This window comes from Bradyrhizobium cytisi, assembly GCF_008123515.1.
GTDB classification, from domain to species: Bacteria; Pseudomonadota; Alphaproteobacteria; order Rhizobiales; family Xanthobacteraceae; genus Bradyrhizobium; species Bradyrhizobium cytisi.
On record NZ_VSSR01000014.1, the window covers coordinates 1 to 57,671 of the forward strand.

At 59.7% G+C, this 57,671-nt stretch carries 47 protein-coding genes and 9 pseudogenes; 18 read left to right on the plus strand and 38 right to left on the minus strand.

The features are described from left to right. Positions 1-118 precede the first annotated feature (118 nt). Complete coding sequence (locus FXB38_RS08505; protein WP_148750439.1) at positions 119-397, minus strand: DNA -binding domain-containing protein; 279 nt, start codon at positions 395-397, stop codon at positions 119-121. Positions 398-608: 211 nt separating this feature from the next. Here FXB38_RS08505 and FXB38_RS08510 point away from each other — a divergent pair, with 211 nt between their 5' ends. After that, positions 609-836: a helix-turn-helix domain-containing protein gene (locus FXB38_RS08510; protein WP_148750511.1), complete on the plus strand. Its 228-nt coding sequence runs from the start codon at positions 609-611 to the stop codon at positions 834-836. Positions 837-940: 104 nt separating this feature from the next. Here FXB38_RS08510 and FXB38_RS08515 read toward each other — a convergent pair whose 3' ends face one another. Beyond that, the gene (locus FXB38_RS08515; RefSeq protein WP_007605948.1) at positions 941-1,261 is read right to left on the minus strand and encodes a DUF736 domain-containing protein; all 321 of its coding nucleotides are present in this window, start codon (positions 1,259-1,261) and stop codon (positions 941-943) included. 395 nt (positions 1,262-1,656) lie between these two features. Between FXB38_RS08515 and FXB38_RS08525 the strand changes: the two are divergent. Continuing rightward, positions 1,657-1,803 (plus strand): annotated as a pseudogene (locus FXB38_RS08525) (DUF736 domain-containing protein); the annotation flags it as partial. A gap of 13 nt (positions 1,804-1,816) precedes the next feature. Here the strand turns inward: FXB38_RS08525 and FXB38_RS08530 are convergent. From FXB38_RS08530 to FXB38_RS08555, 6 genes and pseudogenes are all read right to left on the minus strand, one after another. After that, complete coding sequence (locus tag FXB38_RS08530; RefSeq protein WP_148750441.1) at positions 1,817-2,299, minus strand: hypothetical protein; 483 nt, start codon at positions 2,297-2,299, stop codon at positions 1,817-1,819. A gap of 135 nt (positions 2,300-2,434) precedes the next feature. Next, complete coding sequence (locus tag FXB38_RS08535) at positions 2,435-3,358, minus strand: DUF2493 domain-containing protein (protein ID WP_148750512.1); 924 nt, start codon at positions 3,356-3,358, stop codon at positions 2,435-2,437. Positions 3,359-3,689: 331 nt separating this feature from the next. Next, positions 3,690-4,751, minus strand: coding sequence for a DUF7146 domain-containing protein (locus FXB38_RS08540; RefSeq protein WP_148750442.1), 1,062 nt, complete (start codon positions 4,749-4,751; stop codon positions 3,690-3,692). 372 nt (positions 4,752-5,123) lie between these two features. Continuing rightward, positions 5,124-6,461 (minus strand): annotated as a pseudogene (locus FXB38_RS08545) (methylase); the annotation flags it as partial. Between the two features lie 182 nt (positions 6,462-6,643). Next, complete coding sequence (locus FXB38_RS08550) at positions 6,644-8,758, minus strand: ParB/RepB/Spo0J family partition protein (RefSeq protein WP_148750443.1); 2,115 nt, start codon at positions 8,756-8,758, stop codon at positions 6,644-6,646. 107 nt (positions 8,759-8,865) lie between these two features. Next, complete coding sequence (locus tag FXB38_RS08555) at positions 8,866-9,816, minus strand: ArdC family protein (protein ID WP_148750444.1); 951 nt, start codon at positions 9,814-9,816, stop codon at positions 8,866-8,868. 462 nt (positions 9,817-10,278) lie between these two features. Between FXB38_RS08555 and FXB38_RS08560 the strand changes: the two genes are divergently transcribed. Next, positions 10,279-11,316 (plus strand): IS110 family RNA-guided transposase, encoded by a 1,038-nt coding sequence (locus tag FXB38_RS08560; protein WP_148750445.1) that lies wholly within the window; start codon positions 10,279-10,281, stop codon positions 11,314-11,316. Between the two features lie 508 nt (positions 11,317-11,824). On the opposite strand, the gene FXB38_RS08565 is transcribed toward FXB38_RS08560, so the two are convergent. The 3 genes from FXB38_RS08565 to FXB38_RS08585 form a co-directional block, all read right to left on the minus strand. Beyond that, a complete protein-coding gene (locus FXB38_RS08565) occupies positions 11,825-12,034 on the minus strand; it encodes a hypothetical protein (RefSeq protein ID WP_148750446.1) in 210 nt (69 codons plus the stop codon). Further along, positions 12,031-12,255 (minus strand): hypothetical protein, encoded by a 225-nt coding sequence (locus FXB38_RS08570; RefSeq protein WP_148750447.1) that lies wholly within the window; start codon positions 12,253-12,255, stop codon positions 12,031-12,033. The genes FXB38_RS08565 and FXB38_RS08570 overlap by 4 nt, the downstream gene beginning before the upstream one ends. A gap of 735 nt (positions 12,256-12,990) precedes the next feature. Then, positions 12,991-14,424, minus strand: a complete 1,434-nt coding sequence (locus FXB38_RS08585; protein WP_148750449.1) for an IS1182 family transposase — start codon at positions 14,422-14,424, stop codon at positions 12,991-12,993. 158 nt (positions 14,425-14,582) lie between these two features. On the opposite strand from FXB38_RS08585, the pseudogene FXB38_RS08590 reads away from it, so the two are divergent. Together FXB38_RS08590 and FXB38_RS08595 are read left to right on the plus strand one after the other, a co-directional pair. Beyond that, positions 14,583-15,624 (plus strand): annotated as a pseudogene (locus tag FXB38_RS08590) (IS110 family RNA-guided transposase). A gap of 364 nt (positions 15,625-15,988) precedes the next feature. Continuing rightward, positions 15,989-17,392, plus strand: coding sequence for a transposase (locus tag FXB38_RS08595; protein ID WP_148750450.1), 1,404 nt, complete (start codon positions 15,989-15,991; stop codon positions 17,390-17,392). Positions 17,393-17,904: 512 nt separating this feature from the next. Here FXB38_RS08595 and FXB38_RS08600 read toward each other — a convergent pair. The 4 genes from FXB38_RS08600 to FXB38_RS08615 all read right to left on the minus strand — a co-directional run bounded on the left by FXB38_RS08600 (position 17,905) and on the right by FXB38_RS08615 (position 20,273). Beyond that, the gene (locus FXB38_RS08600; protein WP_148750451.1) at positions 17,905-18,948 is read right to left on the minus strand and encodes an IS110 family RNA-guided transposase; all 1,044 of its coding nucleotides are present in this window, start codon (positions 18,946-18,948) and stop codon (positions 17,905-17,907) included. 149 nt (positions 18,949-19,097) lie between these two features. Further along, a complete protein-coding gene (locus FXB38_RS08605) occupies positions 19,098-19,280 on the minus strand; it encodes a hypothetical protein (protein ID WP_148750452.1) in 183 nt (60 codons plus the stop codon). A gap of 134 nt (positions 19,281-19,414) precedes the next feature. Continuing rightward, positions 19,415-19,936, minus strand: coding sequence for a thermonuclease family protein (locus FXB38_RS08610; RefSeq protein WP_148750453.1), 522 nt, complete (start codon positions 19,934-19,936; stop codon positions 19,415-19,417). A 16-nt stretch (positions 19,937-19,952) separates the two neighbouring features. Further along, positions 19,953-20,273 carry a hypothetical protein gene (locus tag FXB38_RS08615; RefSeq protein ID WP_148750454.1) on the minus strand — a complete coding sequence of 107 codons (321 nt, stop codon included), beginning with the start codon at positions 20,271-20,273 and terminating at the stop codon, positions 19,953-19,955. A gap of 168 nt (positions 20,274-20,441) precedes the next feature. Here FXB38_RS08615 and FXB38_RS08620 point away from each other — a divergent pair, with 168 nt between their 5' ends. Continuing rightward, complete coding sequence (locus FXB38_RS08620; protein WP_148750455.1) at positions 20,442-20,708, plus strand: hypothetical protein; 267 nt, start codon at positions 20,442-20,444, stop codon at positions 20,706-20,708. Positions 20,709-20,743: 35 nt separating this feature from the next. On the opposite strand, the gene FXB38_RS08625 is transcribed toward FXB38_RS08620, so the two are convergent. Then, positions 20,744-20,926: a DUF3606 domain-containing protein gene (locus FXB38_RS08625; protein ID WP_148750456.1), complete on the minus strand. Its 183-nt coding sequence runs from the start codon at positions 20,924-20,926 to the stop codon at positions 20,744-20,746. Positions 20,927-21,035: 109 nt separating this feature from the next. Between FXB38_RS08625 and ligD the strand changes: the two are divergent. After that, positions 21,036-21,955 (plus strand): annotated as a pseudogene (ligD, locus tag FXB38_RS08630) (non-homologous end-joining DNA ligase). 216 nt (positions 21,956-22,171) lie between these two features. Here ligD and FXB38_RS08635 read toward each other — a convergent pair. Beyond that, the gene (locus tag FXB38_RS08635; RefSeq protein WP_148750457.1) at positions 22,172-22,786 is read right to left on the minus strand and encodes a cell envelope biogenesis protein TolA; all 615 of its coding nucleotides are present in this window, start codon (positions 22,784-22,786) and stop codon (positions 22,172-22,174) included. 181 nt (positions 22,787-22,967) lie between these two features. Between FXB38_RS08635 and FXB38_RS43660 the strand changes: the two are divergent. Then, positions 22,968-23,437: pseudogene (locus tag FXB38_RS43660) on the plus strand (ATP-dependent DNA ligase); the annotation flags it as partial. Then, positions 23,432-23,875, plus strand: coding sequence for an ATP dependent DNA ligase (locus tag FXB38_RS43665; protein WP_246229762.1), 444 nt, complete (start codon positions 23,432-23,434; stop codon positions 23,873-23,875). The pseudogene FXB38_RS43660 and the gene FXB38_RS43665, both read left to right, overlap by 6 nt. Before the next feature lie 85 nt (positions 23,876-23,960). Here the strand turns inward: FXB38_RS43665 and FXB38_RS08645 are convergent. Continuing rightward, positions 23,961-24,424 (minus strand): annotated as a pseudogene (locus FXB38_RS08645) (metallophosphoesterase family protein). Beyond that, on the minus strand, positions 24,421-24,936 hold the full coding sequence (locus FXB38_RS43670) for a hypothetical protein (RefSeq protein WP_246229743.1): 516 nt from the start codon (positions 24,934-24,936) through the stop codon (positions 24,421-24,423). Before FXB38_RS43670 ends, FXB38_RS08645 begins: the two are co-directional and overlap by 4 nt. Before the next feature lie 116 nt (positions 24,937-25,052). Between FXB38_RS43670 and FXB38_RS08655 the strand changes: the two genes are divergently transcribed. Then, positions 25,053-25,484: a hypothetical protein gene (locus tag FXB38_RS08655; protein WP_148750458.1), complete on the plus strand. Its 432-nt coding sequence runs from the start codon at positions 25,053-25,055 to the stop codon at positions 25,482-25,484. A 266-nt stretch (positions 25,485-25,750) separates the two neighbouring features. On the opposite strand, the gene FXB38_RS08660 is transcribed toward FXB38_RS08655, so the two are convergent. The 5 genes from FXB38_RS08660 to FXB38_RS08680 form a co-directional block, all read right to left on the minus strand. Next, a complete protein-coding gene (locus FXB38_RS08660; protein ID WP_148750459.1) occupies positions 25,751-27,019 on the minus strand; it encodes a DUF2130 domain-containing protein in 1,269 nt (422 codons plus the stop codon). Then, the gene (locus FXB38_RS08665; RefSeq protein WP_148750460.1) at positions 27,016-27,225 is read right to left on the minus strand and encodes a KTSC domain-containing protein; all 210 of its coding nucleotides are present in this window, start codon (positions 27,223-27,225) and stop codon (positions 27,016-27,018) included. Before FXB38_RS08665 ends, FXB38_RS08660 begins: the two co-directional genes overlap by 4 nt. Before the next feature lie 2 nt (positions 27,226-27,227). Further along, positions 27,228-29,024: an ATP-binding protein gene (locus FXB38_RS08670; protein ID WP_148750461.1), complete on the minus strand. Its 1,797-nt coding sequence runs from the start codon at positions 29,022-29,024 to the stop codon at positions 27,228-27,230. Next, positions 29,021-30,208: an SIR2 family NAD-dependent protein deacylase gene (locus tag FXB38_RS08675; RefSeq protein ID WP_187434749.1), complete on the minus strand. Its 1,188-nt coding sequence runs from the start codon at positions 30,206-30,208 to the stop codon at positions 29,021-29,023. The genes FXB38_RS08670 and FXB38_RS08675 overlap by 4 nt, the downstream gene beginning before the upstream one ends. 439 nt (positions 30,209-30,647) lie before the next feature. Next, positions 30,648-32,183: a Fic family protein gene (locus tag FXB38_RS08680; RefSeq protein WP_148750462.1), complete on the minus strand. Its 1,536-nt coding sequence runs from the start codon at positions 32,181-32,183 to the stop codon at positions 30,648-30,650. A 355-nt stretch (positions 32,184-32,538) separates the two neighbouring features. Here FXB38_RS08680 and FXB38_RS08685 point away from each other — a divergent pair, with 355 nt between their 5' ends. The 5 genes from FXB38_RS08685 to FXB38_RS45030 all read left to right on the plus strand — a co-directional run bounded on the left by FXB38_RS08685 (position 32,539) and on the right by FXB38_RS45030 (position 36,625). Next, complete coding sequence (locus FXB38_RS08685) at positions 32,539-32,883, plus strand: type II toxin-antitoxin system RelE/ParE family toxin (protein ID WP_148750463.1); 345 nt, start codon at positions 32,539-32,541, stop codon at positions 32,881-32,883. Further along, entirely contained in the window at positions 32,876-34,018 is a 1,143-nt protein-coding gene (locus tag FXB38_RS08690; RefSeq protein ID WP_148750464.1) for a HigA family addiction module antitoxin, read from the plus strand. Before FXB38_RS08685 ends, FXB38_RS08690 begins: the two co-directional genes overlap by 8 nt. Then, a complete protein-coding gene (locus FXB38_RS08695) occupies positions 34,015-34,602 on the plus strand; it encodes a DUF3656 domain-containing protein (RefSeq protein ID WP_148750465.1) in 588 nt (195 codons plus the stop codon). Before FXB38_RS08690 ends, FXB38_RS08695 begins: the two co-directional genes overlap by 4 nt. Beyond that, positions 34,563-35,249: a hypothetical protein gene (locus FXB38_RS08700; RefSeq protein WP_148750466.1), complete on the plus strand. Its 687-nt coding sequence runs from the start codon at positions 34,563-34,565 to the stop codon at positions 35,247-35,249. Before FXB38_RS08695 ends, FXB38_RS08700 begins: the two co-directional genes overlap by 40 nt. A gap of 920 nt (positions 35,250-36,169) precedes the next feature. Beyond that, a complete protein-coding gene (locus tag FXB38_RS45030) occupies positions 36,170-36,625 on the plus strand; it encodes a hypothetical protein (RefSeq protein ID WP_148750467.1) in 456 nt (151 codons plus the stop codon). A 794-nt stretch (positions 36,626-37,419) separates the two neighbouring features. Here the strand turns inward: FXB38_RS45030 and FXB38_RS08710 are convergent. Then, positions 37,420-38,763, minus strand: a complete 1,344-nt coding sequence (locus tag FXB38_RS08710; protein WP_187434750.1) for a M16 family metallopeptidase — start codon at positions 38,761-38,763, stop codon at positions 37,420-37,422. Continuing rightward, entirely contained in the window at positions 38,760-40,034 is a 1,275-nt protein-coding gene (locus tag FXB38_RS08715; protein WP_246229746.1) for a M16 family metallopeptidase, read from the minus strand. Before FXB38_RS08715 ends, FXB38_RS08710 begins: the two co-directional genes overlap by 4 nt. Positions 40,035-42,160: 2,126 nt before the next feature. Between FXB38_RS08715 and FXB38_RS08720 the strand changes: the two genes are divergently transcribed. Beyond that, positions 42,161-43,003, plus strand: coding sequence for a radical SAM/SPASM domain-containing protein (locus FXB38_RS08720; RefSeq protein WP_246229748.1), 843 nt, complete (start codon positions 42,161-42,163; stop codon positions 43,001-43,003). Positions 43,004-43,123: 120 nt separating this feature from the next. Then, positions 43,124-43,437: pseudogene (gene sugE / locus FXB38_RS08725) on the plus strand (quaternary ammonium compound efflux SMR transporter SugE). A gap of 30 nt (positions 43,438-43,467) precedes the next feature. Here sugE and FXB38_RS45035 read toward each other — a convergent pair. The 8 genes and pseudogenes from FXB38_RS45035 to nifH form a co-directional block, all read right to left on the minus strand. Next, positions 43,468-43,590, minus strand: a pseudogene (locus FXB38_RS45035) (inorganic phosphate transporter); the annotation flags it as partial. A 1,102-nt stretch (positions 43,591-44,692) separates the two neighbouring features. Beyond that, complete coding sequence (locus tag FXB38_RS08735) at positions 44,693-44,989, minus strand: ferredoxin family protein (protein WP_148750470.1); 297 nt, start codon at positions 44,987-44,989, stop codon at positions 44,693-44,695. Between the two features lie 41 nt (positions 44,990-45,030). Then, positions 45,031-46,338: an FAD-binding protein gene (locus FXB38_RS08740; RefSeq protein ID WP_148750471.1), complete on the minus strand. Its 1,308-nt coding sequence runs from the start codon at positions 46,336-46,338 to the stop codon at positions 45,031-45,033. Between the two features lie 11 nt (positions 46,339-46,349). Further along, the gene (locus FXB38_RS08745) at positions 46,350-47,465 is read right to left on the minus strand and encodes an electron transfer flavoprotein subunit alpha/FixB family protein (protein WP_430640163.1); all 1,116 of its coding nucleotides are present in this window, start codon (positions 47,463-47,465) and stop codon (positions 46,350-46,352) included. Between the two features lie 1,121 nt (positions 47,466-48,586). After that, positions 48,587-48,919 (minus strand): nitrogenase stabilizing/protective protein NifW, encoded by a 333-nt coding sequence (gene nifW / locus FXB38_RS08750; RefSeq protein ID WP_148750472.1) that lies wholly within the window; start codon positions 48,917-48,919, stop codon positions 48,587-48,589. 88 nt (positions 48,920-49,007) lie between these two features. After that, positions 49,008-50,187 (minus strand): annotated as a pseudogene (gene nifV, locus FXB38_RS08755) (homocitrate synthase). Positions 50,188-50,776: 589 nt separating this feature from the next. Next, complete coding sequence (locus FXB38_RS08760) at positions 50,777-51,505, minus strand: nitrogen fixation protein NifQ (RefSeq protein WP_148750473.1); 729 nt, start codon at positions 51,503-51,505, stop codon at positions 50,777-50,779. 67 nt (positions 51,506-51,572) lie between these two features. After that, positions 51,573-52,463, minus strand: coding sequence for a nitrogenase iron protein (nifH, locus tag FXB38_RS08765; RefSeq protein ID WP_148750474.1), 891 nt, complete (start codon positions 52,461-52,463; stop codon positions 51,573-51,575). A 536-nt stretch (positions 52,464-52,999) separates the two neighbouring features. Between nifH and FXB38_RS08770 the strand changes: the two genes are divergently transcribed. Continuing rightward, positions 53,000-53,554, plus strand: coding sequence for a peroxiredoxin (locus FXB38_RS08770; RefSeq protein ID WP_148750475.1), 555 nt, complete (start codon positions 53,000-53,002; stop codon positions 53,552-53,554). Between the two features lie 1,839 nt (positions 53,555-55,393). On the opposite strand, the gene FXB38_RS08775 is transcribed toward FXB38_RS08770, so the two are convergent. The 4 genes from FXB38_RS08775 to FXB38_RS08790 are packed head-to-tail and all read right to left on the minus strand — an operon-like array spanning position 55,394 to position 56,602. Continuing rightward, a complete protein-coding gene (locus FXB38_RS08775) occupies positions 55,394-55,663 on the minus strand; it encodes a DUF6129 family protein (RefSeq protein WP_187434752.1) in 270 nt (89 codons plus the stop codon). A gap of 11 nt (positions 55,664-55,674) precedes the next feature. Then, a complete protein-coding gene (locus FXB38_RS08780) occupies positions 55,675-56,034 on the minus strand; it encodes a DUF3024 domain-containing protein (protein ID WP_148750476.1) in 360 nt (119 codons plus the stop codon). Continuing rightward, positions 56,031-56,285, minus strand: coding sequence for a nitrogen fixation protein NifZ (locus FXB38_RS08785; RefSeq protein WP_148750477.1), 255 nt, complete (start codon positions 56,283-56,285; stop codon positions 56,031-56,033). Before FXB38_RS08785 ends, FXB38_RS08780 begins: the two co-directional genes overlap by 4 nt. Then, positions 56,285-56,602 carry a nitrogen fixation protein NifZ gene (locus FXB38_RS08790; protein WP_148750478.1) on the minus strand — a complete coding sequence of 106 codons (318 nt, stop codon included), beginning with the start codon at positions 56,600-56,602 and terminating at the stop codon, positions 56,285-56,287. Before FXB38_RS08790 ends, FXB38_RS08785 begins: the two co-directional genes overlap by 1 nt. Positions 56,603-57,671: the final 1,069 nt, after the last annotated feature.

Sequence of the window (57,671 nt, forward strand, 5' to 3'; positions counted from 1 at the left end):
CTATGAAGCTTGGGATTGTTGCGGAAGTCACCAATTATGCATCGCGTGATGCCTGCAGGCGATCACGCGTCAGCAGAGAAATCTGTTCTCGGGTGCGAAGTCTTCATGACCGATTTTACTATTTAGGCGCGCCGCCGCGAAGCAAGTCACGGTAGCCGTGGTCTGCCATCCATTTTGCGCGGGTCAGATGACTATCAAACGCATTGCGGGCGCGCGCCGGTTCACGATCCGCATCGATATGCAACACGATCCGGGTCACCTCTTTCCAATCTGCGCCATCGGCTTCGGCATCAAGAAGTCGCCAATACGTCACGAGATGCTGTTCATCATAGCCCGTCAGCACCGGATCATCCGGAGCTGCATCGGCGACATCAGGATCGAGTGGCGGGGTGTGCATGGCTGCTACCAACACCTCCGTTGCTCGAAATATGTCCCTGCCCTTGGGATCTCCACACAACTACCATAGTGTCATCTGCTCCAGCAAAATTCCTCATAGTGACCAGTCCAGTTATTGAACTCGCGGCACGCGCCTGCCGCCTGACCGATCGCTTTCTTCCGCGTATTATAACACGTAGCGCCGAAATACGCGATTGCTTCCTATCCTGCGGATGGATATTCGCAAGGTCTTTGGAGCAAATGCGCGTCGATTTCGTTTGGGCCTAGGCCTAAGTCAGGAGGCCGTTGCAGAACGTATGGGCGTGGATCGCGCCTTCATCAGTAGCATGGAGCGAGGGCTGCAAAACGTCACCCTTCTTACAATGTGGCAAGTTTCTCAGGCGCTTGAAGTTCGACCTGCAGAATTGCTTGACGAGAAACTGTCGAAGATTCGTTCTTGATTCTTGTTCCCACGCAGCGTGGCAGGGAGCGGTTTGGCAAATAGAGTTCAAAAAGAGAAGAGCCCCGCCCGAGCAGTTCGGGCGGGGCTTGGCGGTAGTGAGCCTCACTCTCCGTTCTTGCGAGGCCGCGACCAGAGCAAGGTGTAGCCTTCGCCGCCTTCCTCATCGAACAGGTTCGCGTAGATCGGCGCGTTGAACGAGGGGTCGTCGAGCTTGAGCGAGAGGTAGTCGCGTCCCTCTTCGGAGCGCTTCGACCAGGCTGCCCCGATCTCCGCCCGGCCCACATAGATGCGGTGGCTGGGAGCGTTGTCGTTGGAGCGGTTGGTCTCGGCGACGATGCGGACGCCCTTGGCTTGCAAGCTCAGGGTGATGATCTCGCCCTGGAAATCGTTGCCGACTTTTTTGAAGGAACCGATGTTAGCCATGTCACTTCTCCTGTTGTGTTTCGAGCCCGCGACCACCGCGGCCTCGATGGCGATGGACAGGCCGAGGACGATCGGCGACGCACCCGCTCGCGGGCCGGAGCGCAGCGGAGGACGCCGTTGGAGCGACTTTCTTGCCTCGCGAGGAATGGGCGAAGCCCAGGGGAAGAAAGTCGCTCCAACGGCGTTGCGGCTCAGACGATCGAGGCGCAGCCGGTCTTCGGCCAGATCAAGCCATCAAAGAGGCCACGTGCGTCCGCGTGCTGAACCGCAATCTCGGAAGAAGACTTGGCGAATCTCGGTTGTGCTGAACAAGAGGTCGGTACGGTTCGGCGCAGAAAGAGAAACAATTTGCCGCAAAGGGCGGTATCGTCCCGGCAGGAATGATCGAGCGCGGCGCGCCGCTCCACCGCAGCTATGTGGGCCAGACAGGCACTGGTAGGGCTTGCTTAAAGCGCTCCGATGAGGGACGCGGCTACCTCTCACTCAAGCTCGACGACCCCTCGTTGAACGTGACGCCCTGCGCGGTCTTGCTCGACGGATGATGGCGACGAAGCCTCACCGCTCGTGCGTGGCGGCTGTGAGAACTGGTCGAGGCATATTCTCCACCAGCCCGCCCGACTCCAACGGGCGGAGCTCCGCGAAAACGGTCAAGCGCGTCCATGCCGTGCCGCCGATGCAAACCGCACCCAGGCAAGCGAAGGCCTCGCGCCAAGCCAGCGAAGGCACCCCGATCTGTGACAGGGCAAACACCACATGATAGCCAGCGACGGCCGCAGGGACGGCGAATGCGGTTGCGATCGTTACGCGCAAGGTCAAGGACCTACTAACGGCGACGACGACCTGACCAGCGGCAAGCGTCAGCGTGCCAGAAGCAATTCCGATAAGCAGTGCGCCGAAGACGCCCGTGCCATCACGAAATGCCAACATCCCGAAACTGAGTGCGACGAAAAACGGCAAAACATGGACCGCTAGCGCAAAGATCAGCCTGCAGAACAAGCCTATGCCAACGGCGTTGAGGACAAGCCCAAGGACAAGCATGGCGGTGGCTCCATGTGAAACATGTACCGGTCGCGCCTACCACCACCACCACGGCGCGGATTCGCACGTAAAATCGAAACGAGGCGGAGTTGCGGCGTGCAGCTCCATCTTGTCTTGAGGCGAGCTAGACGGCGCTCACGCGCCGCCGAACCTCCAAACCGGGATGCCGAGCCGCTTCGCCTTGTCGGCGAGGTTGTCCTGTATCCCTGTGCCTGGGAAGTGCATGACGCCGATCGGCAGGAGTTCGAGCATGGCGTCGTTGCGCTTGAACGGCGCCGCCTTAGCGTGTTTCGTCCAATCGGGCCTGAATGCGATCTGTGGCACCTTGCGATTGGTCGCCCATTTCGAGGCGATCAGTTCAGCGCCTTTCGGGGAGCCGCCATGAAGGAGGACCATGTCGGGGTGCTTGGCATAAACCTTGTCGAGGCGATCCCAGATGAGGAGGTGGTCATTGAAGTCGAGCCCACCGGTGAGTGCGATTTTCGGTCCTGGTGGCAACATGACCTCAGTCTCGGAACGACGCTTGGCGGCGATGAAGTCGCGGGAGTCGATCATTGCCGCGGTGAGCGTTCGGTGATTGACTAATGATCCCGACCGAGGACGCCAAGCTGAACCGGCGTGGACCTCAAATCGTTCGATGGCCTGATCCCGGAATAGCTCCAGGCAATTGCGACGCTCGATCAGCGAGATGCCTTCGGCCGTCAGGCGCTCGAGTTCGACCGATCGCACTTCCGAGCCGTTCTGCTCGCGCTGGCTCTTATGCTGCGTTTGCTCGTTGTCGTCGAGCTGCCGTTCGATGCGGTCGACGGCACGATGGAACAGATTGACGGTCGACCAGAGCAGATCGTCAAGGTCCGGTTCAAGCCGCGTCTCGCGCAGGGTCGCAACCAGGGCGTCAAAGATATCGACCACGGCGCCGGTGATCATCTCGCCTTCGGGGAGCGGTCTTGGATCGGGCTGGTCGTCGAAGGGACGATAACCGAAGAGCTGTAATTCGGTGAGGACGTGGTCGGTCGGAGATGTAGCGTGCGGCGGTTCGATGTCGTCATGGTCGGTCATGGGAAGAGGTCCTTTGCCGGATCGGCTGCGACCATCGCGGCCTTCGTGGCGATCCTCTGACGGCAGGCGGAACGGGCCAGAACCCGACAGGGCCGAAGCGATAGCGGAGGATGGCGAAGGCCGGCTATTTTGCTTCGCGATGCAAAGCGCGCTGGCCACATGGACAATGTGTCTTTCCATCGCCGGCGCGCGGCGGAAAATAGCCGGACGCAGCCATTGCCGGCCCGGGCCGCTTGCCGTCCGATCGCCCTCTAGAAGGCCGAGGTCGCGTCCTCTTCCGGTATTGGCCTCGCTTATGACCGGCCTATCAACGTCGATCGAAGACAGGGGGCTATTCCACGGCCACCGTCGACGAATGCAGGAAGCGAACGATATCCTCTGGCACAAGCTGAAACCGCAGGGCTGCTCGGAGGGCATCGAGACCGAAGACATGCAGATCTTCGTTGAAGTCGCCCAACCGAGGTGACAGCGCGATCGCTTCAATGCCGGCGTCTGCTGCGCGCTGGCTGAGAGTCGCCTGCACCGCATGGCCGGCGGCATCGGCGTCGCGGGCGATATAGAGCCGGCGAAGGCTCGACGGCAGGAACATGGCCGAAAGGTGATTGGCCGAAAGCGCAGCCGCCATTGGCATCGTCGGCAGCACGTAGCGCAACGAAAGCATCGTCTCGATACCCTCGCCAGCAGCGAGCACGTCATCCACGGCGCCGAAGCGAACGGCATTGCCAAGAAGGTCACCCATGGCCCGTCGCGGTGTATCGATCGGGGCTTTGCCGAGCCGAATGCGATCAAAGCCGTCCGGGTCGAGCCAGGTGCGGTGTGCGCCGGTGATCCTGCCTTCGAGATCCGTGACGCAGGCGATCATCGCCGGCCAGGTCTCGGTCGCCAGGTGTTCATCGGGCCGATAGTAGCAGCGCGGATGGAAACGCAGACTGCCATCATAGTGCACACGGCCTATCCCGCGACGCTGCAAATATGCCTCGACCACGGTCCCCTCGATCGGTTGCGATATAGCAAAGAGCCGTCTCGCCACCTCTTGCGATCCAGCCGGTGCTAACGGACGAACGGGTTTCTGGACGAGTTCCGGTTCAGTACGAGGCAGCCTCAGAAAGCGCCTCGCCTCCTCGGCGACTTCGCGGAATTCGCGCAAGCCGCAGGTTTCGCGGATGATGTCGAGGAGATCGCCATGTTCGCCAGTTGCGGCATCGGTCCACTTGCCGGCGGGTCCTTTCCGTGATTCCTGGAGCCGCACGAACAACGAGCGGCCCGGGGTGTTGTGGACGTCGCCGACTAGCCAGTACCGCCCCTCCCGCTTCCCATTGGAGAGATAGTGTCGGCAAACCGCCTCGGCCTCGCGCGCGAGGCGGCGTGCCAGTTCGGACGCATAGCGGGGCATCAGGCTGCCTCCCGCTCACTGGCACGCTCGACTGGATAGCGGTAGAGCACCTTCGACAGGATCTCGACACCGCTCGCGTCCGTGGGCACAAACATGCGCAGCTTCCAGGAGATGATCTCTCCAAAAAGGCCATAGGCCCGCAAGCGATCGCGCATCGTGTCGTTGAAGCCGGACAATTCGATGCGCTGTGCGCCCATCACGCGGACGCGACGAAGCTGGAGCCCCTCCGCAAGCTCGAGGACGGTCCGTCCCTCCACGAGCGCGGCAAAGGCAGCGTCCGGCGTCAACACCGGCGCGTCCGCTGTAAGGACGTTCGCGACCCAGGTCGCCGAGACCTTGCGGCCGATAATCCGCTCGCCCGCGTCGGTCTGCATCCGCCACGACATTGGCCGGCAAGTGTGGCGGATAGGACGGCTTCGGCGGCGCAACCGAGGCCATCGCGGCGGACTGCACGAGCTTGGTCGGATGCGCATGCGCGCCCGGAATACGGATCGCCTGCAGCGCGTATTCCTCATAAAGCGCGTCGGTCAGTCGAGCGCCTTCCGGCGGTATCCCCTCGACCATCTCGTAGGTGAGTTCGACGCCCTCTGGCGCGCTGTCTCCCGAAGTGGACGATGAGCTGGGTGCAAAGGCGCCGGCCCGCCGCGACGTCGCGGGGCGTCTGATGACGTCGACCACGACAGGGGTGGCAATGGGCAGCCTCGGCGGCACGTACTGGGTCACCCAGTCAAGCAAGGTGGCGACATCGCCGGCCATGCCTAGCGAGGGCTCAAAGACCTTCGGATCAGCAGCAGGCTGCTTGTCAATCACGAGCAGCCTTGTGTCGGTCTGCGTTCCGTGTTTCGCATAGACCGCGCCGTCGATGGCGGCAGAAAACACCACTCGCCCGCGCTGCTGGAGGCGAATGAAGGCATCTCGCCATACCGGATTATCCGGCGCAAGGCTCGCGCCGGTGATGGCGACCAGACGCCCGCCGTCGCAAAGACGCGCCAAGGATGAGGCGATGTGCCGGAAAGCCGCGTCCGCCATCCGTCGATCGACGTTCGCCAATGCCGAGAACGGCGGGTTCATCAGGACGACGCTCGGTACGACACCCGCATCGAGGTGATCATCGATCTGGGCGGCGTCGAACCGCGTGACCTCGACGTTGGCGAACAGTTGGTCGAGCAAGGCCGCCCGGGTCCCGGCCAGTTCGTTCAATATCAAGGCGCCGCCCGCGAGCTCGGCAAAGATGGCGAGCAGGCCGGTCCCCGCGGAGGGCTCCAAGACCCGGTCGCACGGCGTGACCCCGGCCGCGGTGCATGCGGCGAGCCCCAGCGGGATCGGCGTGGAGAATTGTTGAAGGGCCTGGCTGTCCTCGGAGCGCCGTGTGTGGGTCGGCAGACAGCGCGCGATTCTCGCGAGCATGGGCAGCATCGCGGCCGTCGAGCCAGCCTTGGTCCGGATGGCCGGGCCGAACTTGCGAAGGAACAGAACGGTCGCCGCCTCGCAGACATCATAGGCGGTCTTCCAGTTCCAGACGCCAGTGGCGTCCGAAGCGCCGTAGGCAGCTTCCATGGCGCTGCGCAGGACAGCGGCATCGATGCGACGGCCCCGCTCGAGATCAATCACGAGCTGTCGCGCAGCCCTGACGGCGGCGGAGGTGAGACTTGCAGTGGCATGCATCGAGAGCGGCGCGGCGGCAGCGCCGCTGGCGAGAGATTCGGTCATGACAGGGTTCTTTCGGAGAGCAGGAAGGGGTCGAACCATCAGGCGCTCTCCTTAAGACCCGACGGCTCAAACCCTTCCCGGCCCGGCTCTCCCTCTCAGCCCTCGCCCATAAGAATGGGGACCGGCGCGGCGCACCGGTCCCCAAGCAATTGTGGACGGCGGGAGCCATCCCGTTCTAGACGTCATTCAGCCGCGTCGAGCTGTTGCGGATCATCGTCGCCCGCGTTGTCCCGATCCTCGTCATCGGCGAGGAATTCGGGCAGCGGGCCCGCTTCACTCTCCTCCATTGACGACGAGGTGGCGCCGACGAGACGCAGCGGCTCTGGCAACCAGCCCGCACCGTCGAGAAGACGCTCAGCCTCCTTGGCCATGTCGGCCTTCTTCAGATGGTCGATCAATTGCGCGGACGATTCGCCCTTGGCTTCCCGCACCGCCTCCAGAATGCGCGGCTTGGTGACCCGGCCGAGATAGTTGTCGACGGAGGGTCTCCAGCCAGCCTGAACCATATCCAGGATGACAGCGCGGGCCAGGACATCGGCTTGGTCGAGCCGGGTGCGGACGCCGTGGGCGGAGACGCGACCCTGATTGTAACGGTTGGCCGGCTCATGGACGGCGTTGACCGCAAATGACGCACAGTGAGCGAACAGTGATGCCTGTGCGGCGCCGTCCAGGGCCGTGAGCGCATCCCAGAGATCGTTCTCTCCCTTCGGCAACCGTGCCTTCCAGGACTCATGCCGCGCCTCGACGGCCTTCGCGGACGCGCTTTCCCTCAAGCCAGGGGCTTGAGCCGGAAAGGTCGGCGTCCGAAGTCCGATCTCAAGGCAGCTTCCGGACGATGCGAACCGGTAAAAGGCCGTCAGCACGAAGTTATGCAGCACCGCCTGGAAAGCGATCGCAGGATTTTCTGCCAGCGCATCCCGCAACGCCAGCGTGCGATGCGCTGTCAGCTCAGTGATCAGCCGATCCGGCAGAGGTTTCGTCGCGTCCTCATCATCTTCTTCGGGATCAGTAGCGGCGCCGGCCACTGCGATGACTGTGCGCTGGACGGAAGTATCAGCCGCCTTCCGGTCGATGGACTTTGCATCACTGTCCTGCCCGACATCAGGATCGTCTGCCGACAACTCGTCCTCCGGCCGGACGTAACCCCGATCCACCGAGAGGCGCCCTTCGGAATCCATGCTGACGAAGACGCCAGCGCGGGCAATCTCGGCCGGATCGTAAATCATCGGCCGGTGTTCGAACGCGGCCAGTACCGCCTCGATTTCGCCGAGACGCTCATCGACCTCATCGGGCAACTCGTCGGCATTCTGATAATCGGATTCAAGCTTGGCTTGCTCGGCGTTGAGTGCGTCGATGGTGGTCTGCTCCTCTGGGGAGAGATCGACAGGTTTGCCCTCCAGCTCACGCAGGCCCTCCGTGTGGCCGTAGGGGAATTCGACGGCGAGCGAAATCCACTTCCAGCCTTCGGCTGCAATCGTCTCGGCTTCGGCTTTGAGCTTTCCTGTCACGAGACGATCGAGCAAAGACACGTCCTGGAGCCAGCCGCCATCATCGTGCTCGAACAGATCCCGCAAAACGCCGCCACCAGCCTGCTCGTAAGCATCCAGCCCAATAAACTGAACGCGGCGATCGGACGCGCGCACAGTATTTTCCGTGAGCATTCGCCGGATCTGATACGGTTCATCATAGCCGGATCGGCTGACGTTCTCCCAGACCTGCTCCTGCCTGGCGTGGTCGGCGGTAACAGAGAAGGCCATGAGTTGCTCGAGAGTCATGCCGTCTTCGGCATAGACGTCGTGGAGCTTTGGCGACACGGACGCCAGCCGGAGCCGTTGCTTCACGACGGCCGGTGTCACGAAGTGCCGGGCAGCGATATCCTCCTCGGACATGCCGGCGCCACTCAAGGTCTGGAATGCCCGGAACTGATCGAGCGGATGAAGCCCTATCCGCTCGTCATTCTCTGCAAGCGAGTCGTCTTCAGCTATGCCGCCCTCGCGCACCACACAAGGAACTGCCTGCGTCTTTGCCATCCGCTTCTGCTTTACGAGAAGCTCCAGCGCACGATAGCGCCGGCCGCCTGCCGGCACCTCGAACATGCCGGTCTGATTGCCTTCGGCATCCACAACCGCCCGCACGTTGAGACTCTGCAGGAGAGTACGCTGCACGATGCTTTCGGCAAGTTGCTCGATGGAAATGCCCGCCTTCACACGCCGGACGTTGGACTGGCTCAGCACCAGCTTGTTGAACGGAATGTCACGTGAGGGCGACAGGGTGATCTTTTCGACAGCCTTCGTCATATCGATTCTCCACGACGGGCGGCCGGGAGCCTCTCTCTCGGCCTCCAACCCGTCGCGGAAACGCCCCTGCCCTCTCACTCTCGCGCCCGCGGCCACCGAGCAGATCGTCACGCCGCCTGCTGGTCCTCCGTCGTCATGTCAACTAGGGGTTCTGGGAGGAAGCCAAGGAGATAATCGGCGACCTTGCTAGCCTGGGAAGCGGCCCGGATAATTGCACGATTGTCCTCGCGCAGCACTTCCAGCCACGAGCCGATATAGTCGGCGTGCCGCACCGTGGGCACGATACCGAGGGACGCGCAACCGAACGCAGACGAGATCTCCGCAACCAACTCCTCAAAGGCATACTTCTTGGTACCGTAGCCGCCTGAAAGGTCACGGTTGAGACGTGACGAATGGCCGCTGGCATGCGCCAGCTCGTGGAGGGCCGTTCGATGCCAATTGATCGGTTCGAAATAGGCTTGCGGTGGCGGCACCTGCACATAATCTTCCGTGGGCACATAGAAGGCGCGGTTGCCGCCGATGCGGAAGTCGATGCCGGTCGCCTTGATCAGATATTCGACCTGCGGCTCGATCAGGCCTGGCAGCGGAGGCGGCGCCGTTGTTGCGATCTCTGCAGGCAAGCCGTCGCATTGATCGCAGTTGAAGACCGTAAAGCGCTTGAGGAACGGAATGGCCTGCGCCTCCTCACCGCTCTCGCTCGCGCGGCGTTTTTCGTCGACCGGCACAAAGCGGTCGGCATAGACGACGGTCGTGCCGCGCTCGCCCTTGCGGACGTGACCACCGAGCGACAGCGCTTGGCGGAATGTAAGCCAGCTCTGACCGGTGAATGCGCGCTCAGTGGCGGCCCCCCAGAGGATTAGAATGTTGATGCCGCTATATGGACGGCCGGTCGCGGCGCTTTTCGGCATGGCCAAAGGCGCCTTCGCCGCCGCGGTGCCCCAAGGCTGCACCCACGGCACTCGGCCAGCCTCCAGCTCGGCGATGATCTTGTTGGTGATGTCGTCATAGAGGTTTGCCCGGTCCTCACCGGTGCGCGCCCGAGAATATTGTCTGGACATCGCGGATCTCCGCGACGGGCGCCGCGAGCCTCTCTCGCAGCCTGTAACCCGTCACGGCAAAACCCGGCCGACACTCTGACTCTCGCCTCTACCTGAGAGAATGCGAAATCTGCGACGCAGCCCGCCTTCCATCGGGTGTTCATGGGAATTGCGTTGAGCTACCTAGGGCCGCAGGCCCGACCAGGCGTGCGCCAGGGGCGCATCGCCTCGATGGAAAATGGCACCCGGAGAGCGTGAGCATAGCGACCCGAAGGGGCACGCGGGTCCGAGTGCAGCGACGAGACCGGTTCAATAGCGGCACCCGGGAACGGGGCAGTGATAGCGATCGCCGCAGGCGAGCCCCTTTTCCGAGTGCCCCCGGCGAGGAGCTCCGCATCCCTTTGCGCGAGCTGGGGTAATCCGATCCCGGCCACTCGCTAATCTTGTGCTGGGGTTGATTCGGCCCAGCAAAGGAGACAAGCGATGGCCCTGTATGTCGGACTGGATGTTTCACTAAGAATGACGTCGATCTGCGTCGTCGAAGCGGATGGCTCGTCGGTATGGGAAGGCAAAGCCGAAAGCGAGCCGGTCGCGTTGGTAACGGTGCTCTCGCCTTGGCGAGACAAAATTGCTCTCGTCGGCATCGAAGCTTGTCCGCTTTCCGAATGGCTTTACGGCGCATTGGTTGATAGTGGGTTTCAGATCGTCTGCATTGAGACCCGGCATGCACAGCGCTTCTTGTCCTCTCGTCCTAACAAAACCGACCGCAGCGATGCCCGCGGCATCGCTGAGATGATGCGCCTCGGACACAATCGATCGGTTCATGTGAAAAGCAAAGCGTCACAGTTGCTTCGAACGATCCTGATCGCGCGCAAGAAATTCGTCGATCACATGCTGGCGATCGAAGACACAATCCGGGGATTGATGAAGGTGCATGGATTAAGGTTTGGTGCAGTGCACCGAAGTCGGTTTGCGGCGAAGGTCGAAACTCTGCTGGCGGATGCGCCTGACTTGCGTATGGCCATCGAGCCACTGCTCGAAGTGCGCAACATGATGCGCAAGCACAAGGCCCTTATGGATCGGCAGCTTTCGCAAATGGCTCGCAAGGATGATGTTTGCAGGCGGTTGATGACCGTATCCGGCGTTGGTCCGCTCGTGAGCCTATCGTTCAAGGCGACGATTAACGATCCAAACTGGTTCAAGGATTCCAAGGCCGTGGCGGCGCATCTGGGATTGACCCCTCGCGCTTATCAGTCGGGTGAGATTGATCGCTCAGGCAATATCAGCAAGTGCGGCGACAAGCTGATGCAGCATGCGCTCTATGAAGCCCCGAACTCGCACATGCGGATTTCTAAGAAGTGGTCGAAACTTCGGGCCTGGGGTGTCAAGCTCGGCAAACGTATCGGGTCCAGGAAAGCGTGCGTGGCGGTTGCCCGCAAACTGGCGATTATCATGCATCGGATGTGGGTCGAGGAAACGGACTTCCGTTTTGGAAAGCCGCCTGTGACCCAACCCACATAAGGATCGTCCCGGCGTAACAATCTGTTCTGCCGAGGACGTGGGGAGGGTCAGTCCGTTTCGATCCCTGTGCGGTGCTCAAGCACGCGCTGTGAGCTTGGGCGACCTAACTCGCCGGACCCCATCATGGAGCATGCCATAGGCTGACTCCGGACAGAAGCGCGGGCCAGGCAGTGGTGGATTGCGGATAGCCGCATGATGCGGCAACGATCGTTACCCGAATGGGCGGAGACACCGGCGAGCGGTGGCTCCGGTCGCGGATCGATGCCCGAGACTAGAGCGTGACCGACCGAAGGGCTGGCCGCCCAAACATCCTTTCTCAGTTTGCCCCAATAGCAAACATCTGGAGGATTTAAGCGGAGGTCCGAGAAGGGCCCACTTCCGGACTCATGCACCGCAAACAAGGACTTACTCGATCGGCAGGGCTTGCTGGCTATCGAACGGTCCCAGTCAGTAGTTGCAGCCTTTGGGATTAAGCGGTTCAACGCAACCGGGGAAGCGGCTTTTCACCCTAAGCTCCCCTGCCATCCTGTTTGCCGATCACGCAGCGCCAGCCCGCCGGGCATTCTGCCGGATGCAGGTTCATCCACTCGGCGAGCTGCGTCGCACCCATCAGACAAGACTGCATCGAAACGTCGGCGAAGTCCGAGGTGGTCACGGTCTGCTCGTGGTAATTTGCCGGAGAGGAGAGACCGCAGAGCACAGCGATGATCTTGATCACGACTGGAGAGCCCCATCGCTGCGATGGGCATTTGCCCGGATGATCTTGATGGCTTTGGCCACCGTGCGCGGATGCAGGCCTAGCGCGTGAATCACTTCCTTCTTCTTGCAGCCGAGATTGCACTCGAGGTAGCCGCGCACACGCTCGACGTTGAATGCCTCCAGCTCCTTGGAGCCGGGGCGCAGGTTCAGCGCTTCAATGGTACAGAATTCGGGGAACATGTTTGAAGCTGCCCACCCGGTCATGCACGCAATTCGCGTTCAGCGCTAGCAGCCGATCGGGCGAATGCTTTGGCCGCATCAACATGCCAAGCTTTCTCAGCACGCCGCTCGTAGTCGTCGGCAAGGGCCTTAAGCTGACCCGCAATCGCTGAGTCGGTCATGGTTTGGGCTGCACGGAGCAAAGTCCGTGCTGTCTCTAAATATGCCTTGCCTCGTTGTGAGATCTGGACCATCACAAAGCCCTCGCGCGGTTCTCTGGCAGCTGGTTGAAGGTGATCTGGAGCCAGCCCACCCAATTGCGGTCACTTTCCCTGCGAGCTCTGAAGCGATCGACGCACTTCTTGGAACAAAGAGGCGTTCGCCACGAGTAGTGCCGGACGAGACCGAACTTGCCATCACAAACTGCGCATCGCGCGGCACCGCCAGATCTAAGACTTTCGGAGCAGTTGGGCATTGTACTCTCCTCTTGGCTTTATCGCAGCTGTTCGTCGATCATCCTTTTTTCACTGTCGCACTTGATGAGCCTGTGCGCGTTTCCAACGCATGCAGCCTAAGACGATCACGATCAGCAGCTCAATTGAACGTAGGTAATCGTCCGGCATCTAGATGGGTGACGGAACAATACGAAGGTTTAGGGCGCTCCCCCTTAAAGCCGACCACTTCCGCAATGGGTCTTGGTCGTGTAAAAACGGTGCCTAAGGGTATCTGGCCCGGAAGGCAGGAGACACGCAGTTCTTAGGCCGCGATCGCAGCGATCAGCGGCTTGATCCCGACGATGTTCATGACCCTTGTTAGATTGTAGGCTAGAACCGAAAGAGCAATCTCGGCGGCTACTTTCGGAAGCGTTTTGGTCAGGAAGTGTGTCGCGCCCATGCGGGCCTTCATCGTGCCGAACGGATGCTCGACGGTCTCGCGACGTTGACGCATAGCCATCGGGGTCGCATCAAGGCGCTGCTGCACAGCATCGAGCAGATGCTCATGCTCCCATCGAGGAATCCGCCGCTCCGGCCCTGTCGTGCACTGGGATCTGAGCGAACAATTTTGACAGGCTGTGGTCCAGTAGCGCCTTATCCGCTTGCCATCTTCCTCGCCAGTAAAGCGATATGGCAGTTGCTCCCCAGCCGGACAGTGATAGGCGTCTTTCTCCGGTAAATAGACAAAGTCCTGCTTGCCGAAGCGCCCTTCTGACTTGGCGCTAGAAGTCATCGGCTTGGGCAGCGTCACCGTGATGTTGGCCTCGTGGCAAGCGAGGATCTCGGAGCTGCTGAAGTAGCCCCGATCGGCAACGGCCTCGAGAGTCTCGGTCTGCAGCACAGCCTTCGCCTGGTTAGCCATGTTGGCAAGTTGCGCCCGATCTGAACCACTGTTCGTTACCTCGTGCGCGACAATCAGATGATGCTCGGTATCAACGGCGACCTGCACGTTGTAGCCGACGACGCCAGACCCGCGGCCGCTCGTTGCCATCGATCGGCTGTCCGGATCGGTCAAGGATATCTGCTGGTCAGGCGAAGCACGAATCTGCTTCTCGTAGACGGCAAGCCTGCCCATCTCCTCCTTCAGATTTGTAAGCTTCTCATTCAGCCTCGTCACCTTCGCAGCCAGCGCCTCCGTCGGCTCCTGCCGGTCGGCCGTATCAAGCTGGCTCAAATACCGCGCCACACTCTCCTCCAACTGGGCACGCCGCCGCTCTACCTTTGCCCGCGTGAAGTTCTTATCCCGGACGGCCTTGAACTTACTGCCATCGATGGCGACACTCGCCGTGGCGAGAAGGCCTATCTCACGGCAAAGCTCGACGAACCGCGCGCAGACCTTGCGCAGCGCCAAGCCGTTGTCCTTGCGGAAGTCCGCGATCGTCTTGTGATCTGGAGCAAGCCGACCCAACAGCCACATCACCTTGACATTGCGTCCGGCCTCTCTTTCTAGCCGTCGGCTCGATTGCACCCGGTTCAGATAGCCATAGATGTAAAGCTTAAGAAGTACCGAGGGATGGTACGATGGCCGACCAGTCGCCGCAGGCTCAATTCCATCGAAACTCATCTCGGCCAAATCAAGCGTATCGACGAACACATCGATCACCCGAACCGGATTGCTCTCGTCAATGAAATCATCGAGGCATTCGGGCAACAGCGTCCATTGCCCACGATCCGCCTCTTCAACGAAGCGCGTCATCGATTCCTCCCGCAGAATCACGAGAGAATCATAACAGGGGCATGGCGTTTTTACACATGGGGTAATTCCGGGCTCGGAGCCATACTCAGGCTCTGGGAATCAGCTCTCCAGGAATCGACGAGGCCTACCTCAGGGCCTTGCAATGACGGAGAGAGGCAATGGAGCACTATGTCGGATTGGACGTGTCGCTGAAACTGACGTCGATCTGCATCGTCGATCGGACAGGAACGGTCGAGCGCGAAGGGGTGGCTGCGTCTGCCCCGGAGGCGATCGCAACGTTCATCAAACTGCACGCGCCACACGTCGTTCGAATTGGACTCGAGACCGGAGCAACGTCGACATGGTTGTGGACCGAGCTGAATAAGATCGGGTTACCCGTTATCTGCATAGACGCCAGGCATGCGAAGGCGGTTCTGAAGATGCAGATTAACAAGAGCGACCGAAATGACGCTGCTGGCATAGCGCGTATCATGCAATGTGGTTGGTACAAGGAGGTTTGCGTCAAAGACCTCGATAGTCATGCGACCAAAGCCCTTCTTGTCAGTCGAGCTCTGCTCGTCAAGGTCAAGCGGGATGTCGAAAATCAAATCCGAGGGCTCCTCAAGAATCTTGGGCTCGTCATCGGACGAGCAAAAGATGAATATGTTTGCTGTGCCCGCCGCGCAGTTGGCCAAGGATTCAGAGCTTTTTGCCGCGGTAGATCCATTGCTGAAGGCACGCGAGGCCGTCGAGCAACAGATTGTGGACCTTGACCGCAAGGTGCTGCGGCTGGCTCGCAATAATGCTCAAGTGCGACGGTTCATGACGGCTCCTGGCATCGGCCCGGTCACGGCCCTTTGCTTCCTTGCGACGATCGATGACCCCGCTCGCTTCAAGAAATCACGAAGCGTCGGAGCCTACGCAGGGCTAACCACCCGCCGATACGCATCCGGCGAGATGGACTGGACGGGCCGAATCTCGAAATGCGGCGACAAGATGCTGCGAAGTTACCTCCACGAGGCGGCCAATGTGCTGCTCACACGCGTAGCAAAATGGTCAGCACTCAAGGCGTGGGGCATTCTGCGGCTTGCGAAACGAAGCGGGCTACGCAAAGCCAAGGTTGCGGTTGCCCGAAAACTTGCTGTCATTCTGCATCGGATGTGGATCGATGGTACCGAATTTAGATGGTCATCAAAGGATGCTGCTGATCAGCCTGCATAAAGGATAACGAGTTCCCGCCGAATAGCGGGAGTGAACGTCCCCGCCGGGACGCTGGCGTTGGTGAGATCGCCCCTGGCTTTGCGGTGCTCGAAAGGGCAAAGCGCGCTTCACACATTGATCCGCCAACGTCGTCTTACGCCATCATGCGGAGGGCACGCCCCTACCGCGGAGAGAACCATGGACCCGGCAAGGATGTTCAAGGAGAGCTTGACCTCACGCCCGGAATTAGAGAACAGCCAGGGTCAAAGTGAGACCTCCGCGCTAGATCTTGGGGTGGCCGCTTCTACCCTAGTGTTGCAAAACTCCCGTTGAGACGACTCGCGATCCGTGATTCCTTTGGATAGGTCATCTGCGGGAGCGGCGCATGATGGGTCGTCGGGAAGGCGAGCAAGGACAGTTTTTCTATTCCTTTCATCTCGACAAGGTGGTCCCACCTGATCATCTGGTGCGGCAGATCGACGGTTTGCTCGATCTAGACTGGGTGCACAAGGAGCTAGCTCCTTATTACTCGCACACGGGCCGGCCTTCGATTGACCCGGTACTGATGATCCGGATGCTGCTTATCGGTTATATTTTTGCGATCCGCTCCGAGCGGCGGATTTGCGCTGAGATTCAGGTAAACCTTGCGTATCGCTGGTTCTGCAAGCTCGGCGTTGAGGACCGTATCCCCGATCATTCTGTGTTCTGCCGTGCGCGGAACGAACGTTTCCGAGAGAGCGACGCCCTGCGCCGGATATTTGAGGGCGTGGTGGCGATGTGCATTGGGGCCGGCCTGGTTGGAGGCGAAGCGTTCTCGATCGATGCGAGCCTGATCAAGGCGGATGTAAACAAGACGAAGCGGATCCCCGGCGACCAGCCGTTTTCGTGGCCGAAGGCGGAGGAAGCATCCCATGCGGTTCGCGAGTATCTCGTAGCTCTCGATGCCGCTCGCGGTCAGGAGGATCATGGTGGCGACGACGGTTCGGGCGAAGGCGGCCGGCGGCGCAAGCCTCCCAAGGAAGTCTCGCTTACCGATCCGCAAGCGACATGGGTTGCGAGGCCGGGCCTCGACCCATTCTTGGCCTACGATGCGAACTACCTGATCGACAACAAAGCCGGCGTCATCATCGATGCTGCGGGCAGCCGGGCGAACCGAGCCGTGGAGATTGCCGTCACCCAGACCATGGTGGAGCGTGTCGAGCGACGCTTTGACCTACGGCCCCGGACGCTCGCGGGCGACACGGCCTATGGCGCGGTCAGGTTGTTAAAATGGCTGGTGGATCGCAACATCGCACCGCACGTACCGGTGTGGGACAAGTCGGCACGACCCGATGGCACTTTTAGCCGTGCTGACTTCGTCTTTGATCAGGGGCGCAACATCTATGTTTGCCCAGGTGGCGCGGAACTGACCAGCACAGGCAATATCGATCAAGGGCATATCGTTTACTACAGGGCCAGCAAGAACGATTGCTCCCGCTGCTCACTAAAGCCGAAGTGCACGACCGCAACCGTGCGCAAAATTACCCGCGACCTTAACGAAGACGTGCGTGATCGTGTCCGCGCCTTGGCCAATACAGAAGCCTTCGAACAGTCGCGCCGCGAGCGTAAGAAGGTTGAGATGCGATTTGCGCACATGAAGCGCATTCTCAGGCTCGACCGGTTCCGGCTGCGGGGCTTGAGCGGCGTCAGGGACGAAGTCCTGCTCACGGCAACCGCACAAAACCTCAGACGGCTCGCCAAGCTTCTCTGTCGCGTCCCACCATCCCGGGCGACGATTTGCCCGGCATAGCATCACCTCGGGCGCAACTTCCTACACCGCAACCCCAACAAAGGAAGACCCAAACAACAAACCGCTAAAAACTCCACAGCGAAGCCCGGCAATGAGATCAGTCGAGTTTTACAACAGTATCACCCTGAAACCGGACGTTCCGGTCCCTGGAGAAAAGGGGCTTGACCTTGCAACTCGGATTACAGAAGGGATCGACGCCGCACGGCCGAGACACAAAGCGGCTCGGTTTATATGTGGACGGCCCCCGACTTGCAAGGATTGGCTCGGGCAGCATGCTCGGATCGCTTGCGCTCATATGTCCGGCCTATTTTCGGGTCTTGCGACCACTGGCCAAGATGGGCTTCGCGGACGGTGAGCTCCAAACACGAGAGCGGCATTTGCTGCCGGTAAACCGAGCGGAGTGTCTCACATGACCGGCTCGCGCCGAACGTACCACCTCTTCCTTTCCTGCAAGTTCTGGCCCCAGCGTCAGATCTGCCCGTCTGACGCCAAGCTCAATTTGTCGTTCAAGTCTATGTCGGCGTTGGCATCGGTACGGCGCTCGCAGGCCGGTACCGTTCGCCGCTGACCATCAGTTTCCAAGCAATCCGCGCCAGCTTGTTTGCTAACGCTATCGCCACCAGCTTCGGCGGCTTGCGCGCGATCATGTCTTTCAGCCAGGACCAAGGGCGACTCCCGCGTCGTCGCATATCCGCGATCACTGCCGTCGCGCCAGCTACCAAAACGGTTCGCAACATGCCGTCGCCGGCGCGGGTGATGACCCCGAGCCGATTCTTGCCAGCCGTCGAGTGATTCTTTGGCGTCAGGCCGAGCCACGCAGCAAAGTTTCTTGCCGACTTGAATCCGCGCGCATCTACGACCTTAATTGACAGCAGCGTCGCGCCGATCGGACCAATTCCTGGAATGGTCGCAAGTCTTCGGCTCATCTCGCTGCTCCGATGGAGTTGCATAAGCTTCTTGTCGAGCGTAACGATCTGATCATCGACGCGCGCCATTTCTGCAGCCAACGCCTCTATCAACTCCATCGCCAAGTCCGGGACTGTCGCATCAGCCCTAATATCGATCAGCAATTGCGGAAGCCTTGAAAGCCCCTTGGGCGCGGTAAAACCGAACTCTGCGGCGTAGCCGCGGATCGAATTGGCGAGCTGGGTGCGCCTGCCAATGAACTGGTTGCGTACACGAGTCAGCATCTGTGCGCCCTGCTGCTCGGGACTTTTGATTGGCACGAAGTTCTTCTGCAATTTCGGTCGACTCGGGGCTTCGCAAATCGCCTCGGCGTCCGCCGCATCGGATTTCCCACGTTGCACGTACGGTTTGACATATTGCGGCGGGATCATCGCCACCTCATGCCCCAGCGAACGCAGCTCCCTCGCCCAATAGTGCGACGCTCCGCAAGCCTCCATCGCGACAAGCGTAGGCGGCAAACGGCCGAAGAACGCTAGAACCTGGCCGCGTCTCAACTTGCGTCGCAAGACCGGCTGCTCCATCCCGTCAACGCCATGCAACTGAAATACGCTCTTTGACGTGTCCAAACCGATACGAACAATCGTTTCCACGGGCGGCTCCTTCGTTTGAGGTCATCGACGACCCATCCTGCCACGCAGACCGGCGGAAGGGGGCCGTCCACCCCAACACGAGAGCCCGGTGCGGCGGCAGCCGCACGCGCGCAGGCCGAGCAACTCCGCCATGACTTGAATCAGCGGACCTAGATTTCCTCGCGCGCATGCGTCTGCGCGTCATAGATCCTGATCCGAAGCATGGGAAAACGCCTCTTTAGTTCTTCGCCACCTGCCCTGGCGCCGTCTCTGGTTGCAAATTCGGCTTTGAGCCGGCCGTCCACTTCAAGCGCGTAACCAGAGGCCGGCAATTCACGGATAGCTGCAACCATTTCATTCCCATTGTGCGGTGAGGTGATTGGGAATGATGGGTAGCGTGAGTCGCCCCAACCGCGCCAGAGCTACCCGGCCCACGTGCGGTGATCGGCCATCGCACGTTGTGGATTGGCGCCTTGCTGGGATCGCATCAAGGATGGGCATTTGCATCATCCGAACAGGCGGACGGCTTTCCACTTGCGCGGATGCATGCACGATAAAGCCACGGCTCCACGTAGCTGCCCTTCCAGAGTCCTTGGCCGGTGCGTTCAGCCTCGCGCTGAGTTTCGTGATACCTGCCCTTCGAGTATTGGGGCCAATCCAACGCAAGACCGTTGCGTACAAGCCATTCACCGAGATCCCTGCCTGCGACCGAGCAGGTCGCGACCGTGCGGCCATACGGGTCGAGGCTGACTGGAACACAATTGACGGGACGGCGGGCAATGAAGGCGTCAAGGTCGTTGGCGGCCTGCGCACCACAACGATATTGTAAGCTGTCTTCGCCGCGGCACAGCTGGCTGCTTTCCGGTGCATCGATGCCCCAAAGCCGGATGCGCACGCCATGCATTTCCAGCGTGTCGCCGTCGATCACGCTGGCCTGTCCGACAAACTGATCGGCCAGCGCCGCGCTCGACAGAATGGCGAGAATCAATGCGACACAGGTTCGCCCCATTCCGATGACCTTGTAGCTACCGCAAATCTCGCGGACTGGATTCCGGCCAGCTCTCAAGTGGCTTCAGTGCCGGCGGATTCTTTGGCCGCTCGGGATAATGAAACTCTCTGTCGCGCAGCCAGCGCCCCTCGAAGCGAGCCCAGAGCAGAATCGCATCCATCTGCCAAGTGAATTCAAAGACCTTCCAGACGCCGTCATCCTTAATATCTTGGCCGGTCGCGTTGAATGCCAGGCCGCTCGGCCGGCAAAGCGCGTAAATTTCGTCCCAGCGCGCCCCCTTGGGATGAGGCAAAGGCGCTGCAGCGCGCTTACCAGACCTGGCGCTGAAAGTCGCCATGCGCGACGCGGACAAGGAAGACAAGATTGCTGCGTGGCTGGTTTTGCACAGGGGCAGCGGAACACGTGGACAAGCACCCGCCCCGTTGCTTTGGAATCCCTGGTCTGTGTTAGCAGCCGGAACGAATCGAGGGCCGCAAGATTCGTCCGTCGGGGAGGAGCGATCTTGATGCTGATGACCAAGGAGCGGCGGACGGCGATCCACACGGTACGGGGGTGGGCGATAGCCGTGCTGCAGGAGGCAGGCGCGATCCGCGAGTGTGAGTACCACGGCTGGATGCAGGACGGCGCAGATCCGCACGCCCGTGAGCGGGCGTTCGAAATCGCCCGCCAGCATCCGCCACTGGGCCTTTCGCCCGAGGCGGCCGCCGGCGCGATGACGGAGGTCTTGGACTCCTTCGGCGATACCTGCCCCGAATGCCCGCCCGAGGCCTAGGCAACGTGCCGGACAATCGACGCCAGCAAAGATAACTAGCGCCCGAGACGCTTCTCGACGCGCTTCCGGCTGTTGCCGACCTTCTTGACAGCTTTCTTGACCGCCGACGCCGACCGCCGTGTCTTTTTGGACTCGTACCGCACTTCATATTTTTGCCCGCCGGCCACACGGGCCCGGTCCTGCTTGCGCCCGCGCGCTGTCTTCTTCGCTGCCGCCATCGGCTCCTCCTGTCTGACTTGATGACAAACCAACGCAGCAAGGGATTCGCGGGTTCCGGAACGATTCGAACTGTCTCAGTTTGAATCAGCTGTTGCGTGGAGTGCTTCAGTGGCGTTTCAGCGTAAAAGACCCCCGGCTATTGGCGTCAAGGCGCCGTTGCTCGGCTTCATCGAACCGGCCTTGGCAACCTTGATCGAGAAGGTGCCGTCCGGCACGCGGTGGATTCACGAAATCAAGTTCGACGGCTACCGTGTTCAGGTCCACCTGGCCAACGAGGCGGCGAAGATCTTCACCCGGCGCCGCCACGACTGGACGCATCGCTTCAAGAAGGTCGCCCACGACCCTGGCGCATCAAGGCGAGCTCGGCCGTCATCGACGGCGAGATTGTCGTTCCCGCCGCCGACGGCACGACCGATTTCTCGGTGCTGCAGAACGAGCTGAAGGGCAAGTCGACCAAGATCGTGCTGGTGGCATTCGATCTGCTCTATCTGAACGGCCGCGATCTCCGGAAGCTGCCGCTCATTCAGCGCAAAGCCGAACTCAAGAAGATCCTGACCGGCACCGACGTCCAGTTCAGCGAAAGCTTCGAGATCGAGGGACGCGAGATGTTCGCGCACGCCTGCAAACTCGGCCTGGAAGGTATCGTCTCCAAGGTGCGAGACGGCCCCTATCCGAAGGGCCGTACAAGCGACTGGGTGAAGAAAACCTGCATCCAGCGCGAGACGCTGACCATCGCCGGGTTCGCGCTCGACAAGGGAAAATGGGACGGCATCTATGTCGGCCGCCTCAAGGGCGACGATCTGATCTATGCGGGCAAGGTCGATCATGGCTTCGACAAGACGTCCGCCGCTGACCTCCAGAAGAGACTGAAGCCGCTGATCCGGAAGGCGCAGCCGTACACCAAGCGGATCGCACATAAGGGCATCTGGGTCGAACCAAAGCTGCTCGCCGAGATCGAGTACCGCGCGAAGTCGGCCGAGGGAAAGGTGCGGCACCCGTTCTTCCGGGGCCTGCGGGAGGACCTGTGATGGATGCATTCGATCGCTTCTGGCAGTGGGCCAACAAGCCCTTGGAAAGCCAACTAATGATTCCAGCCGAGCTACATCGGGCCGTCATGGAGCTCGCTCCCGAGGACCGACGGGACCGCGCCGCCGTGAACCAGGCCGCAGCACGCGTCCAAGGTCCCGAACGATGAGCGCTCGAAGGGGACCGCGGGCCTTCGCTCATGAGTGCCGCCAAAGAAACTAAGCCCGCGCGCGCCGCAGCGCGGCTTCCAATCGCTCCTTCTCCTTATCCCAGCGGGCTTGTTCGGTCTGCGATCTCTTCTCAAGAGCCTCGATCTCGGCCTGGATGGCGGCGGTCCGCTTCGCGTGCTCCTGCTCGGCCTTGTCCAACGCAGCCTGCGCCTTGTCGACCGCCTGCTGACGACGTTCTCGCTCCTTCTGCCTGGCAGCCTCTTCCTTCGCCCGTTCAAGCTCGCGGCGCCTCTGCTCCCGTTCGTAGGCGAGAGCGGCCTTCCGCTCCGCGGCCTGGTCGACGGGCCGAGAGGAAGGCTTCTTCGTCTTCGGGCCTTTCGACTTGCGGGAAACTTTCGTTGGTCCGCCGCCGCCAAGATCGGTGGGCAGCTCGGCATGCTCGCTGAAAGGTCGGTCGGTTCCAACCGGACGCCTGAGAACGATGCCGGGCTTTGCCATGGTCGCCGCGATAACGTCCGGATCGTGGCTCTCCTTCGCTGCGCCCTGATGGAAGAGATTGCTGTCGGCGCCCCATGCTTCCAGAGTCGCCTTCATGGATGGCGCGGCGATCGCCAGATCGAAGAAGCCCAGCGAAGTCTGATAGGTTTTCAGTTTCCTGGCCATCTGTCTGATCCGCCCTCCCCGATCAATCGTCAACGTCGCGCACGTCACGGCGCCTGCGGAACATGACGCGGCCTCGTAGCGTTCCCTAATCCTTGAAGGACGTCCATGCATTTCGCAACGCGCTCTTAAGGATTGACCTCGAATGAGCCGGACGTCGACCCTGCCCAAGCGCCTGCAGCCGATGCTCGCGACGCTCACCGACGCGCCATTTGACGACCCCGGCTGGGTTTTCGAGGATAAGTACGACGGCTTCCGGATGATCGCGGAAATCCGGCGGGGTAAGGTTGCACGCTACAGCCGCAACGGCAAGATCATCAGCCGCAGCTATATCGAGGTCGCAAAAGCGCTGGAGGGGGTGAAGGGCGACGCTGTGATCGACGGCGAACTCGTCGCGATCGGAAAGGACGGCGTCTCACATTTCCAGCTGCTCCAAAACGCGCTGCGCCATGAAGCGAAGCTTAAGTATTGCGTCTTCGATCTCATGTTTGAGAATGCAGTGGACTTGCGCAAGCAGCCTCTCCTCGAGCGCAAGAAGCGGCTGAAGGCAATTCTGCCGCGCGACAAGCTGATCGCCTTTAGCGCTCACCGTAAAGGGAACGGCACGAAATTCTTCGCCGAGGCCGGCGGAAGGGTCTCGAAGGCATCATGGCGAAGCGCGCCGACAGCGCGTATGCGTCCGGTAGCCGGACCCCGGATTGGCTGAAGATCAAGACGGCAAAGCGACAGGAAGTGGTGATCGCAGGCTTCACGGCGCCCAGGCGCACCAGTCCGTTGTTCGGCGCCCTGGTCCTCGCCGTGCGCGAAGATGACGCTTGGCGCTACATCGGTCATGTCGGCACTGGCTTCAGCCACAAGGTCCTGGAAGACATCCATGCCAAGCTCATGAAGCTGACGGCCTCAAAATCACCCTTCCCTGCCAAAGTGAAGGATGAGGCCGCGACGACCTGGGTCAGGCCCTCGTTGGTGGCCGAGGTCAAATTCGCGGAATGGACGAGCAAGGGCGAACTGCGCCAACCCGTCTACCTCGGGCTCAGGTCCGACAAGCGGGCGAAGGATGTCGTGCGCGAGCGGGAACGTCCGCGCAAATAGCGCTTCCTTTTGGGGCCTAACCGGCAAACGGAACGGATTGATGCATTCGCCTCCTCCGCTGTGAATTCCGTCCGTAGTGGTGCGCTCAGTCGCCTCCAAGGTCGTGGATTTCCGGTCGCATGCCCTCACGCGTGACTTCGAGCGTCGCAAGCGTGATCGGCAGCTTGAAGCGCCGCCGTCCCGCGCTGCCAGGATTCAGGAAGAGAACGCCACCGACCGTGTCGATCTTGGGCACGTGGGAATGCCCGGAAAGATGACGTCGATGCCGGCGCCAAGATCGGCCTGCCGTGTGTTCAGGTCATGCAGAACGTAGATCGACTTTCCCGCCAAGCGCACGAGTTTCGTGTCGGGGTATTTGCGAGCCCACTCGCCGCTGTCCACGATTCCATGGATGGCCGTGGCGGGCGCGATCCGGCGAAGCGCGTCCACGATCTCGGGCCGCCCGATGTCGCCAGCATGGACGATCTGATCGACGCCTTTCAGGCGTCGTTCCGCCTCGGGCCTCAACAGACCGTGCGTGTCCGAAATGATTCCAATCCTGAACGTCATTTCCCGGCGCTCTCAACCGCGATCTCCAAAAGACGATCGAGAAACTCTACCTGCCCGGACAGCATCTTAGTCCGCGCGAACTCGATATCGAACCAGTCCGCGCGGTCGACTTCGGGAAAGCTCTGCCGTCGACCGCTTCGTGGCGGCCATTCGATATCGAAGGTATTGCTGGTCAGCACCGCTGGGTCAAAATGGCCTTCTCCGGCGAATGCGATAACGCGCTTCCCTCCTCGCTGTCGGATCTCCCCCAGCGTCCGGAGTAAACCAATCGAAGCGCTCGGGCCGAGTTCTTCGGCAAACTCGCGCCGCCGCGAGCGCCCTTGCGGTATGCGAGAACACTCGTCGACGAGGAGGGCAGGCTTCGAGGGGGCAACGCCGATCACGCGTCGTTTCCCTGGTCGCCGGAACTTCATGCAGAGACGCTGGCGGGGATCGACGTCACCTGCCCCGTCGTTGCCGTCAGCTACGATCGCACGCAATTGCCGATCGAGGACCAGATCCTCGCCGCTCATGAAGCGATCCAAGGCTGGGAAGCGCCTTCCTGCTCAAGCCGCGCAACGGGGATAAACTCACAATAGCGTCGATTGCGGACCATGCCAGGTCGCTCAAGCTCTTTGATATCGTCGGCGTGACCGAGAAAGAAGCCGGCGATACCTTCGTCGAGAGGCTGACCTTCGTTGCCCGCCTGCGCGCGTTGCTTGACGCGAACGACGTTTACAAACCGATCCACGTTTTCGGCGGGCTCGACCCGTTCATGGCACCGCTCTATTTTCTGGCCGGAGCCGACGTCGTGGACGGCCTGACTTGGTTGCGGATGGCATTCTCCGACACGGGCTCGCGCTACCTTCCGGCCCACGCCGCAATGACCGGCCCCATGGCGAGGTTGGAAGAGGCCGAATGGCGGATCCGGCGTATGAATTTCAGACGTGTGGTAGACATGCAGACCTCGATCTGTCGATTCCTGCGTAACGGCAACTACGACGAGTTGTCCGCCAAGAAGGAGGCGTCAGTGGTGATACGAGATCTGCACCTCCGGCTGCTGGAATCGCTGAAGGACTGATCAGCGCGGGCGAACGGCCATCGCCGGACCTCCCTCGATCGTTATCGGCGATATATCTCATTCGGCCGAACACCCGATGGGGCGCAGCGCCAGTGGCGGCCGCATCGCTTCGCACAGTGATTTTCACCAAATGCTTCTGATCTAGCGCATAGGCACAATGCGAGGCATGCTCCCATTCCGCGGTGCGTCCGGGAGGGCCATGAACGCAGCTAAGCGCGGTCATATCCCATCCGACAGTTCGTGAGGCCGGATAAGAGTAGTCGAGCCTACCCTTTGCTATTTTCGATGAGGGGCATCTCCAACGCAGGTATCTCTTGCATAACGCGCCCCGCTATCCCTTGAAGATCACCATACATCCCAACTGTGGAATCAATGACACCCTGAATTTGTGCTTCGCGCTTTGCCCACAGACGCATAGTGGCCTTCCGTTCGCGGTTGAGGTCGTCTTGCATTTCGGAGAACAGCTCGACAATGGCTTCGACTCGATGCCGGAATCGCGGACCAGTCAGATACGCGTAAACGAGCTCTGTTTTGGTTTGCTGCCCTTCTTGGGACAGACGCGTAGCCGCTAACTCGATCAGGGATTGCCGCAGGACCGCAGCTACCGGGAGAACGAATCGCGGATGAGCAACCCAGACGCCATCGATCAGTTCAAAACTCTCGACGCCTTTCGGCAGCGTCTCCGACACCAAGAGCGCCAATTCTGCCTTCGCCGCTCGCTGATCCCCCCGCAGCTTTGGTAGCCACGCATCGCTCCAATTTTTGGTTCGTTTAGTCTCCCACAAGATCGCGCCGCACTGCTGCCCAGCAGGCCCCGTCACGCGCTGAAGCAAATCTCCGCCGAATTCACCCTTGGCGACGGGCTCGAGCAGGTCGAGTGGAAATCGGCCACCCAGGAGCGTCTCAAGCTGCAATTCCAGGACCTCGCCTTGCAGCTGTTGCGATCCCTGTTCGGCCCGACGCCTTAGCTCCTCGATTTGGCGCTGCATCGACAGGATTTGCTCTTCCTTCTCGGATACTTTCAGCCGCAGAGTGTCTTCCACGTCCTTGCGGGCCTGCTCCCGGACTGCACCGAGGGCTTCTTGAACGCGCTTTTCGACGGAAAGCTCCAACTCACGCCTGGCGTCATCGAGTTCGCGCTGCTTGCGAAGAAGTTCGACCTGGGCTGCCTGCGCTTCGGCCAGTTTGGTATCGCGTTGGATCAGGACGTCTTTAAGATCGGCGATTTCCCTTGCGTGGGATTCCAAGTCCGTGGCTAGCGCGAGCTTCGCCTTGCGTGCCTCGTCGTGAGCAATGGACTGGCGCTCGGCCTTCAGCCTTTCCGCGACCAGCACATCAACACTTTCCTGCGCCTCCTTCACGGCTACCTGCTGAACGCGAAGTTCCGCCTCGCGTTTGTCCAACACGGCATCCCTGTCGGCAGCCCTCTTCTCATATTCGCGCTTTGTTGCCGCGATCAAGGGCGCGGCGAGCGATTCGGTGAGTTTGATCTCACTATGACAGCTTGGACAGGTGATGTTAGCGTCGATGGTCATGCGCGCTCGAAAGAATATCCATTCTTGATGTTAGCGTTAAAGTAGGCCCCATGCGAGTTCGCGGCCATCAGCCGCTCATACTCGAACGACGGGACATTTAAATAGCGATATACTGCGCCACCCTTGAACTCAACCTCCAGCGTCGAACTGTCTTCATCATATCCAACCGAGACCAGGTTAGACGAGTTTACCACTATCCGTTCCATATCTAATTTCCCTCCTTACCGCGCTTCCATTTGGGATTTTGGGCGCGCCACGGACCGCTGAGACTTACGTAATCCTCTTGCGCTTTCGGCTTGGCCCAAGCTTGCGAGACTCTCGGGTCTTCGCTGCTTGGCCGCGCTCCCTCGGGCGGCAATGTGATGCGGCAGCGGATCGGCAGCTTTGCGGCTTCTCCGGTGATGATCGCTTCACCGGTTCTCAAGACCGGTAAGCTATCCATAAGCCCGCTTAGGCTGTCGGGCAGCGCAGATTGAACCTTACCACGGTCACCTGTATTGGAGAGCCGAAGGGCAATGAACGTCCCACATTGCGAAAGGATAGTATCGTCGATCTCGGACGGACGCTGGCTGACGATCATGGCGCCGACGCCGAACTTTCGTCCCTCCTTTACGATACGCTGAACCATCGCCTTTGCGGGACCATCGGCATCCTTACCGAGATAGCGATGGGCCTCCTCCATGACCACGAGTAACGGTCGCTGACGGCCGCCTTCCGCGGCCTCGCGCCCCCAAAACAGGGCCTCGTAAAGAATATTGAGAATGCCACCGACCAAATGGTGAAGGACGCCGCTAGGTATCCCCGAGAGGTCGAGAATGCTGATGGGCTTGTCCGTTCCAAGCCAGGACTCCAGCAGCTCCGGTAGGTCCTTCTTCGCCTGATCGTTGAGAGTAGGTTCCCAGTCGCCCGGATGGAGCATGAAATCGTACTGCCGATCGAGTAACCGGGATCTCATTTGGTCGAGTTGGCGCCGAATTGAAAGCACCGCGGTCTTGTTCGCAAAAGGCTTGGCCCCGCCCGGACCCGGCAATGGATAGACCGGCGCCACGAGCTTCTCCGCATTCCCCGGCTTTTCGATTGCCGAGGTAAGTTGGGTGTTTTCATTCCAGGTCTTGATCTCGGGATCGATCAGATCAGACCACAGTTGCTTCAAACTGAATGGGAGCGGGGTGTCGAAGGTAAGCGAATTGACGTCGATACCGTCATACATTCCGCCTTTCGCCAGTTGCAGCTTCTTGGAGAGAATCTTGTCCGTAATCGCGGCAAATGCCGGGTCAGACAATTTTCCCATCATGAACCCCAGCATCTCCGTCGTGTCCGTAGCCCAGTACGGGATGAACAGCGGTTTTTCGTCGTCGGCTGGCGAAACGCGAAACACCTGAGCAATCTTCTTCAGGGATGTCGCGTATTCTCCGTGAATGTCGAGAAGTAGAATGCGAGTACTGGGAAAATTGCTGCTGCCATCCGTTGAACGAACGATGGCGCGCAAAAGGCTCGCAACGGTTGTTGACTTTCCCGAGCCAGTCGACCCGAGCACCGCGCTGTGCCTTGTCACAAGCCGATCCAAGTCCACGTGTACCGGTATGCTCTCAGCCCCAGCAAGCCTTCCGATGACAACCTGCCCTTCTTCTGCCGTACCGTAAATCTTTGCGAGATCATCCTCGGTGACCAGATGTACTTCGTCGTTTATCGCCGGATACTGGCTGATCCCGCGCTCAAAAGCCGTTTCGACGATCTCTCCGACCAACTGGACGGTTATCCAGCGTTCCCCCCGCGAGCTCAAATTCTGCGCGGCCTCTGGCGTCGCCGTTGCGCCGACCTCGGCGATAATTCCGTAAAGATCGTGATAGCCCTGCGGTATCCGCACAAAGCTTCCGACTTGGCCAACGCGATAGCTACGTCCTCCGATAATGGCGATACCCGATGCCACGCCTTCAAATTGACGAACGCTTATCGTCGCCCCTGATACGGCTCCGACATGTCCCAGCAGTGTCGGCGCAATCATGGTGTAATCCCGACGCCTGCGGACGGACCGGCGCCAGTTGCGGGCGCGATCGCTGGAGTGGGAGTGAGAGCTTGCATCGAGCGTGATGCAGCGAAGAAGCGGCCGAAAGCCTCTATTGCTCCCAGCGTGAACTGCGCCGGCCCGCCTGAGCTTGGAGCCGCCCAGTAGGTTGCTCTGATCGGCCCCCAATCTTTGCTTGGAAGCTCGGTCGGCACTCGCCAGGGTCCCTCTATCCCGTTGACCACAGCTTTGTCGGGCGCGTAGGCGCTGAGGTTGGGACGGCGCCGCGCCAAATCGCAGACGGCGACCTCGTCAGAGAGGGATTTATATTGAAAAGCGAAGACGCTGGCCGAAGGATTCGCGGCTAGGCCCTCGTCGATACGAGCCGCGACATGCGCGTCCGCGTAGGAAAATCCGATAGAAATGAGCAGGGTGTCCGGCGTGGCCAGGAAGGCCCGCAGCCGATCGAACAGCGCGGCATAAGGAGCTTTTTGGGTCTGATCGTACTTCAGGTGCTCCGGGAAGACCAAATGCGTCGCTGTATCACTGCCCGTTCGAATCACTTCATCCTTGCCGCTCGCCTTCCATCCTAGCGAGCCATGCAACTTCCACAGTCTTGTCCAGCGTGGCGGCAGGTCATTTCCGGCGACAGAGACCGGATCGAAAAACGGCTCGCGGCCACCGGTAAATCCATCAAAGTATGGAGCACGGACTGCTTCAAAGGCTTCCTCGAAGAGAAGATCGTAGTTCGTCGTAAAAATCTCGACAGGATGATCGCGGGATATTCCTGTAGTCCAGTTGACAAGATCGCTGTAGGCACTCCCGCTTACGGGGAGTCGAACGTTCACAATCTTTCCAATCTCAAGACAAATGTCTTCGCTGAAGGCCCTGAAGCCATCGCCGTCGAGGCCATGAATCCTCGACTTCCCGATCACCTTGCTGAGGGAGCGGATACGCGAAAGTATCGTCTCGATATCGTGCTTGTCCAACTCCGCTTTGAGGGAGGCAATCTGACTGCCGTATTTGGGTGCCAACGTCGCAAGGACCTGTTTTGTAAGTCCCTCGACAGCAGGGATGAGCGGGTAAGTACCGTCGTCTTTCGCCGTCCCGGCTCCAGCTCCAGCGCCGACCAAAAGGCCTATACGCTTTCTTCCCTGAGCAACGATGGTCCGTAACGCGGCCATGTATTGGTCTGGGTTATGTATGCTAATGCTCAAAATAATCCCCGCACGACAATTTATGACCCCAACATTGAAACGAAAATACCGTTCTAACAATCAAAGATTGACGATAAGATTCTAGGCTACCTCAATAAGCATCCCCCGCGGGCACTTCAAGGGGAAGCTCGCGACTTTCCCCACTCCGCGCTGGACCGAGACCGAGCCGCGGTACATCGTCGGCGAGACAACAGCCAGCCGCGGTCAGCATCATCCACTGGTACGCGGCTCCATCGTGCTGAACACGGCTGCGACAACGAAAATTGACCGGAACGATTAGATGCAATTGCCGTTGCGGAGCCAATTGAAAGGACTTGTTGAAATCTACATCCAGATCGATCCCACATATCACGGACATGCCGCGAGATCTCTTGCGACAAAATAGCGTCGGCTTGTCGAAATTCGATCATGCGCTCTCCTGAAACGAGGCGCGGTACAACTCCTCGATCTTCGCCACTTCCTCTGCGGTCAATTGCGCGAACTCGTTCTCCCTTGCCCGCTTGGAAAGCGCGCCGTTGTTCTGCCGCAGGAACCCGAACAGGTTGTTGAGCGTCCGCTCGGGCATATCGATCATGCTCTCGACGCCAGCACGGAACGTGTCGAAGTTACGAAGAAAGTTAGTTTCGTTGGGCAGGTCCTGCTCAATCGTCTGGCGCACGCATTCGTACAAAAACTCAGCATGCGGCGTCGCATCGAAGAAACGGTAAAAGTCGGCCGTATCGTTGAGAACCTTTACATTGCCCTTCTGGGTAGCTTCCCATTGGACGCAGGGAAGCAACCTGCTGGAATAGCTCTCCAACACAGTCTTGTACTCCGTAATCCTATCGAGGATCGCCGACGACACCGGGAAATGCAGTCCAGCAGGATTAAACCCTCGGCGCGCGAGAACGTGATGCATCAGGTAGCGGTGGATACGCCCGTTGCCGTCTTCGAACGGATGGATATAGACGAACCCAAATGCCAGTACTGCTGCAGCGACGATAGGATCGAGATCGTTCTCGGCGTTATGGTCGAACGCAATCAAGCCCGCCATCAGCGACGCAATATCTTCATGCCGAGCGTCAATATGATCGGGAATGGGGCGCTGCGTATCCCGGTCGTGCTCACCGACGAAGCCGCCTTCCTGGCGGAAGCCCATCTTCACAAAGCGCTCGTCGCCGATGACGATGCTCTGTAAGCGCAAAAATTCCTGCTCATCGAGCGGCGCGCGACCTGCCTCCCCGATAGCGCGGCCCCACCGCTGAATACGATCCTGCGGCGGCCTTTCTCCCTCGATCACGTAGCTGGACTTCGAATCCTTCAGCAAAAGAAATGCAGCCGTCCGCGCGAGCAGGTCCTTCGGAACTGCGCTGACGACCGCGCGCGCGCGCTCCTTCCAGTCCTGCGCGATAAACTCGCTGAGCGCAGCAGACCTGAACACGAGCGGGCAGAAGTCCGGCGTACCGGGAAGGTTGTTGCGGACACGATGACGGGCCGAATTCTCGCCGGGCCTTGCGAACTGGAGTTCGGTATCGACCGCATCCACATATGAGACCTTGTTTGCGGCCGGCAGCTTCAGCTCACGGCCAAGCAGCCACTCGTACAGAAACCAGATACGACGGGTGTAGAGGCCGGTAGGCTTCTGCCGTACAAGCTCCGCGATCTCGCCTTCCTTAACCGCGAGGAAAAGCCGCTTCAGAACGGCAAGGTCCACCCCCTCGTTCTTGAGAGCAAAAGTCAGGTGTCCTTCAAGAGAGGCCTCCGGCGCGTGGCGCGGCGTATAGATACGCCAGTCGCCCTGCTCGATAATGCGGTGCTTGGTGCCAATCGCCGAAAGGGTGCGGGGGACAGGAACGGGCAACTTATAAGCGTCGATCAGGGCAGCGTAACCCACCGGAACGGCAGCTTCCGGCAGCCTCCGGTCATGAAAAACCCTAACCGATCCTGAAAATTGCACGCTCACTCAAAATCCTATGAAAAACACTCTCTGGCTTGGTCCCTGAAATTCCTTCTCCAAAGATGCCCATTATCGAATTTCAGTTCTACATTATGAAAAACCTTCTCTCAATTAGCAACACCTGAAAATATTGCAAGGTCGACATTTCCGTCACCAGCCGTAAGTCAATCTTGGAACCGCTTGTGATGGGCGGCGGCGCAGCCCTGCCGGAGCCCAGTCACGGGTCCCAAAGTCCAAACGGCATCCTATGTACCCGGCACGAAACAGGAACACCCCTTGACGTGGCTTTCCGTATCGACTATCTGTCGTTACTTAATAGGTAACTATATTGCCAGGCATATGATTACTAAATAGGTACCATATGGAAATGCGAGCCAAAGGTAAGCTCAGGGCGGCGCTCGAAAGTGAAGCGGCATGTCAGAAGCAACACGGCCGCGACATGATGAAGAAAATCATGCTGCGCCTGAGTGAGCTGCGGGCCGCCGTGTCGCTGGCGGACTTCTGGCCACCGATGTCTGGGCCTGAACGTTGCCATGAATTGAAAGGAGAACTTGCGGGCACCTTTTCGATCGATCTGAAACAGCCCTATCGACTGCTATTCGTGCCAATCGAAGAGAATGCCCCGAAGGACCGCTCTGATGAGCAAAAGCGGTGGGCATCGATAACGAAGATCGAAATCGTAGCAATTGGGGATACCCATGGATAGCGATCAGCAAGCTACTCTGCTCCAGCCGACGGCTGTCCCGCATCCTGGCGAGGTCGTGGCGGACTATCTTGAATTTCACGGGTGGGCGCAGCGCGATCTGGCGCGGCGTACAGGCCTCACGCCAAAGACCATCAGCGAGATTTGTAATGGAAAGGCGCCGGTTACGGCGCCGACGGCGCTTGCCTTGGAGAAGGTACTGCAGCGCCCCGCACATTTTTGGCTGAACCTTCAGCGTCAATTCGACGAAGCTGAGGCGAGACACTTCGAGCTCGCGCAGTCCGCTCAATGGTCGGACTGGGCTCGCAAATTCCCTCTGAAGGATATGCGGAAGCTCCGCTTTTTGAAGCCGGGGCAGTCTGAAGTAGATGCCTTGCTTCACTTCCTCGGCGTCTCATCTCCTGAAAGCTGGAATGCTGTGTGGAGCGCTTCTCGTGTGGCGTACCGACAAACCCGAAAATTCGCGACCAGCGTCGAAGCAGTTTCCGCGTGGGTGCGCGAAACGGAGCTTGTGGCGGCAGAACTTCAGACGGCGGATTTCAATGAGCACTTACTCCGGGCGTCGATCGAAGAATTGAGGCGCCTGACCAGAACACGGGCCAATGAGATCATGGAACCAATCCAGAAGATTTGCGCGGCGGCAGGGGTTGCTGTGGTGTGGGTTCCAGAACTGCCTCACTGTGCGATTAGCGGCTGTGCGCGATGGCTGTCCGACAGGAAAGCCCTCATCGCTCTGACGCTTCGGTACAAAACTGACGATCAGATGTGGTTTACGTTTTTTCACGAAGTAGGTCACGTGCTCCTTCATAGAAGGAAGCGATCGTTCGTCCTGGATAACGCAGCCGATAATCTTTCGGATCAGGTCGTAGATCCTGAAATGCAACAGTATGAGAGCGAGGCCAATCAGTTTGCCGACGATACACTGATTCCACCTGCCGCTCTGGGCGAGTTCGTCCGGAAGAAAAGCTTTACGAACGAAGACATTCACGACTTTGCGGAAGCGATCGGAATCGGTCCGGGTATCGTTGTCGGTCGATTGCAGCATGAGCGCCTATTGGCGCGTCATCAAGGAAACGCCCTCAAGCAAAAGCTCGATTGGCAGCTTGCTGAGGATGGCGACCAGACTTGGAGGCAATGATGATTGGAAAAATCTTTATAACCAGCAGCGGCTATGATCCGCAGCTTGGGAAACATGTAAAAGACCCTTACCTCGGACCAAAGGCGAGCCTCGGAGCTTGTCGCCCTGATATCAGGCGCCAAGTCAAAGAAGGGAACCATTTGTTCGTGATATCCGGCAAACTTCCCAACGTGCGCCAATTCGTGATGGGCGGCTTCGAAGTTGCGCAGAAAATCGACGCCATACAAGCGTACGAGCGGTTTCCTGATCAACGCCTTCGAATGCGTGACGACGGTCAACTGACTGGAAACGTTGTCGTCGATGCGAGCGGCGCACAGCACGAACTCGACACTCATGATCCGGCGACGTTTGGAAAGCGGACCCCCAATTATATCGTGGGCACCGATTGCATTTCCTTGGTTGATCCAGCGGAGATCGCGCTCGGTCGCGAGCAAACGCTCGATATGCTTCGGGAAATCTTCAAGAAGAGCGGCGGATCACCGTTTGAGATCGTCGGCCATTACGGCTCAAAGCTGACTGAAGACCAAGTCATTAAGCTGCGTGAATGGTTGCTTTCACTGAAGAAAGTGACCGAAGCGGTCTAGGATTTTCAAACGAAGGTGCGGCCATGAGACAGCTTGATATGTTTAGCCAGCCAAAAAAAGCGGCGTTAAAGCAGGCGGGTGGTTGCGATATTACGCCTGTCGGAAAACGGCGTGATGGTGGCACGCGATACTGGTGCCTTACACACAAAGCCGATGCCACCGCCAAGTACGGTCGGCCCGCGATGGCATGCCGTGCGGCGCATCTTCCACCGATTTTGCCTCACGAGATTCTCGATCTTGATCTCGACCAATATCCCGGCGGAGTGGGCCTATGGGGCGCTGTTCCACCCGTGTATGACACGACCCGCCTTCCCTTGGATTTTGGAATCCATGTTCACGCGCGGAGGGATTCCGACGGGGACAAACACATAGACACTACATATCGGGCGGTCAGGCTGATTGGCCATCAGCTTCCGACGGAAGGCTTGCTGATTTCTGAAATCGATGCCGTGTACTACATGGTCAGCAGCGTATTCGGATTCGATATGCGTGACGTCCGGTGCACTATTGTGGATATCCGCATCTTGACAAAGACTGGTTCAGCATCCACCCGCACCGCCGACATCTCTGCGCAGGTTGCGGCAAGAATTTTGGCGATTCGGTTGTTGGGATCGGAAATCCTATTCGCGCAACACAAGAAACCTTAGGGCTGCTCCCGCGAAAGCCTGTTCAAGCTGCAAGAGTCCTCAAGCTCCAGCAGAGCGATTATCCCGGTGGCATACAAGTCTGGGGTTCGAACGCCGCGATCATTTGGTCCTCTGAGAAGGCGGAGGAAGAAGGTATTCACGTGCATGCATACAAGGAAGACGGTGAAATAGCCAACCCTGACGACACATTCTCCGCCGTGGAAATAGATGGCGTGAGATTGGACGGCGCCATGGTCCGTACACTGATGGCGCAAAACTCGTTGCCGCATCTCGAAGCGCGTGTCGTTCCCCTGAAATGCAGCCGTTGTGACGGAATGGAATTCAGCCGGGGCGAGCAAGCCTTTACTCCGGTCGTCGGTCGCATTTGCTCGAAATGCCGGGGCGAACTCAGTGGGCCAACTCGACTGCGACGCACAATCGGAAATCCGTTGATAGCTACGCTGGAGCAATTGTCGGCAAGTGCACCGCGCCCACCGCAGAAGCATTCCACGGGCCTGCTGCCAGAAACGCTATGAGCCCGTACCTCACTCGATTGCCGGTCAAAGGCCGGGCGAGACCGGTATCAAGGGCGGCCGGGGCGGAGGAGGATCACCCGGCCTGCACTGCGAGAACGCTCGCCGTGCCGAAGGCATGGCGACAGAGAACTCTTTTTCCTGTTGGGTCGGGGGCGAAGCGCCGATGGCGACGGTCGATCAATCTTCCATTCGCGGGTTGGATAACGCATGAGCGCTTTTCGTCGCGGCCTACCTCTGACTTAGGACGGGCATCGGATTGAACCGGCCCACTGGACTCTCGAGGATTGCCTGACCTTGCGCTCCGCCCCCGGCCGAACAGGTCGGCGGATTTACATCATAGGCACCGGCGACGTCACAGTCTGACCAATGGCCCAAACAAAGCCGCTGAGCTCGTGGGCGATCGCGGTGACGACCACCGTGGGCTTTTTGCCTGCGGCGGTGAGCGGCCCGATAGCGGCCACGGAGACGAACCTGCGCCTTCCATGCGATGTCCCGTACCGGCTCTGGCTGGCGTTCCACAACGTCGGTCTTACCCCACGAAACGCGCGGCTGATAGTGATAGCTCCAGGCGACCTCTACAAGCATGCGGCGACGCGCCAGGCACCGCCAGGAGTGGCGCCATCGAATCGTCCCCAACTCGAACGACCGTCTCAGCGAGCCAGGACGTCCGACGATCCGGTCGTGCTCGACGATCTGCCGGAGCTCGTTCCCATCACCACGGCGGAGCTGGACACGATCCAGTTCTACCTGGGCGACCTGATCGATCGACTCATCGCGGACGCCGCCGCCTCCACCGAAACCAAGTCTGTTTCGGTCCCCAAGGCCCGGAAGCAAGCCGGGATCCCGCCCCCTAGATCGTGACTGGTAACGCCATGCGCCCTCCTGACCAACACTCCGAATTGACGACGGCGCCGGGGACAATGCAGCCGGCGACGCCGATCGAGCTGCGCAGCACAATACCATTGTCGGCCCCTTGACGGACAAAGAGCTCCGGACCAGTGGCATGAAGAGCGTCGTGGCCTTTGTTCGGACCGAGAGATCGAAGGCAGCCGTATAGAAAGGCACCGCAAGAAGCAGCTAACTAAATGCCTCTACAAACTCATCGAAGATGGAGTCACCGAAATCGATGATGTCCTCAAGGACCGCTTGAACGTTCTCAAGGCTGATCGGGATCGCTCATAGGCCGCTCTCGAACGTGCCGCCAAGTCACACTCATCGAACGCGATCCAGATCGCCCCCGCGTTGCTGGAGCAGTTCGGCCGCACGATGCGAGAGAACCTAGCCTCGGGCTCTATCCCTTCCGGAAATCCTACCTGCAGTCTCTCATTAGCGTAGTCACCGTGGTAGCTATTCGGTAGCTATTGATCGCTAACTCCGAAGCCATTGGATTGTAAGATGTTGATTTCGCTGGTACAGTTGGGTGGGCTTGAACCACCGACCTCCTGTTCCACGGTCAGGAGCGTCGCCACCCGTTGATTATCGAGCTGCAGAGCTGGCTGCGCGAGGAGCGTGCCAAGCTCTCCAGGAACAACGACACGACCAGCGCGAATAATGCAAGCGGGGGACAGGGCAGAGCCAGGCTCGGGGCTACGCCGCCCCGAGCTACTTGAAAATTTAATTGGGGTCGCCGGCTTCGCGGCCGATGGCGCGGTGGTCTACTCAGCTGCTGCCGGTGGAGAGCGGCCGACGATGACACTGAGCAAGCCCTGGCCCCACAGGCGCTTGGCGGCCGCTTTGGCGTCGTCCAGCGTCACCGCATCGACGATGGCGTTGCGCTTCTCGATATAGTCGATCGGCAGCTTGTCCTGCTGATATTGCAGCAATGCCTGCGCGAGCTTGGAGGAGGTGTCGAGCGCCAGCATCTGCGAGCCCTTGAGATAGGACTTGGCCTCGTCGAGCTCCTTCTGCGTCGGGCCCTCCTCGGCGATGCGGCGCACTTCCTTCTCGATGACATCGATCGTGTCGCCGGCACGGTCGGCGCGCGTACCGGTGTTGCCGATGAAGACCGCCGAATGCTCCATCCAGAGCAGCGATTCGAACACCGAATAGGCGAGGCCACGCTTCTCGCGGACCTCATGATAGAGCCGCGAGGACAAGCCGCCGCCGCCGAGGATGTGGTTGACGACATAGGCCGCCATGAAGTTCGGATCGCTGCGCTTCACGCCGGGGCCGCCGAAGGTGATGACGGTCTGCGGCACGTCGAGCGGCACGAAGGCGCGCTGCGGCGGCTTTGCGGCCTCGATGTCGGGGACCGCTGTGAGAGTGGCTTTGGCAGGCAAGCTGCCAAACGTGTGGTCGAGCAGCTTGCCAAGCGTGGCCGAATCGACGTCGCCGACAACGGAGATCTTCAGCGTATCCTTGGCAAGCACGCGGCCGACATAATCCTTCATGTCGGCAACCGTGATGGTCGGTACGCTGTCCAGCGTGCCGGTGGTCTGTCGCCCGTAAGGGTGATCGCCGAACGCTATCTCCAAAAATTTCCGGCTCGCGAGCGAGGTCGGGTTGGTGGTCTCGCGGCGCAGGCCCGAGATGACCTGCGAGCGAATGCGCTCGACATCGGCCGTTTCGAAATGCGGCGAGGTCAATGCCGACCGCAGCAGGTCGAAGGCCTCGTCCTTGTTGTCGCGGAGCATGCGCAGGCTGCCGCGTAAGGTGTCGCGGGTGGCGCTGAAGGAGAGCTCGATGGCACGGCGGTCGAGCCGCTCATGGAATGTCTTGGAATCGAGATCGCCGGAGCCCTCGTCGAGGAGGTCGCCGACCAGATTGGCGACGCCCGGCTTGTCCTTCGGATCCTGGGCCGAGCCGCCGGCAAAGGAATATTCCATGGCGATCAGCGGCACGGTCGCGTCCTGCACGAACCAGGCCTCGATGCCGCCCGGCGAGATCAGGTGCTGAACCTTTGCGGCCGCCTGCGACGGCGACACCGCGGCCAGCACGAGTGCCGCACCGGTGGCGAAGGACAGCGCGACGTTGCGTGCGCGAAGGAAGGAATGATTCACGAACGCTTCTCCTTGCGCTTGGCGGGTGTGGTGTCCTTGATCAGATAGCCCGTCACCGAGCGCTTCTTCTCGAGCCATTTTTGCGCAGCGGCGCGAACCTGCTCGGCGGTGACCGCGCGAATGCGGTCGGGCCAGCTCCTGATGTCCTCGATCGACAGGCCCGTGGTCAGCGCGCCGCCATACAAGCGGGCCAGCACCGCCTGGTTGTCCTGGGCGTAGATCGCTTCCGCAATGAGCTGGGTCTTGACCCGCTCCAGATCCTCGGCGCAGATCGGGTCCTGCACGATGTCGGCGATGACGCCGTCGATCACCTGCTCGACATCCGCGAAGCTGACGCCGGGTCTCGGCGAGGCCGCGACCGCGAACTGGGTCGGATCGAGCGAGATGCTCGAATAGCCGGCGCTGGCGGAGACCGCGAGCGGCTTGTCCACGACGAGTGCGCGGTAGAGATAGGAGTTGTTGCCGCTGCCCATCAACTGCGCGAGCACGTCGAGCGCTGCGCTCTCGCCTGCCGCGGCCGTCGTTGCCGAGGGCACGAGGTAATAGCGTTGCAGGCTGGGCTGCTCGACGCGCGGATCTGACAGCGTGACGGTGCGTGGTGCAGCCGGCTCCGGTTCCTGCGGGCGGATGCGCTGTGCGGGGATCGCCGGCTGGGCGGGGATCGGGCCAAAATTGCGCTCGACCAACGGGCGCACGTCGGCGGCCTCGACGTCGCCGGCGATCACCAGGATCGCGTTGTTCGGCGCGTAGAAGCGGCGGTAGAAGGCGAGCGCGTCTTCGCGATTGAGCTTTTCGATCTCCTGGTGCCAGCCGATCGCGAGACGGCCATAGGGATGGTTGAGATAGAGCGCGGCCATGATCTGCTCGTTGAGCCGCGCATCGGGGCTGTTGGCGACGCGCATGTTGTACTCTTCGAGCACGACGTCGCGTTCGGGCAGCACGTTCTCGTCCTTGAGGATCAGGCCGGTCATGCGGTCGGCCTCGAACTCCATCATGGTCGGCAACTGCTCGCGCGGCACGCGCTGGTAGTAGTTGGTGTAGTCGAGCGAGGTCGAGGCGTTCTCGTTCCCGCCGACGCGCCGCACGGTCTGGGAGAACTCGCCGATCGGGTGCTTCTCCGTGCCCTTGAACATCAAATGTTCGAGGAAATGGGCGAGCCCCGACTTGCCCGGTGTCTCGTCGGCCGAGCCGAGCTTATACCAGATCATCTCAGTCACCACCGGCGTGCGGTGATCGGGGATCACCACGACCTGGAGGCCGTTCTGAAGCATGAAGCTCGCTGGTCGTTCCCAGGTGGGTGTGATCTGGGCAAGAACGCTCCCGTTCACAGGAACGCCCCGGGAGCTAGGATCCAGGCTATTTTCCGTTTTGCTCTCGACCGCCAGCGCGGTACGCGTCATCAAGGCTAGGGCAAAAGTGGCCGTGCCTAGCACCTTGATTGTCAGGGATCTGGAATTCTTCATGTCATGGCCTTTGGTCAGTAGAGATCCACGTTCTGCAGCGGACATCGCGACAAAGCAGGTGAGCCGCACGCCGTTGGCAAGCAGCTGAGCAAATGTCGGGCCAATCGCCTGACGCTTCTGCGCACGGGCCGCTGCGCGGCCAACTGCACGCAAGCAAAGCGGAACGCGTATCTTCTCTCCGAAAGCCAACCCGCACTTGTTTGGTATCTGCCAACATGTTGCGAACACGACATTGCACACGAACGCGCACGACAACTCGCCGCCTCGCCGTTGCCCCACTTTTCTGAGCACCCCTACACGACTTGGTTTCCGAAGGGCTTGAACGGCTCGTCGCAGCGAGCCGCACCAACGCTATTAGGAAAGGACTTCCATGCCTCTTTACCTGCATGGCATTCTCGCGCGTGAGGACACGAGCCCGAACAGGTCGAGGAACTGACGACCTAGCTGAGGGGATCATCAAGCAGCTCGGCGGCGACACCCAAGAGAATTGGAGCGTGCGCACCAGCTCAATAATCAGAGCTTTCGATGAATTCTCTTCGGGTCCAAGCCGCGCCGGTCGGGCGTGCTTTAAACGGGGGTGCAGCCATGTCCACAGGCGATCCGCATCAGTGGTCGCCAGGATCATAGCTATCGCTCTTGATCACATGCGTTAGAAGGAGTGCTGTTGTGGGCCGGAGCGCAAAGTGTTGATCTGGGCGTCGTCCTGGAAGTGCAAAAGAAGGGGCATGCTAGACGGCCCTAGAACCCCTCGGGAGAGCATTGACGCGGCGACCGTCGCTCCTCCTCCATTGACATTTCGAGTCGCGGTTGGAGTCGCCAGTTGTACTTTTGAGGGATCGCATTCGATCCGAACCATTCACGTCTGGGCAGACGATATGCAAGCAGTGCCCGCGACCCAGCGGCGGCATAGCCCTCCGGGTGGGCGACCGCGCCTTTGAATCATAGATGATGGCGATCGTGCGGTTAAGTACGGTCCAGTCGTCGTCTTCAAGATAGCTAATCTAAGTAGGAGATTGGTGTGGTCCCGGATGGGTCCGCTTCACTACCACAGGTCCTAATCTATTAGAAAACGGGCGTCTTCTGAAGCTTTTGTCGGACGGCGAACGAATGCCTCACCGGGAAGGCGATTTGAGAGGTCCTCCGCAAGCACGGGGATGCTTCAGAAGGGAACGCTGGTCCCCGGGAAGAGCAGGGGCAATCGGAACTTCGGGGACGGATGCCCACGCACGTCGATCATGATGACATGGCGCTTCGGACGGCGGCAAGGCCGCCACGTTTCATAAGAAAGCTGCCATTCAACTCGGTTTCGAGAGAGCTTGAATCGTACGTAGCGTCATATTGTACGCTTTCGATCGCGTAGAGTTGCGCCTCGGTTACGCAATTACGACGACATTTATCGCGGACGTGTCGACTTATGGACAGATTGTGTTGCAAAACTCGAAAGTTGCAAGGCTCAAGATTTTTCGCGAAAACACTAAGCAGCGAGCGATCGCTGATTCGTATGACCTCAATCGCGTTACCGAAGTCGCCTGTGAATTTTGCGTGAGGCCGTGAGGTCCCTCGCATCTTGTACGCGAAAGTCGCGCCCACGGCCCGCAGAATTTTGGTCATCGGCGAAAAACGACTTTTGCAACAATATCGACACAGTACCGCCATTGGCATGAGTGATGCTTGTTGGAATAAATGGGAAGTTAGACCAACCCCATCGATGCATGTCCACTCGGCAGCTGCCCGATCCTGCTGGACTGGGGCGCTAAGGGGAAGAGCCGTGGCGCTTTCTTCATCTGTCGCGGCCGCGCTTGCGATAGTGCCGTGTCGCGCTGATGGATGAATCGAGGATGATGCAAGAGCGGACCGGCATGAGGGATGAAAATCGACGGTCCCCTCAAGAGCTCTTTCAAACGCGGAGCGCGGAAGTGGATAATATAAAATCGATGACTCTACAGGAGCTGCGCTCTGCAATGACTGGCGGCAGGGTCCTGGAGATCACTACGACAACGGGCTGTGTCGGAAGTTCTTATTGCCCGCAGGACAAGTTCGCCGAACGGCAAAGAGCGATATCCGACGTGAAGCACCTTTCTCTGCAAGATTTCAAGCGATGCCTGGCGCGCGTACCAGCAGCTGTCGACATCAGCTTTTCCGGGTATTCGGAGCCCTGGCTCAATCCGGCTTGCACCGAGATGGTCGAGCATGCCTACGCGTGTGGCCATAGAATCCGGATTTTCACAAGCCTGGTAGGAATGAACGGGCGGGATCTAAGGCGCTTGCGTGCGCTGCAGTTCCGCGTTTTCCTGGTGCAGGTTTTTGATGACGGCACGTACATGGACAGTGGTCTCGTCAGGCGCAACTATGTCGATTTGCTGCGCCAACTTGTCGATGCCGACATTTCATCACTGCTCTTCATAGTCATGGGCGAGGTGCATCCCGAACTTGTCGACATAATTCCTGACGAAGCGCTGGTTCGCTCGCGTCCGCCGCGCAGCAGGGCTGGCAGCGGCGAGCTTAAGATGGTTGAAGCACGACAGCCAATCGTTGGAACACTGACATGTCCTGACGAAAGGCAATATCGGAATGTTCTTCTCCCAAACGGCGACGTTACTTTCTGCTGCATGGATTTTGAGCGACGACACGTTTTGGGCAACCTCCTCCGCGACAGGTACAAGGATCTCTTTGAAGGGGCGTCTTTTTGCAAGATTGCCGATCGCATGAACGGAGCAGACGGTTTTCTGCTTTGTCGATCGTGTGAATTCGCCGAACCGATAACGTCGGAATGCTAATCTTTGAGAAAAGCCGACCCCTGCCTGATCGAAGCGAATCACGAGCCCTGGCAAGGACGGCCTTGCAGCTCATCATCACATCAGCCGCGGGGATGAGCCTGCCATGAACGGAGGGTCGCCATGGCCTGGAGCATTTTGTTGGTCGCCGGCCTGCTGGAGGTCGCCTGGGCAATCGGCCTCAAATACACCGAGGGCTTCACCAAGCTCGTTCCGTCCGTGCTCACGCTCGCGGCCATGGCCGGCAGCGTGATCCTGCTCGGCCTTGCTCTGAAGACGCTGTCTATCGGAACTGCCTATGCGGTCTGGACCGGCATCGGTGCGGTCGGCACCGTAGCGCTCGGCATCATTCTGTTCGCGGAGCGGCCGCCGCGTGTCGCCTTGCCAGCATCGGACTGATCGTCGCCGGCATTGTCGGGCTGAAGCTCGTGTCCTGACGAAAACATCAAAAATATCCACCCCAACGAGGTGAGCGCCGCAACGATCCCCGAGGCCGGCACCGTGATTGTCCAGGCACAGACGATCGAGCTGGCCACGTTCCAGCGCACCGCCGAGGAGCTCAGCTTCATTCGGCGTGCGTTGCGCGCTCCGCGCCTCGAATTACCGGGTGTGACTTCATTGTGTCCTTGTAAAGAAGCTAGAGCAACTACTCTCTTTCAGAGGAGCATTCACAGAAATCATCGACCGGCGGTGCCGGCGCCTGGCATGCGATTCGTGTTCGACCTCAGACCCGCGGCTTGTGTGAACAATGGCCGTTCTTGTCAGGTAGACGATACCGGTGATCGAGGTCGCCGGGAGCTTGCATCGCGCCCATCGGTATAGAGTCTGCACACCCCATTTTGAGCGTGGGAGCGACGCTGCGACTTCAACGGCTCACGCTTTGTTGTGGAAGCCGACGCGGTTCGGTGATATGCGATCTGACGTGCTTGTTCGGGCCGCCGCAGCAGTTGCGCTCGTCGCGTGCGCTGTTGCTCATTCGGCGGATCTCGAGCCAGTGGTCAGCGAGCCATGCTGTTTCCAACCGCACGAAAATAGCTGCATTGTCTTCTGTGAGATTGTTGTGATCGGCGCCTGCAAGGCAGGTCCATACGTCTTTGTCACCGACCGCACGTGTGGTGTTAGGCTTCTTACCCGCCCGGCCAAACGCTGGCCTATGTCAGAGCAGCCGTGGCTTGAAAAGGCAATCGCAGCCGATATCGCCAACAGCAGCGAAGTTCCTGTTGAGAACCTCTATGAATCCCTTGCTACAGCGCGACACCGCCAATTCGTCTTCATCGCAAGATAGGTAGCTAATCGGCGTCGTTTTCCGCCCAATTTGCAGCCTTTTTCACCGACGCCGCAGGCCCGGCCCAGTATCACTCCCAAGAGGCGCTCTCCGATTTTGACAAGCTGGCAGTGGCGAGGCGGGCTCTCGATTTCGTGAGACCGTTTTCTTGAGGTATCGGCGCAGGAATAACTCCTCTGCGGACGGAAGCCATTGATCGAACGGGCAGGCCACTTCGCCGCAAAGCACTTCCGATAGGTTCAGGTAAAACTGGCAAGCTGCGGTTGTCCATCACGCAAGGGCCCGCCCGGTAGATGGAAGTATCGGGACCCCGATTGAATGTGCCCGGGTGAAATCTTGAGTCCCGCGCATCTCGTTGCATCGCGAAAACGCCGCATCCTGTCAAAGTCAGGCCCTCCCCTGAAGCTTCAACCAAACTTGAATAGCACACCGTAACCGCCCCGTGGGTAGCTCCACTTGATATCACCGCTTTCTTCGCAAATCACCCGGCAGGTGCCGCACTCGAGACACCCGTCGACTGTAACCTCAACATGACCTTTATCGTTGAGCTCGTAGCACCGTGCTGGGCAAGCCTTCAGCATCGACAAGAGCCGCGACGATGGCGTGGTGTGCGGCCGCACCTTGATATGGGCGCGGCCGGAATCAACAAGATAACGGTTGTAGAATAGTTTGTCCTCGACACGTTGGGATGGCTCGCTCGGCATTGATTCTGGCTCCGTCAATCGTCGTTATCTTTGCTTCGTGATCAGCGCCAGGCCCGGGCAATGCGGAGCGCATCGCTGAACAGTCCACTCCACGATCGCGCCTTGATGAATGAATTCAGCATCAGCTTCTCTTTTTCGAGCTTTGGTGTGCCGTCGACGCGCACGTAATCCTGCATCGCCTTGGAGAAGAGCTGCGGATATGTGAGAAAGAAGTTCTGCGAGTGGGTATGCAACACTGCCGGCATATCCTTGTACTTCTTCAGGTCCTTGATTACGAAGGAGTCATTCAGCATTTTTTTGTAAAGCGAAAGATTTTTCGCCGTCATCGGATCATTTCGCGATTTGATAAGACAGATCGCTTCCGCCGCGATACGGCCCGACGTCATCGCCAGATTGGACCCCTCGCGATGGATGGCGTTGTTGAGCTGGGCGGCGTCTCCGACGACGACCCAGCCCTCACCACAAAGCTGCGGGATGGCCTTGTACCCACCTTCGGGGATCAAGTGCGCGGAATATTCCTTTACTTCCGAACCCTCGATGAGCGGCGCGACGGAGGGGTGACGCTTGAAGCCCTCGAGCAGGCCGTATGGCGTCTCGCCGGTACGCTGGAAGTCGGCAACAAGACAGCCAATACCGAGCGAGATGCATTCCTTGTTGGAATAGATGAAGCCCATGCCGGTCATTCCGCGGGAGATGGTTCCGACGGCTTCGATGACGACCCCCTCGTCGCCTTTGAGGTTGAAGCGCGCATCGATTGTCTCGCGCGACAGGAAATGCATCTCCTTGACCGCGAGTGCGACCTTGTCCGATTTCGGCAGCTCTCTTATCCCCGCACCCGTCCCGAGCACTCCGTTCACGCCCTCGGCAAGCACGACGACATCTGCATGGATTTCACCCCCATCGCGGTCTGTGCGCACCCCGACGACCCTCCCATGGGAATCCTGGAGGAGTTCGGTCACCGTGGTCTCGCACAGCACCGTAGCGCCGGCCTCGCGGACCTTCTGCGAGAACCATTTATCGAACTGAGCGCGGATGATGGTGTAGCGGTTCGGCTTCTCCTCATTGAAATCATCGGAGCGATAGTGAAGCCCCGTGTGCGACCGCTCGTCCATGATCCAGAAGCGCTGCTCGACCAGATGCCGCTCAAGCGGAGCATCTTCGCGGAAATCGGGGATCAGCTTCTCCAGCATATCGGCATAGAGGATGGCCCCTTGCACGTTCTTCGACCCCGAATACTCGCCGCGCTCCAGCTGCAGCACTTTCAGGCCACGCTCGGCCATGGTAAGCGCCGCCGCATTCCCGCCCATGCCAGCACCGACGACGATCGCGTCGAATTTTTCCTCGATCATAACAAGCTCCCCTAGCCGGCGATGCGGTCGTGCGAGTGCGGCGACAGCCGCGCGCGGAATGCAGAGGTCAATGCCGGCAACAGTCGAATGGCGTCGGTGACGATGCCGATATGGGCGAAGTCGAAGATCGGGGCGTTCTTGTCGGTATTGATGGCAACGATGAGGTCGCCACCCTCCACTCCGACGCGATGCTGGATCGCCCCGGAAATACCGGCCGCGATATAAAGCTTTGGCCTAATGGTTTTCCCAGTCTGGCCGATTTGTCGGTCCGAGGTGACCCAGCCCTTCTGGACCAGCGGCCGCGAACAGCCATATTCGGCGCCAAGCACGTCTGCGAGCTGGTGCACCAGTTGGAAGTTCTCAGGCGATCCCAGACCGAGCCCTCCAGCGACGACCACGTCGGCATAGGCAAGGTTGGACTTTGTAGAATCGCGGTCCGGCAGGAACGAGAGGACTTTTGTGACGATATCTTCTTCTACAAGCCCGAGCGGATGCGAGATGACGCGCCAGACGGCGCCCGTCACGCGCTCAGGCATCGGCATCACGCGCGGGCGGACGGTTGCCATCTGTGGACGAGAGTTGAGTGTGTAGATCGTGCACAATAGTGAGCCGCCAAACGTGGGCCGGGTCGCTGCAAGCGAGCCGTCGGCATCGACATCGAGCTCGGTGCAGTCGGCAGTTAGGCCGGTGAGCAGTGTGGTGGCCACTGAGCCGGCGAGATCGCGGCCGAGTGTAGTTGCCCCTAGGAGTAGGATTTCCGGCTTGTACGTATTGACCAGCTCTGACAGGGCCTTGGTATAGGACTCGTTGCGATAATCGGCCAAGAGAGGATCCGCGACGATATAGGCGAGGTCGGCGCCGTAGCAGAAGGATTCGGCGACCGCCTGCTGCGTTGTCTCCCCGACCGGGCCGATGACAACCGCGGCGAGGTCGACGTTGAGCTTGTCGGCGAGCCGGCGGCCGGCACCCATCAGCTCCCAGGAGACGGGGTGCACAACACCGCGTTCCTGCTCGATGAAGACCCAGACGTGCTTATACGCCTTAAATCGTTCGGGTAGCTCCCTCTTGGTCGCCGCGCGACCACCACCCGCGGCCGGAGCTGCGCTTTTGGGTGCGGTGCTCATCATCTGTACTCCCATCCGTTGTTCAGTAGCGGCTCGCCAGCGGAGCGCGCTCCGCCCCCAGCTTTGAATTCGCGCTTGAGGATTGCTTCAGTTAAAAGTTCGGCCGGGTGCCCGCCGCCATTCAGTCAGCACCGCCTGGCAGCAGCGCGGGGCCAAGACAGACATTCCTCGATGTGTCGGCGAGCCCGGAAGCACGCGTTTCGGGTTCTCCGCGCCGGTCACGCGAGCCGATCGATTGGTCCCCCTCATCTTCCAGATGCAACCGAGTTGGAACGGATCGAGGATGTGGCAGAGGCTCGGCTGATATCATTATCCGCCGCGTGCTTGCCGGTGAAAACGCGCTCCCCCGCTCCGAATGCCCTCGAGATCTTGCCGATTGCAGCGACAAGCCCGCAACTCTTGGCGAGGGCACGAGCGCCGGCGGTCAAACCGCCGGTCAACGGCGCCGCGCGACCGGCGCTGGAGAGCAAGGACTGTCCCCGCGAAACCTCGGCCATGGATCGGCCAACGGGGGTGATTTCGTCGACGAACCTTTGGCGCGGATCAAGCGCAGCTTTCAGCTCAGCCGGGTCGGAATATGCGACCATCGCTTTGGCATCGCGACGCATCATGGTGCCGACAGGCAGCGCGCGCGAACCTGCGCGGCGTCAAAAACACAATCGATGCGGACCAAGATGTGCATGCGCTTCTCCAGATTAGCTGAGCATATGTAGCAATTGTCGTACCAATTGCGCAGGCGATGAAAATTGAGCGCCAATACAGAATCTTACTGAAGGAAATCGGTCGGCAGCCTCGCACGACGATCGGAACATTCGATAACCGTGCCGAGGCGTGTCCGGAATGCGACACAAGATAGTCATCCGAATCTGGCGCGCTTTCCTCGCCAAATGTGCGCTTCCCGCTGCCGGCGTACCATTGCAGGAGATAGGTGCGCCATGGGCACCAGCTTGAAAGGATGGACATACCAGAGCTCAGTCGCGATTGGACGTTAAGGAGAGCCGAGTGAGTGTTGAAGCTGCGGATCCGCGAGGCCGTAACTGCAACTTCCGTTTGAATTCGAAGCCATGGGTGGCTGTCAGGTTCTCCGAACCTTCACGGTCCAGAGCACGAGATATAAACTCAATTCACTCCAAGGAACCGAGCTGGACCAATGCTGAATGCTTGTTCGGTTGTGGTGCGGCCGCATCCTTCAGGACCTTAAACACGCGCTGTTCGATCGGGGAGGACGTGACGAAGTCGGCATAGGCGCGCTCAAGCGTAGCCTTGCAACGCAAGGCGATGTCAGGATCGGATGCACCGGTCAACTCCTCGCCTGCGAGATATTGACCCATGCGACGCAGGATATGAAGCCGCGCCACGTTGATGATTTTCGCGTCGTACTCGACGCCGAGCAGTGCAAAAAACTCCTCTGCCGCCGAGGCCTTGTTCAATTGCGAAAGGATGCCGTCCGTCGTCATTCTCAACCTCCATCTAGATCCGCGCCCGGAAACCATCCAGGCCGAATGTTTCAACCTGATCGCGCGACGCGCATGGCTGACCAACCGATCACCCGCCGTTGACGAGCGAGCCCTCGTGAATCTCGCGCCAGATCGCCACCACCGTTTCCTGGGCAACCGCGCCTTTGTGCTCGATAGCATGCTTGCGGACGCGCGCGAGGATGGTCTCCGTTTGCTCGGCGGTGACCGAGAGCTGCAACTCGGACAACAGCGCAGTGATCGCGGCAAGCCCTGAATGCTTGCCGATCACAATGTGGTGGGAGCGGCCCAGCAATCCCGGGTCCAGCGCTTGGTAGACGCCGGTCTTTTAACAGCCCATCGACGTGGATGCCGGATTCATGGGTGAAGACATGCTCGCCGACAATCGCCTTGTTGAGCGGAATGGTGCGGCACGCTGCGGCCGCAACGGCGGCCGCGACTTTCTCCAGTTCGGATAGCAGCACGCCAGTATCGCGGCCGTAGAGCTGACTGAGTACGACGGCAACTTCCTCCAGCGGCGCATTGCCGGCTCGCTCGCCCAGGCCATTGACCGTCACAGAGGCGTGGGTTGCACCAGCCTTGATCGCCGCCAGCGTATTAGCCGTCGCCAGTCCAAGATCGTCATGGCCGTGGAATTCGAGCTCGAGATCGGTGCTGGCGCGCAGTGCCGCCATCAGCCCGAAGGACGCGTCGGGATCGAGCACGCTCAGCGTATCCGCGACACGAAACCGCCGCGCGCCGGCCTCCTTGGCCGTTGCTATCAGGTCGATCAGGAAGTTGACATCGGCACGCGAAGAGACTGCGCCACTCACTGCGACATCCAGTCGCTTGTCACGAGCATAGCCCACGATGCGCTTCACCCGCTCCAGCGCGGCCAAACGGCCGCCACCGAGTTTCGCCGCAATCTGCACGTCGGACGACGGAATCGATAGGTTGACCATCGAAACGCCGGCCTCGATCGCCGCATCGACGTCCGCCGGTTTCATCCGGCACCAGCCGATGATCGTGGCCGCAAGGCCCGCTTCGGCGACCGCTCGGATCGCGGTAATCTCTTCCTGACCCATCGCCGGCGTGCCGGCCTCGATCTCCGTGATTCCGGCCCCCGCCAGCGCACGCGCGATCGAGACCTTCTCCGTTGCCGTGAAGGCCACGCCGGGCGCCTGTTCGCGGTCGCGCAACGTAGTGTCATTAAGGACTATGGACCTCGACCGATCTTTGTCGAGCCCGGTGATTGCGGCAGCGAACGCCATCAGCGGCTCCGTGTGTTAATTCCGGAAGCTCTTCAGCAACTGCCGTGCCAACCCGTTCGAATTCCCAAGAACCTCTGAATGACCTCGAATTTTAGATGACTCGGGTGTGTCGCAAATCCGACAGGGTGGAAACGGCGGAGCGCCAGGTTAGGTGGGCTTGCGACCGAGTTGAAGGCAGGCGCCGAGCTTGGAAGCTTGCTAGCCGGGCAACGGTTCGGCCCTCACCTCAAGCTGCAGCACTTCGGGGAAGGCGGGTGCATTCTGGGATGCGTGTTGAAGAAGTTTGAGCTGTCGGGTTCGGTCCAACCACAGGTCGGCGTTCGTAAACAAGTTCAGTAGGCGCGATCGAGAGGCGGATGTTAGCCTCGATCGTGCGTCAACATAGAACATCTCGGCGGTAAATGTGACGGTCGCCGTCGCCAAATATCACTCCGCGATCATCAGATGCCGCCGCCTCGGCCTTAGGCCGGGTGCGCGCAATCGTTTGCCCCGGCCTCTTTTCAAACCCGCAGTCTTCTCATGTGACAGCCGGCCGAAAGCTCGTCCGATATACCGGGAATCGCGCCGAGGAGGGGAATCCGTTATGAGCTCAGTCTTGCGAACTTGGGGCGGCTTGGACGGAGTCATCGAGACGACGCAGATGATCCCGCCGGCGTGCGGCCATCCGGCTCTGCCCGCTCTCCTCGCCGAAGCAAAGATCAAAATCATTGCATTCCGTACAGACCGGCGTGGTACACATCACCAGACCGTCATCTTCGCATAGCATGCGATAGAAGAAGCGCTTCCAGCGCATCTTCTTGGTGTTGCGAGCCGCTAACGGCCCGAAATGGCGCGTCAGGAGGCGGTACAATTCGTCCCGCTTCCGCAGACCGAGATCTTCCCACAAGTGATTGGGCTCCATGGCACGCCGCGCGATCATCGTCGCCAACCAGCCGCCGACCTCGCCATGGGTGGAACGTTGCGCAAGCAGGAGGTCGCGCACCATAATTGTCTCGTCAGGAACCGGTAACGCGGACTGTTCGCGCCAGGTACACCTTCTGAGCGGGGTGGACGGGAAGTATTGCACAAGGAGCGCATTGAGCTCCTGGTTGGTCAAGCCAGCCCGTTCGGGAAGTTGGCCGCCATCCATAGCGGATGCGGCGAGAACGCAAGCGAGCACATGACGATCGAAATCGTCATTGTCGCGGATGTCGACTTCTGTTGGATGGCGCCCAGTCAGAAGGCCGTAGAGCTCACTTACATCGCGCTGCTCGGCGACGTGAGCTGCCGATACGGGAGGTGACACCGTATCGGCCAATTTTCTTTGTGTACCAATCATGAAGGTCCCCCCAGCTTCTGAGTGGACGATGTCGGCCTTCCCGGGTCGAGAAGGCCGACAACATGAACTATGCCGAAACAGCGGCGAGCTCGGCGGCGGTCTTGCCGACCAGGCTCTCGTCGACGGGCTTGATGATGCCGTGCTCCATGAGCATATCCTCGAGCTCGTCCATGCTGATTGGCGTCGGGATAGCGCCTTGTCCAGCATTATTGTGGATCTTGGTCGCGAGATTGCGATAGTGATCCGCCTGCTTGGAATCTGGCGCGTATTCCAGCACCGTCATGCGGCGCAGCTCCGCGTGCTGCACGACATTGTCGCGGGGCACGAAGTAGATCAGCCGGCTGCCGAGCTTCTTGGCAAGAGCATCTGCAAGCTCCAGCTCCTTGTCGGTCTGCCGCTCGTTGCAGATCAGGCCGCCGAGGCGCACGCCGCCGGAATTCGCATACTTCAGAATACCCTTGGAGATGTTGTTAGCGGCATACATCGCCATCATCTCGCCGGACATCACGATGTAGATTTCCTGTGCCTTGTTCTCGCGGATAGGCATCGCGAAGCCGCCGCAGACGACGTCGCCGAGCACGTCGTAAGAGACGTAGTCGATGTCCTCATAGGCGCCATTCTCCTCCAGAAAGTTGATGGAAGTGATCACGCCTCTTCCGGCGCACCCGACCCCCGGCTCCGGACCGCCGGACTCGACGCATCGGATGTCCTTGTAGCCGAGCTTGATGACGTCCTCGATTTCGAGGTCCTCGACGCTGCCGGCATTCGCCGCCAGGCTCAGAATGGTGTCCTGCGCTTTGGCGTGCAGGATGAGGCGAGTCGAGTCCGCTTTGGGATCACAACCGACGATCAGAATCTTTTGGCCCAGCTCAGCAAGGGCCGCCAGCGTATTTTGCGACGTTGTCGATTTACCGATGCCACCCTTGCCATAAAACGCGATTTGTCTCAGCGAAGACATGTTGCTCTCCATCAACCGATTGCCAATTTTTCGCGCCGAACGCGCGAGGCTGTTTCTCTCTCAGAAACGTGGGCACACGGGTTTCGGGAAGGAGGCCATCGCTCGCCATCGGCGTCGGCGTGCCCTCAGCCCTCACTCGTTGTTGCTGCATCCATTTAGCAACTGGCGTGCCATGTCGTTCGCACGCGCGTTAAGCGTCTGAGCATGCTGGACTAATAGCGCGGCGTCCGAGACTGGATGCCGTGGCGGACCCAACAGCGGCAAGGGCTTTTGACAGAAACCGGACAAAGCCCCGACGCGTGAATTCCACTACAAGCGCCGGGCGAAAGGGCGCGGAACGGGGAATGCCGGGCCTTAAGCCCGAGACGATTGAGAAGACCACACGGTGCTGGTCGGGTTCGAGGACACTGCCATCATCAAAGGTGAATGTTCCACGAGCGGCATGGCGGGTACTTGCCGTCGGATCGGGTGGCATATCGCTTGCTTTGCTAGTCGCGGAACGCTGTTTCCGTGTGACGCGACGTTGTGAGGACAATATGCCTGGAATTGGAAGTAAGTTGCCGCCGTTCGAGATCACAGGCGTGAAGCCCGGCTTTCACCTGCAAGAGGAGAACGGGCAGAGCGCCTTCGAGACGCTGACTGAGAGCAGTTTTCCCGGCAAATGGAAAGTCATCTTCTTCTACCCGAAGGATTTCACATTTGTCTGCCCAACCGAAATCGCTGAGTTTGCCCGCCTGTCCAAGGATTTCGCCGATCGTGATGCAGTCGTACTTGGTGGCTCGACCGATAACGAGTTCTGCAAGCTCGCCTGGCGGCGCGAGCACAAGGACCTGCACCGTCTATCGATCTGGCAGTTTGCCGACACCAAGGGCGCACTGGTCGATGGCCTTGGAGTGCGCTCGCGTGATGGCATCGCGCATCGCTATACCTTCATCGTCGATCCGGAGAATACGATCCAGCATGTCTATGCGACGAGCCTCAATGTCGGCCGCAGCCCGACGGACACGTTACGCGTTCTGGATGCGATACAGACTGATGAGCTCTGCCCTTGCAACCGCAAAATCGGCGGCGACACACTTAAAATTGCCTGAGGCAACATGTCGATCGTGCATTTGAAGGAGCAGCTCCCGCGTTCGAAGGAGGTCAGATTCAATCGTTTGTCGACGATACCAGATGGACCTTAACGCAAATACGGCCTGCTGCTAGCGAGTGCGGGCGCGACCCGCAATTCAGTTCTCATAGCGGCCATGGAGTCTGCCGCGGCCGCCGCGCTGTTCGCGCGCGGCAGTCGCGGCGGCGAAACCGATGGTCTCGATGATGACGATGAACAATGTTCACCACCGCTTTTCTCACCTCACATCAAATCCCGAATACAAGAGGATGCCGGCGCGGCTCCGCATGAACACACAAATGCTTGTACGCTTCTGCGCCTGCTAGAGGCGCATCTCCTGCCGGAGTTCCTTTATATTGTTGCCTTAGGCCGGACCGCGATTATTCCCTTTTTTCTGCCGCTTACCGGCCTGCAAATTCATCGGGGGATCTGCGTCGGCCGGAGGCCGCTAACGATATGCTGTAGGCCGACGATGCCGGCGCCCCTCGGACTCGGAAAAACGGTCCCAAGCTCCCTCTTGGGGGCACTCTCGGTTTCAGTCGCGGCGTCTTGAGAGGGGTGGACGGCAGCGAGAGACAGCTCAGTGCCGAATGACGTCTGCCGGCCGGGCTGATGATCCGCCGGCACGCTCGCGGACCGCATTTCCGGGTGGTAGATCTATATTCAAAAATGCGCCTTTAAGTCGCTGATTGAAACCATGACAATCGATGAGATCTAGGCCAAGTGGGCCGGTCTATCGGCAGACCGGTCAGCTCGTTCATCGCGCGAGCTGACCGTCGGACGCAGGGACCTGAAACGATCAGCTGGCCCGGCGGTCGTAAGCCGCCTGGCCGGCTCGATCACGCCGGTTAAATTCCGAAAATTGAATCATATCTCAGCGCAGGTGACCCAAGCCAATCCCCAAGGTACGTGCTTTCTGTCGTAGAGACCCCTCGGATCTCTTCATCAGCTTTGAAACCCTAGCTACAGGGGTGCGGGCCTTTGAGTGCGCTTTGAGCAGCTTGACGTCATCCTTACTATACTCTTTGCGCTTGGTGGTTTTTGCCACGTGATGTTCTCCGGTTTTGCTTTGCACATTTGCCTGTAGCGCCTTGTTTTTGGCGGACGCAACTGCTTCCCATTACCATATCAATGGTCATCGACAACTATTCAAGCGGATTTTTCTCTTCGAGATAGAACTGGAACTACACGCGAATTTGTCCTCCCCCGGATTTTATCTGCGTGACAAGCCCGATTCTCGACATGCACGTCACCCAGCTTCAACATGGAAGCAAGCCATAGAGAGGGGACGCTCGATGTGTCTTCGAAAGACAACTACAAAGGCGCTTCTTGCTTGAATGCTCCGACCTCAGCTCACCAAGACATTTCGTAGAATGATATTTCCAGGCGCCAGTATTGATGGAGTAGTGCTGGATCGGCCGGGACACTCGCATTGCCTCACTTGCGCGCGCATCATCCACCGGCCTCCACGGCGAGTGTACGGCGTTACCGCGCGAAGAACAAACGTCTTGTCCTATTTTTCGAAGGCTAGCGGCTTTAAGTGAAAGTACTCACAAAGGCAAATCTTGCGTTGCAGATCCTCGTCAGCTGATCGAGCACGGCTTGCCCGTCCTAATTTGAAATGCCGCAGTATTTTTGATCTAATTAGCCATGTTGAGATACCCAGGCAATTCCGCTGCGAGAACGATCGCCTGCCCCCGTCTCATGGACCCGACGAACGAGCGTCGTGATATTCCCCGGGCTGGTCACTACCGCATGGCAAACAACCCGCAGGCCTAGCCGTCCTGGCTGACCTTGGCACCGGCAGGCGATTGCTTGATCATGATTTGCCAGAGCGCTTAGCCAGCACAATGCCGGTGGCGCGCTGCGGATCGGTCGTAATCTGTGCACAGTGACCGCCACTGTCGAGCAGATGCAGGTCGAACTGTCCAACGCGGCGGAACGGACTCTGCGTCATGTCAGAGGCCTCGCAACAAATCCAGGCGAGATGTGGAAATTTCTGCCGGAGCGTGGGGCAGGGCTCAGACGCTGTATCAATAGCGGCGAGCGTCTGCTCGATGTTCGTCAATTCGCCTGCTGCGAGCACCATCTCCATAGTCCTTATTGCCAGAACAAACGTTCAGGGTCGGCGTTCAGAACCGCTGTCGCCAAGCCAAGCCGTTGATGGGTCGAATGCCACTCCCAGACACCCTTGCCGTGATCTTTGCGGAACAGCTGCCATGCCGCCCCAGTCCTATCGTGGTGCAACAGCGCGACGTCGACGATGCCTCCCTCCGCATCGATATTGCTTGAGCAGCACGGGCTCTCGACAAGATAGCCACCAGCAACCGCTGTCACCTTTGGCGAGACATATCGGTAGCGCTCGCGCCTTGTCAGCGCGCGCACGATCCGCCACCGGTCGAGCTCGTTGGGATGCGCAGGCAATCCGGAATGATGTCGTCTGATGATTGCGGCGTTCATTGCGCGATGTCCTGGACTGCGGAGATTTCTGCCTCGAGGCAGCCAACAACCAACTGCTTGCCGAAGTCGACCATATAGATGGGTAGGTTCGCTTCCGTATGGCGACCGACCTGGACGATCTCACCAATGTGTCCGACGCTGACCAGACACTCTTCCGCCGTCGCGTCGGGAAAGGAACCGTCGTTGAGCAGATCGATTGCCGCCTTGACACGTTGGCCTGAGCGGTATTTTGGCAACCTTGGTTCGATCATCAGGGTGCCCCTCCTGACAAGCAAGGCTCCTCGCCTCCGTGGCTTCGCGTGACTAGATCGAGCTCCTTGCATTTCATGCCGACGCGATAGCCGGAATCGAGGAATTCGACCCCATAGATATAAAATTGTTGCAGGAACGTACCGATCGAGACGACATAGCCAAGCTCGCCTTTCTTGACCAGAACCTCACCGATCTCCTTGCCCACATAGGTGCCGTCGTTGCGGATGGTGCGGTTGGCCCGCACCTTGTCGCCATAATCAAAGAAGGGCGCATCCGTCAACTCGACGATGTCACTATCACGGGCGATGTTGCTCATGCTGCCCTCCCCGTTCCATGCTTCAACTGTACCGCGCCTCGCGAGCGCCCGGCGTTACGGACCGCCCTATCATGATCCTCGATCAACTCCGTCGATTCCCTCACCGCGGCCCGGCTTGCGACCACGTATTGGATGAGCCAACGGGGATGACGGTGCGTCAACATCAACGACTGCACCCCAAAACGCATGCTTGAGATGGCGATCCGCGAGCCTATGATTGATGTTGAGGAAGCCGCCGATGCTGCACGCGAGTCCGTCGTTGACGCAACGAGCTTGAGCCGGCAGCAAGCAGTGCGGTTCAGCGCGAGACGCGCAGCCGGCACAATCGACCTGATTGCCCCGGCAACTGAGGCATCGTGGATGACATCACTCATGGTCCCGCCCATCGCTCGAGCGTGCCTAACAACACCTTGGCGCCAATCTTGTGCGCGGGACTGCGCCCCAGCAGTCTCTCGATAGCCGCCGTCCTCCCTCGAGTTGCCCAAGACGCATCTCCAAGTGGGCAACAAGCCTTGAGCGAGAACAGGAAGACCCACGCGAGGTGCTCTCATAGCAGCCGAATTCGGGTTTTGCGGCGCCGACGGCGCCAGTCGGCAGGAAAATCATCTCCGCATCACGTGATCGTGTGCGAACGCCTTGGCTTGGCGCAGGTGGATCTTCGGCACCTTTATCGAGGTGATAGGATAGCCCTGCCGCCCTGGGATGATGCTCGGCCGCCCTCGGCAGCGCGCCACCGACGAAGGCGTTGGTGAGGACGCCGTCGTTTCTCTCGGATGACCGACTGAAGAAGACCTCGGGCATGAATGTCGCCGGATCAATGATGGCCGCAGGTGACTGGATTGATATCGGGAAGACGGGTCCGCCCTTCGTGGGTCCATCGGCGAAATCGATCCTCGACGCTCAAGACCGCGGCCTTCGGGCCAACAGGAATAGCTTAACGCGTTGCCGCTGACGTTTGCGTCGCCAGAATATGGCTTAGCAATTGGCGAAAACGTCGGCGACCAGGGCGAGCCGTCCACCCGGTCTGAGAGGGCGACAGCCGCGGTCGGCGCCTCGTCAAGGCGAAGCA

Excerpts from the sequence above, each read along its gene's own strand:
- FXB38_RS08610 (WP_148750453.1), bottom strand. The coding sequence starts at position 19,936 with ATGGGGCGAACCTGTGTCGCATTGATTCTCGCCATTCTGTCGAGCGCG.
- FXB38_RS08715 (WP_246229746.1), bottom strand. The coding sequence starts at position 40,034 with ATGCTTCAGAACGGCCTCCAGGTCGTGGTGATCCCCGATCACCGCACG.
- FXB38_RS08745 (WP_430640163.1), bottom strand. The coding sequence starts at position 47,465 with ATGATGAGCACCGCACCCAAAAGCGCAGCTCCGGCCGCGGGTGGTGGT.
- FXB38_RS08530 (WP_148750441.1), bottom strand. The coding sequence starts at position 2,299 with ATGCTTGTCCTTGGGCTTGTCCTCAACGCCGTTGGCATAGGCTTGTTC.
- FXB38_RS08540 (WP_148750442.1), bottom strand. The coding sequence starts at position 4,751 with ATGCCCCGCTATGCGTCCGAACTGGCACGCCGCCTCGCGCGCGAGGCC.
- FXB38_RS08770 (WP_148750475.1), top strand. The coding sequence starts at position 53,000 with ATGCCTGGAATTGGAAGTAAGTTGCCGCCGTTCGAGATCACAGGCGTG.
- FXB38_RS08785 (WP_148750477.1), bottom strand. The coding sequence starts at position 56,285 with ATGATCGAACCAAGGTTGCCAAAATACCGCTCAGGCCAACGTGTCAAG.
- FXB38_RS08735 (WP_148750470.1), bottom strand. The coding sequence starts at position 44,989 with ATGCCGAGCGAGCCATCCCAACGTGTCGAGGACAAACTATTCTACAAC.
- FXB38_RS08660 (WP_148750459.1), bottom strand. The coding sequence starts at position 27,019 with ATGACCATCGACGCTAACATCACCTGTCCAAGCTGTCATAGTGAGATC.
- FXB38_RS08620 (WP_148750455.1), top strand. The coding sequence starts at position 20,442 with ATGCTGATGACCAAGGAGCGGCGGACGGCGATCCACACGGTACGGGGG.
- FXB38_RS08740 (WP_148750471.1), bottom strand. The coding sequence starts at position 46,338 with ATGATCGAGGAAAAATTCGACGCGATCGTCGTCGGTGCTGGCATGGGC.
- FXB38_RS08775 (WP_187434752.1), bottom strand. The coding sequence starts at position 55,663 with ATGGTGCTCGCAGCAGGCGAATTGACGAACATCGAGCAGACGCTCGCC.
- nifW (WP_148750472.1), bottom strand. The coding sequence starts at position 48,919 with ATGACGACGGACGGCATCCTTTCGCAATTGAACAAGGCCTCGGCGGCA.
- FXB38_RS08670 (WP_148750461.1), bottom strand. The coding sequence starts at position 29,024 with ATGATTGCGCCGACACTGCTGGGACATGTCGGAGCCGTATCAGGGGCG.
- FXB38_RS08720 (WP_246229748.1), top strand. The coding sequence starts at position 42,161 with ATGACTCTACAGGAGCTGCGCTCTGCAATGACTGGCGGCAGGGTCCTG.
- FXB38_RS08585 (WP_148750449.1), bottom strand. The coding sequence starts at position 14,424 with ATGACGCGCTTCGTTGAAGAGGCGGATCGTGGGCAATGGACGCTGTTG.
- FXB38_RS08675 (WP_187434749.1), bottom strand. The coding sequence starts at position 30,208 with ATGGCCGCGTTACGGACCATCGTTGCTCAGGGAAGAAAGCGTATAGGC.
- FXB38_RS08625 (WP_148750456.1), bottom strand. The coding sequence starts at position 20,926 with ATGGCGGCAGCGAAGAAGACAGCGCGCGGGCGCAAGCAGGACCGGGCC.
- FXB38_RS08555 (WP_148750444.1), bottom strand. The coding sequence starts at position 9,816 with ATGTCCAGACAATATTCTCGGGCGCGCACCGGTGAGGACCGGGCAAAC.
- FXB38_RS08560 (WP_148750445.1), top strand. The coding sequence starts at position 10,279 with ATGGCCCTGTATGTCGGACTGGATGTTTCACTAAGAATGACGTCGATC.
- FXB38_RS08505 (WP_148750439.1), bottom strand. The coding sequence starts at position 397 with ATGCACACCCCGCCACTCGATCCTGATGTCGCCGATGCAGCTCCGGAT.
- FXB38_RS08685 (WP_148750463.1), top strand. The coding sequence starts at position 32,539 with ATGGAAATGCGAGCCAAAGGTAAGCTCAGGGCGGCGCTCGAAAGTGAA.
- FXB38_RS43665 (WP_246229762.1), top strand. The coding sequence starts at position 23,432 with ATGGCGAAGCGCGCCGACAGCGCGTATGCGTCCGGTAGCCGGACCCCG.
- FXB38_RS08510 (WP_148750511.1), top strand. The coding sequence starts at position 609 with ATGGATATTCGCAAGGTCTTTGGAGCAAATGCGCGTCGATTTCGTTTG.
- FXB38_RS08690 (WP_148750464.1), top strand. The coding sequence starts at position 32,876 with ATGGATAGCGATCAGCAAGCTACTCTGCTCCAGCCGACGGCTGTCCCG.
- FXB38_RS43670 (WP_246229743.1), bottom strand. The coding sequence starts at position 24,936 with ATGAGCGGCGAGGATCTGGTCCTCGATCGGCAATTGCGTGCGATCGTA.
- FXB38_RS08700 (WP_148750466.1), top strand. The coding sequence starts at position 34,563 with ATGGTTGCTTTCACTGAAGAAAGTGACCGAAGCGGTCTAGGATTTTCA.
- FXB38_RS08695 (WP_148750465.1), top strand. The coding sequence starts at position 34,015 with ATGATGATTGGAAAAATCTTTATAACCAGCAGCGGCTATGATCCGCAG.
- FXB38_RS08595 (WP_148750450.1), top strand. The coding sequence starts at position 15,989 with ATGATGGGTCGTCGGGAAGGCGAGCAAGGACAGTTTTTCTATTCCTTT.
- FXB38_RS08780 (WP_148750476.1), bottom strand. The coding sequence starts at position 56,034 with ATGAACGCCGCAATCATCAGACGACATCATTCCGGATTGCCTGCGCAT.
- FXB38_RS08790 (WP_148750478.1), bottom strand. The coding sequence starts at position 56,602 with ATGAGCAACATCGCCCGTGATAGTGACATCGTCGAGTTGACGGATGCG.
- FXB38_RS08535 (WP_148750512.1), bottom strand. The coding sequence starts at position 3,358 with ATGACCGACCATGACGACATCGAACCGCCGCACGCTACATCTCCGACC.
- FXB38_RS08515 (WP_007605948.1), bottom strand. The coding sequence starts at position 1,261 with ATGGCTAACATCGGTTCCTTCAAAAAAGTCGGCAACGATTTCCAGGGC.
- FXB38_RS08635 (WP_148750457.1), bottom strand. The coding sequence starts at position 22,786 with ATGGCCAGGAAACTGAAAACCTATCAGACTTCGCTGGGCTTCTTCGAT.
- FXB38_RS08760 (WP_148750473.1), bottom strand. The coding sequence starts at position 51,505 with ATGATTGGTACACAAAGAAAATTGGCCGATACGGTGTCACCTCCCGTA.
- nifH (WP_148750474.1), bottom strand. The coding sequence starts at position 52,463 with ATGTCTTCGCTGAGACAAATCGCGTTTTATGGCAAGGGTGGCATCGGT.
- FXB38_RS08665 (WP_148750460.1), bottom strand. The coding sequence starts at position 27,225 with ATGGAACGGATAGTGGTAAACTCGTCTAACCTGGTCTCGGTTGGATAT.
- FXB38_RS08615 (WP_148750454.1), bottom strand. The coding sequence starts at position 20,273 with ATGGCGACTTTCAGCGCCAGGTCTGGTAAGCGCGCTGCAGCGCCTTTG.
- FXB38_RS08550 (WP_148750443.1), bottom strand. The coding sequence starts at position 8,758 with ATGACGAAGGCTGTCGAAAAGATCACCCTGTCGCCCTCACGTGACATT.
- FXB38_RS08570 (WP_148750447.1), bottom strand. The coding sequence starts at position 12,255 with ATGTTCCCCGAATTCTGTACCATTGAAGCGCTGAACCTGCGCCCCGGC.
- FXB38_RS08605 (WP_148750452.1), bottom strand. The coding sequence starts at position 19,280 with ATGGTTGCAGCTATCCGTGAATTGCCGGCCTCTGGTTACGCGCTTGAA.